The organism is Blastococcus sp. SYSU DS0619, assembly GCF_054051035.1.
Genome location: NZ_JBJHAM010000001.1, coordinates 114,654 through 171,305 on the forward strand (window position 1 = coordinate 114,654; position 56,652 = coordinate 171,305).

The window sequence follows — 56,652 nt, forward strand, 5'->3', positions numbered from 1 at the left end:
GGCCCGCAGCCGGAGCGGCCGCGGTGGAGGCGGCTCCGGCCGCTCGCGCAGCGGCTGCCTGGGCCTCGGCGGCCGCCCGTACCGCGGCGGCGGCCTCGGCCTCGACGGCGGCGCGCTCCGCGCGCCGGGCCTGCGTGTCGTAGCCCCGGGGCAGCCCCACGGCCAGCCGGCCGGTGTCCACGGCCGCGGGTGCCGTGAACCCGGCCGCCGGACCGGCGACCGCGTCGGCAGCCACCACGACGGCCGGCGACGGCCGCGCGGCCGGCGACCACGCCCCCAGCGCCAGGGCGGTGACCGCCACCAGGGTCATCGCCCGCAGGCTGCGCCCGACCCGACTCGTCCTCGCCACCTGTGCGCTCCCGTGCTCGCCGGCACAGGAGCGGGCTCTCCTGCGCGCCGGAAGCTAGCGCGCGCGCAGCACCGCCGCGGGAACCCCGACGTCGCGCCGCGGCGGGTGGGATCGGTGGGGTGGACGGGTCCGCTGCGATGCTCCCGGCGGCGTCAGGCGTCAGCCGAGACCTGCTCCATGACCTCGTCGGACACGTCGTAGTTCGCGTAGACGTTCTGCACGTCGTCGAGGTCCTCGAGGGCGTCGATGAGCCGGAACACCTTGCCCGCGCCGTCGGCGTCGAGCTCCACCTGCACGCTGGGCTGGAAGCCGGCCTCGGCGGAGTCGTAGTCGATGCCCGCGTCCTGCAGGGCGGTGCGCACGGCGATGAGGTCGCCGGGCTCGCAGAGCACCTCCAGCGTGTCGCCGAGGTCCCGCACCTCCTCGGCGCCGGCGTCCAGGACGGCCATGAGCACGCTGTCCTCGTCCACCCCGTCGGCGGCGGGCACGACCACGACGCCCTTGCGGGAGAAGAGGTAGGAGACCGACCCCGGGTCCGCCATCGAGCCGCCGTTGCGGGTCATGGCGGTGCGGACCTCCATGGCCGAGCGATTCTTGTTGTCGGTGAGGCACTCGATGAGCACCGCGACGCCGCCGGCGGCATAGCCCTCGTAGGTGATGCCCTGGTAGTCGACCCCACCGGCCTCGAGGCCGGCGCCGCGCTTGACGGCCCGGTCGATGTTGTCGTTCGGGACCGAGCTCTTCTTGGCCTTCTGGACGGCGTCGAACAGCGTCGGGTTGCCGGAGAGGTCACCGCCACCGGTCCGCGCCGCGACCTCGATGTTCTTGATCAGCTTGGCGAAGAGCTTGCCGCGCTTGGCATCGATGCCGGCCTTCTTGTGCTTCGTCGTCGCCCACTTGGAATGGCCGCTCACGGCTTACCCCTCTCGTTCCCGGCGTCCGAGCCGGCCCTCTCGGCCAGGTGACGGCGCACCATGTCGACGAACAGCGCGTGCACCCGGCGGTCCCCGGTCAACTCCGGGTGGAAGCTGGTGGCCACCACGTTCCCCTGGCGGACCGCGACGATCCTACCGTCGGCCGGACCACCGACGACCCGGCCGATGACCTCGACCCCGGGGCCGGCCTGCTCGACCCACGGGGCCCGGATGAAGACCGCGTGCAGCGGGCCGCCGTCCAGGCCGGCCAGGTCGACGCGCGTCTCGAAGGAGTCGGCCTGCCGGCCGAAGGCGTTCCGCCGCACGGTGACGTCGAGCCCACCGACCGTGGGCTGGCCCGGCGGCGCGTCCAGCAGCCGGTCGGCGAGCAGGATCATCCCGGCACACGTGCCGTAGGCGGGCAGCCCCGCGCCGACCGCCGCGCGCAGCGGTTCCAGCAGGCCGAACCGGCGGGCCAGCGTGGTCATCGTCGTCGACTCCCCGCCGGGGACGACGACGCCGTGGACGTCGGCGAGCTCCTCCGGGCGGCGCACCGGCCGGGCCTCGGCCCCCTCGGCCCGCAGGGCGGCCAGGTGCTCCCGGACGTCACCCTGGAGCGCCAGGACCCCCACGACGGGACGGGCGGCTCCGGTGGACACGACCGGCCACGTTACGGCTGCCCTCACACCGCGGGCGACGACGGGGCGAGCCCGGCGACCCGGCTCGACGTCCGGGTGAGCAGCCACTCCAGCGGTCCGCGGCCGACCGCGCGCCGCCACATCCACGCACCGGCCAGCGCGGCGACGGCGAACCACAGCCACGTGCCCGCCCCCTGTGCCTGCGCGGGAGCCAGGTCCATGAGCACCCGGATGACCAGGAGGTGCGTGGAGTACACGGTCAGCGCGAGCGCCCCCACCGCAGCGAGCGGGGAGGTCAGCCGTGGCAGCCGCTCGGCGGCCAGCAGGCAGGTCACCACGACCAGGACGGCGAGGCCGGTGGAGCCGACCACCTCGAAGGTGGTCCCGCTGTGCGGTTCGGCGCCGGTCAGCCAGCGGACGTCGAAGGCCCCCGGGGCCCCGAACCCGGTCTCCGGGCCGGCGGAGGGCACGCCGTCGGCCAGCCGCCGGGTGCTCACCCAGCCGCCGCCGTAGCCGGCGACCACGGCCGCCGCGCCCGCCGCGGCCAGCCGGCGCCGGACCACGTCGGAGGTCAGGTCCAGCCGGCCCACCGCCAGGCCCACCAGGACGAACGCGATCCACAGCAGCGCCGGGTAGTAGCCGGTGACCAGCAGCGAGGGGACGAGCGCGTCCGCCACCTGCACCGTCACGAGCACCTGCCCGACGACGACGAGCAGCGGCGGGACCACGACGGCGACGAGGGCAGCGGCCAGGAGCAGCCGGCGCACCGGCCAGCGCAGGAACGGCAGCACGAGGACGAAGAGCACCCCGTACACGCCCAGGATGACCGCGACGAAGGTGTCCAGCTGCTGGAGCGCCCAGCCGATCGCGAAGACCCACGCCGCGCGGACGAGGATCCGCACCCGCACCCGGGTGAGCTCCGGGCCCGCGGGTGGCCGGGTGCGCCCGGAGAGGAGCGCGACCGAGATGCCGGCCAGGGTGGCGAAGAGGATCGACGACCGGCCGTCGACCAGCGCGGACCAGGTCCGTGGGTCGGGCCGCAGCTCGCCACCGAGCCGCATGTGCGCGGCGAACATGCCGAGCACGGCGAGCCCCCGGGCGACGTCCAATCCGGCGATGCGGCGCTGGACCCCCATGCTCACCAGCCGCGGGTGGCGTACCGCTCGCTCTCCGGGAGCGTGGCGACGTTGATCCCGACCATCGGCTCGCCCAGCCCGCGGGAGACCTTGGCGATGACCTCGGGATCGTCGTAGAAGGTGGTGGCCTGCACGATGGCCGCGGCACGCTGCGCCGGGTCGCCGGACTTGAAGATGCCCGAGCCGACGAAGACCCCCTCGGCGCCCAGCTGCATCATCATCGCCGCGTCGGCGGGGGTGGCGATGCCGCCGGCGGTGAACAGGACGACGGGCAGCTTGCCGAGCCGGGCGACCTCCGCGACCAGGTCGTACGGCGCACGCAGCTCCTTGGCGGCGACGAACAGCTCGGTCTCGTCCAGCGTGCCCAGCGCCCTGATCCCGGCGCGGAGCGACCGCATGTGCCGGGTGGCCTCGACGACGTTGCCGGTGCCCGCCTCCCCCTTGGAGCGGATCATGGCCGCGCCCTCGGAGATGCGGCGCAGCGCCTCGCCGAGGTCGGTGGCGCCGCAGACGAACGGCACGGTGAACGCGCTCTTGGCGATGTGGTGCGCCTCGTCGGCCGGGGTCAGCACCTCGGACTCGTCGATGTAGTCGACCCCGAGCGCCTGCAGCACCTGGGCCTCGACGAAGTGCCCGATCCGCGCCTTGGCCATGACCGGGATGGAGACCGCGGCGATGATGCCCTCGATCATCTCGGGGGCGCTCATGCGGGCGATGCCGCCCTGGGCGCGGATGTCGGCCGGCACCCGCTCCAGCGCCATGACCGCGACCGCGCCGGCGTCCTCGGCGATCCTCGCCTGTTCCGGGGTGACGACGTCCATGATCACGCCGCCCTTGAGCTGCTCGGCCATCCCGCGCTTCACCCGGTCGGTGCCGGTCGCGGTGCTGGTCTGGTCGAGGTGCTCTGCCACGGGTGCCGCCTTCGGGTGGACGAATCGGGTTGTGCACGACCGACCCTACGGGCGTCAGCCGGACCGGTGGCCGGCCGGGTCGGCGTCCCGGATCACCGCGCCCAGCCGGTCGTCGATGTCGAAGTACCGCGGCAGCCGGTGGGTCCGGTGCAGACCGGTCCAGCGGGGGAACCGGCGGCCCCGCAGCTCCCGCGTGTCGCGGACGGCGTCGTTGTAGAACCGCCGGGCCAGCGCGACCCGCGTCTGCGTGCCCGCGAGGTCGGTGCGCAGCGCGGCAGGCACACCCGGGAGGTCGGCGGGCAGCTCGTGCAGGTCGTGGCCCAGGGCGTTCTCGGCCAGCTCGCGGTCCCCGTCGGTCCGCGAGGTGCGCGCCTCCCGGGCGCCGGCGGCCAGCCGGGCGGCCAGCTCCGGGCCCAGGGCCGCCGGGTGGTTGCGGGCCAGCTCCTCGGCCAGCCCGGCCCGGCGCTGCAGCTGGGCGTCCAGCGACGCCCACGCGCGGTCCACCCGTGCCGCGAGCCGCCGCAGCCGGGTCAGCGTCCAGACGGCCCAGCCGAGCAGGACGAGCAGGATCCCGGTGGCGAGCAGCAACCAGGCCTCGGGCGTCACGGGGGTCGAGGCTAGCGGCGCGGCCGCCGGATGCGGGGAGGTTGCCTCGCGGTGCCTGTCGGCGGCACCGCGGGGAAGTCGTCGTCGGTGCCGGCGGTCACCACGCCACCACCCGCGGGCAGCACGGTCTCGTAGACGGCGAGGATGCGGCGGGCGAGCACCTGCCAGTCGTACTGTGCGGCCGCGGCCGACCCCCGGGCCGCCAGCCCCGCCCGGCGCCCCGGGTCGGCGAGGAGCTCGTCCAGGGCCTGGCCGAGCGCGGCGGCGTCGTTGCGGCGCACCAGCACCCCCGCGTCGCCGCCGTCGAGCACGCGGGAGAACGCATCGAGATCGCTGGCCACGATGGGCGCGCCGGCCGCCATCGCCTCGATGAGGATGACGCCGAAGGACTCACCGAGGAGGTTGGGCGCGCAGTACACGTCCACCGAGCGGAGGAAGGCCGCCTTGTCGGCCTCCGAGATCTCGCCCAGCAGCGTCACCGACGGGCGCAGCTCCTCCCCCACCAGCCGCCACAGCTCGTCGGCGTCGCCGCGCCCGGCGACCAGCAGCCGCACGTCGGGGTGCCGCCGGACCACCCCGCGCATGGCCTCGAGCAGCACCGGCAGGCCCTTGCGCGGCTCGTCGTAGCGGCCCAGGAAACCGATGGTCGGGGGCCCGCCGGTGCCCCGCCCGAAGCCCGGCAGCGGAGGGCCCTCGGCGAAGAACGGCACGTGCACCCCGTTGGGCAGGATCACCGCGTCGCCGCCGAGGTGCTCGACCTGCACCCGTCGCGCGAAGTCGGAGACGGCGATCCGGCCGCTGATCTTCTCCAGCCACGGCCGGGTCATGGGCCCGACCGCGGCCAGCCACTTGGACCGGGTGGTGGCGGCGTGGAACGTCGCCACGATGGGGCCGGTCGCGATCATGCAGACCAGCAGCGACACCGACGGCGTCGCCGGCTCGTGCACGTGCACCACGTCGAAGCGGCCCTCACGCAGCCAGCGGCGCACCCGCGCGGCCGACACCGGCCCGAACTGCAGGCTCGCCATCGACCCGTTGTAGGGCACCGGGACGGTCCGGCCGGCGAAGGTCAGGTACGGGTCGCTGACCGACTCCTCGCGTTCGGCGGGGGTCAGCACCTCCACGTGGTGCCCCATGCCGCGCAGCGTCTCGGCCAGGTCGCGCACGTGGTATTGCACGCCCCCGGGGACGTCCCACCGGTACGGGCACACCAGGCCGATGCGCATCAGCGCGTCTCCTCCCGACCGCGACGCGGCGGGTCCGGCGGCACGTCGGGCCAGATGCGGCCGAGCATGTGCCAGTCCTCGGGCCGCTCGGCGATCCCCTCGGTGAACGCGTCGGCGACGCCCTGCATCGCACCGGCCACCCGGTCCCGGAGCCGGCCCGGACCCCGCACCGGCACCTCCGGGTAGACGTGCATCCGCCAGCCGTCGTCGCTGAACCGGCAGACGGCCGGGTGCAGCGCGGCGCCGGTCTGGTCGGCGAGGAGCGCGGGACCACCGGGCATGGTGGCCGGTCGCCCGAAGAAGCTGACCGGGACGCCGCCGGTGCCCAGGTTGCGGTCGACGAGGAGGCAGCTGGCTCCGCCGTCCTTCAGCCAGTCGCGGAGCACCTCGGAGCTCGGCCGGGGCCCGCCGGTGAGGGGGACCACGCGCATGCCGAGCGTCTCGCGGTAGTCGAGGAACCGGCGGTAGAGCGACTCGGGACGCAGCCGCTCGGCCACCGTCATGAACGGTCCGTCCAGCCAGTCGACGAACCAGACACCGGCGGCGTCCCAGTTGCCGCTGTGCGGCAGGGCGACCACCAGGCCACGGCCCTGGTCGCGGGCGGCCGCCAGGTGCTCGGCGCCCTCGATCACGCTGCCGTCGAGGATCCGCTGGGTGCCGAGCGTCGGCAGCCGGAAGGCCTCCTGCCAGTAGCGCGCGTAGGAGCGCATCGCCCGGACGGTCAGGTCCTGGAGCTCCGCCTCGGCCAGCCGGTCCCCGGTGGCCACGCGCAGGTTCGCCCGGAGCTGCCGCACGCCGCGCCCGTCCCGCTCCGCCGTCCACCGGCCGACGCGGTCGAACGCGCCCCGGGCGACCGGCTCGGGCAGCATCCGCACCGCCCGCCAGCCGGCCGCGTAGCCGGCGTCGGCCAGCCGCTCCGCCACCCGGGCGCGGGCGCCGCTCACGGCTCGATCCGCCGTCCACCGGCGGCGCGCTTCACGGCGAGCACGCGCTGACCCACCGTGATCGCACTCCCGACCAGCAGCACCCAGAGCGCCACGTGCACGGCGTACGGGATCCCGAGGCCGGTGAACCCGGTGCCCACCAGGACCAGGATCAGCCGCTCGGTGCGCTCGACCACCCCGACGTCGCAGGCCAGGCCCACGCCCTCGGCGCGCGCCTTGATGTAGGAGGTGAGCACGCCCAGCACCAGGCAGAGCAGGGCGAGCAGGACCAGCAGCCGGTTGTCCCCGGCCCCCGAGAACCACCAGACCAGCGCGCCGAAGATGGCGGCATCGGCGGCGCGGTCGCCGACGGAGTCCAGCACCGCGCCGAACACCGAGCCGCCACCGCGCAGCCGCGCGAGGGCGCCGTCGAGCATGTCGAGCAGCACGAAGACCGTGACGGTGAAGGCGCCCCAGAAGAGGTGGCCGGTGGCGATCAGGCCGGCGGCCCCGGCGATCGCGCCGACGGTGCCGGTGACGGTCACCATGTCGGGGGTGATCCCCACGCGGGCCAGCCGGGTCGCGAGCGGGTTGACCACCTTGGCCACGACGGGCCGGGCGTTGACGCCGAGCACTCAGGCCTCCGCCGGGGTGGTGGGGTGGGCGGACGGACCCGGGGGCGCGACGTGCCCGGCCCAAGCGGCGGCCAGCAGTTCCCGGGTCTCCCGGAGCACCTGCGGCAGCACCCGGGTGAGGCCGATGACCGGCATGAAGTTGGTGTCCCCGCCCCAGCGCGGCACGGCGTGCTGGTGCAGGTGGTCGGCGATGCCCGCCCCGGCCACCGACCCCTGGTTCATGCCGATGTTGAACCCGTGCGCACCGGTGACCGCGCGCACCACCCGCATCGCCGTCTGGGTGAAGGACCCCAGCTCGGCCACCTCGTCGGCGGTGAGGTCGGTGTAGTCGGGCACGTGCCGGTACGGGACCAGCATCAGGTGCCCGGCGTTGTACGGGTACAGGTTCAGCACGGCGAACACCGACGCGCCCCGGGCGACGACCAGCCCCTCCTCGTCGCCGAGGGTGGGGATGACGCAGAACGGGCAGTCGTGCGTCCCGGTGGGCTTGCCCTCACCCCGGATGTAGGCCATCCGGTACGGCGTCCAGAGGTGCTCGAACACCGTCGCCGGACCGCCGTCGTCGGAGGAGACCGGCACCCGGTAGGGCAGGTTGTCCTCGCTCATCCGGGGACCGCCGTGGTCTCCGCCGCCGGATCGGCGTTGCTCCGGGTGGCGATCCAGGCCGCGATCCGCTCGACGGCGTGGTCGACGGCCACCCCGTTGTCCTGGCTCCCGTCGCGGAACCGGAAGGAGACCGCCCCCGCCTCCGCGTCGGTGGCGCCGGCGATGAGCACGAAGGGCACCTTCTGCTTCGACGCGGTGCGGATCTTCTTCTGCATCCGGTCGTCGGAGTCGTCGATCTCCACCCGGATCCCGCGGGCGCGCAGCTTCAGGGCGACGTCGGTCAGGTACGGCACCTGCTCGTCGGTGACCGGGATGCCCACGACCTGCACCGGGGCCAGCCACGCCGGGAAGGCACCGGCGTAGTGCTCGGTGAGGACGCCGAAGAAGCGCTCGATCGAGCCGAACTTCGCCGAGTGGATCATCACCGGCTGCTGGCGGCTGCCGTCGGAGGCGCTGAACTCCAGGCCGAAGCGGGCCGGCTGGTTGAAGTCGTACTGGATCGTCGACATCTGCCAGGTGCGGCCGATCGCGTCACGGGCCTGGACGGAGATCTTCGGGCCGTAGTAGGCCGCGCCGCCGGGATCGGGCACCAGCTCGAGGCCGGTCTCCTTCGCCGCCTCCTCGAGGACGGCGGTCGCGACCGCCCACTCCTCGTCGGACCCGATGAACTTGTCCGAGTCGTCGCGGGTGGAGAGCTCCAGGTAGTAGTCGTCGAGGCCGAAGTCGCGCAGCAGGCCCAGCACGAAGGACAGCAGGTGCCGGATCTCCCCCGGCGCCTGCTCGGGGGTGACGTAGCTGTGCGAGTCGTCCTGGGCGAAGCCCCGCACCCGGGTCAGGCCGTGGACGACGCCGGACTGCTCGTACCGGTAGACCGACCCGAACTCGAACAACCGCAGCGGCAGCTCGCGGTAGGACCGCCCGCGCGACCGGAAGATCAGGTTGTGCATCGGGCAGTTCATGGCCTTGAGGTAGTACTTCGCGTTGTCCAGGTCCATGCCCGGGAACATGGTCTCCTCGTAGTACGGGAGGTGACCGGAGGTCTCGAACAGCCCGCTCTTGCTGATGTGCGGCGTGCCGACGTAGTCGAACCCCTCCTCCAGGTGCCGGCGGCGGACGTAGTCCTCCATCTCCCGCTTGATCACCCCGCCCTTGGGGTGGAAGACGGGCAAGCCGGAGCCGATCTCGTCGGGGAAGCTGAACAGGTCCAGCTCCACGCCGAGCCGGCGGTGGTCGCGGCGCTCGGCCTCGGCCAGGTGTTCCAGGTAGGCCTTGTGCGCGTCCTTGCTCTCCCACGCGGTGCCGTACACCCGCTGCAGCTGCGGGTTCTTCTCGCTGCCGCGCCAGTACGCGGCGGCGCTGCGGGTGAGGGAGAACGCCGGGATGGTGCTGGTGCGCGGCAGGTGCGGGCCGCGGCACAGGTCGGTCCAGACCAGGTCACCGGTCCGCGGGTCGAGGTTGTCGTACATGGTCAGCTGCGCGCCGCCCACCTCGACGGAGGCGCCGTCGTCCTCGGACGGCGCCTCGCCGGCGCCCCCCTTGAGGCCGATCAGCTCGAGCTTGTACGGCTCGTGCGCGAGCTCGGCCTGGGCGTCGGCGTCGCTGATCTCCCGGCGGCTGAAGTGCTGACCCGCCTTGACGATCTCCTGCATCCGCTTCTCGAGGGCCTTGAGGTCCTCGGGGGTGAACGGCCGCTCGGGGTCGAAGTCGTAGTAGAAGCCGTTCTCCACGGGCGGGCCGATGCCGAGCCGGGTGCCGGGGAACAGGTCCTGCACCGCCTGCGCGAGCACGTGGGCGGCCGAGTGCCGGATGACCGCGCGGCCGTCCGCACTGGCGGCCGGCACCGGGTCCACCTCGGCATCGGCGTCCGGGGTCCAGGCGAGGTCCTTGAGGTCGCCGGTGGCCAGGTCACGGACGACGACGGCGCCGTCGGGGCCCTTGAGGGGCACGCCGGCGTCCTTCAGCGCCTGCTGCGCCGTCGTCCCGGCCGGCACCCGGATCGGTCCGACTGCGGTTGGCGAGGGCGGGGTCGACACAGGGGCTCCAGGGGGTCGTGTGCGGCGTCGTCGGCGGACCGGGCAGCCCGGTCACCGGCCCCGAGCCTAGTGCGCGGGCCCGGTCGGACCCGCAGCCCTTTCACCGCGCGGCGAGCACCAGCCCGTCGGCGACGGCGCCCCGCATGTCCAGCACCTCGGCGACCCGCTGGTAGGTCGCCGGGTCGGCGGGGCGCACCGTCACCGCGTCCGCGGCCACCTCGATGGCCAGCGGTACCGCCTCCGCGGCCGTGACCGTGAACCGACCGTCCGCGCCGCGGGTGAAGGTGAACCGCACCGCCACCGAGTCCTCGGTCGGGTAGCCGCGGGTGGCGTGCTCGGCGATGTGGTTGCCGAGGCCGTAGGCGGCCCACTCCCCGTCGATCCGCTCGACGGGCTGCACCACGTGCGCGTGGTGGCCGAGCACGAGGTCGACGTCCGGCGAGGCGAGCAACGTGCGCACCGCGGCCTCCTGCTGCGCCGTCGGCTCGTGCCGGTACTCCTGGCAGCAGTGCAGGCTGGCGACGACGATCTCCGCCCCGGCGGCGCGGGCGCGGGCGGCGGCCGCAAGCATCGGGCTGACGTCGGGCACGGCGACGACGTCGACCGACCACTCCCGTCCGGTCGGCAGCGGGACGCCGTTGAGGCCGAAGGTGCCGGCCACGTGCCCGACCCGCACGCCGTCGACGTCGAGGACGAGCGGCTCGGTGCTCTCGGCCGCGGAGCGGTAGGTGCCGGTGTGCGCGACGCCGGCCGCGTCGAGGACGTCCAGCGTGCGCACCAGGCCGTCGGTCCCGGCGTCGAGCGAGTGGTTGGACGCCGTCGAGCACAGGTCGTAGCCGGCCCCGGCGAGCGCGTCGACGATCTCCGGCTGCACGGCGAAGCTCGGGTAGCCGCGGTAGGGGCCGCCGTCGGGGGCGACCGGCGTCTCCAGGTGGCAGATGGCCAGGTCCGCGGCGCCGATCAGGTCCGCGACCGGGGCCAGGACCGCGGAGAAGTCGTAACCGCCGTCGTCCTGGAGCGCGCCGGCGGTGAGCGCGCGGCCCTGGTGGACCAGGACGTCACCGGTGGCCAGCAGCGTGACGCTGTCCGGCGGGGGCGGTTCGGTCGGCCGCGGAGCCTCGCTCGCCCGCGGTGACGTCGTCGTCGCCTGCGGTGCGTCCGGCTGCGACTCCCCGCCGCAGCCGGCCAACAGCACCGTCAGGGCGAGGAGGACTGCGGAGCGGCGGTACGTCACGGCCGCGGCTGGAGCAGGACGACGTCGCCGACGGAGACCTGCCCGGGCCGTCGCACCTCCGCGTAGACGCCCAGGCAGTGCTTCGGCGTCCGGGTGATCGCCAGCTCCGCGTCCCCGATGCGCACGGTCCGGCCGACCCAGCCGCGCTCGTCGTCGTCGGGCAGGTCGAGCAGCACGTTGGCCCGCGGGTCGTCGGCGGAGCACCCCTCGGGGACGTCGCCCCCGGCGGCCCGCTCGATCGCCTGGCGGGAGACCAGGTGCACGGCGGCCGCGTCGGCCCCCGACCCGCCCTCCGCGGGCCGGACGCGGACCTCCCGGCCGAGGGCCTGCGCCACCGTCCGCTCGTCGGCGGCCGGGTCGCCGGTGGGCGTGAGCGCGGCGAGCCCGGGTGCGTGCCGGCCCCGGAGCACCTCGCCGGTGGCGGCGTCGACGACGGTGGCGGCGCGGTCGCCCTCGGGCCCGGTGGCGGCCAGCCGCACCCGGTCTCGCGCCGTCCCGCCGAGGGACTTCACCGGGTAGATCCAGATCTGCGCCACGCGCCCGGCCGTCGTCACGGCACCGACCCTAGGCCGCGTCCCGAGCCCGTCGCAGGCGGCGGAGCTGGGCGTCCAGGTAGGGCCGCGCCCGCCGCTGGCCCCCGGTGCGGACGATCGCCTGCGCCAGCGCCTCCAGCGTCCGGGCCAGGCGGTCCCCGTCGGCCGGCCAGCCACGGCGCCGGCACTCCTCCAGCCACTCCACCGGGGTGCGGTGCCCGCGCTGGCCGTTGCAGCGACCGCAGGCGGCGACCTCGTTCTCCAGCCAGGACGGGCCGCCCTTGACCCGGGGCACCACGTGCTCGGTGGTGGGCCGGACCTGTGCGGAGAACGGCCGCCCGCACCAGACGCAGCTGGCGCCGTCCCGGTCGAGGATCAGCTGCAGCCGGGCCGCGCGATCGGGCTGGGCGCTCACCTCTGCCATGGTCCCGCGTCCGCGCGCATCGCGCCGCAGGACGACGAAGGCCCGGCCCGCTGCTGCGGGCCGGGCCTCTCGTACCGGTGGGCGATACTGGGTTCGAACCAGTGACCTCTTCGGTGTGAACGAAGCGCTCTACCACTGAGCCAATCGCCCGGTACGCGTCCGATTGTGCCAGACGCTCACCGCCAGAGCGGTACCCACCCCGGTACCCAGTCGGGCACGCCCACGAGGTGCAGGCTGACGACCAGGATGCCGTAGACGAACACCGCGGTCGCCAGCCCCAGCACCAGCCGCACCCACACCGGCTGGGCGGTGACCCAGTCGGTCCAGCGCGTGACGTGCCGCTTGGTGAACTCGAGCAGGCGCTCGGCCCAGGTGAACTCGGTGGCGAGGACGAAGAGGCCGGCGATGACGGTGAGCCAGCCGGGGCCGGGCAGCGGGATGGTGAGCAGCCCGATGGCGACGATCACCCCGCCGACGACCCCGACACCGACCCGGTAGCCGTGGTTGACGCTCCGGCGGACCGCGAGCCGCCGGCGCCAGCGCAGCACAGCGACCCGCTCGCGGAGGCTGTACACCTCGTCGGCGTCGTACCGCTCACGCCGCTCGTCGGCGGTCTCCGGGTGCGTGTGGTCCATGGCTGCTGCTGTGGTCCTCGGTCCGCTCAGCTGGTCACCTGCCCGGTCGCGACGACCTCCGTCGGAGCCGACGGAGCCTGGCGACCGGGCTCGAGGCTGATGCCGTACTCGGGGAACGCGTCGACCCCGGTCTCCCCGGAGCCTACGGAATGGATCTCGATCTGTGACCGTGCGACGTCGAACTCGCCGAGCGCCACGGGATCGCCCTCGCCGAGCCCCCACACCACGTACGTCGTCGACGCCTGGTCGTTGGGGTCCAGCCCGTCGGTGACCACCTGCAGCGCGTCGTCCCGGACCACCACGGTCGCCACCTGCTGCTCGCCGGCGGCGAGGGGCGCGACGGCGGCCCGGCCCGGACGCAGCAGCTCGGCCACGACCTGCTCCTGGGCGGCCACGGTCGAGCGGAGCTCCTCCTGCGCCCGGTCCAGGGCCACGACCCACAGGCCGAGCCCGACCACCGCCGCGACCGCGGCGGCGACGAGTGCCCGGGGAAGAAGGCTCCGCTTCGCCGGGCGCGCGCGGCGCGGCACCGGCCGGGGGCCGGTGCGCTCGGCGGCGCTGACCGGGACGGCGGCCGGCGGGCCCGCGGGTGGCGTCGCTGCCGGGGGCAGCTGCTCGGTCTCCTCCACCGCGGCCCGGAGCCGAGACCGCAGGTCCGGTGAGGGCTCGGCCTGGGGCAGGTCGTGCGCCATGGCGGCCATGACCTCCGACGTCTCGGCGACCGTCCGGGCGCAGCGCTCGCAGGTGGCCAGGTGCCGACCGAAGGCCGCCTCGTCCTCCGGCTCCAGCGCGTGCAGCGCCCAGCCCACCGCCAGCTCGTCGTACTCGTGCTCGCCGTTCATCGCGCCGTCCCGTCCATCGGCGTGCCGCCGTCCAGCGCTCCCCCGCCCGTCGTGCCGCCGAGCTCCGACCTCAGCCGCCGCATACCGGCCAGCATCCGGGTCTTGACGGTGCCGAGCGGTGTCCCGGTCAGCGCGGCCACCTCCCGCTGGGTGTAGCCCCCGTAGTACGCGAGCGTGAGGGCCTCCTTCTGCGGACCGGGCAGCTCGCCCAGGGCGGAGCGCACCTGCTCGGCGACCACCCGGGACCACGCGTCGTCCTCCACGTCGCGGGTAGCGCCGGGCGCAGCCAGCACGGCCTCGTCCTCGGCCCGCGCCTGCCGACGCCGCTGCGACTCCTCGCGCCGCACCGCGTCGACCGCCTTGTGGTGCACCACCGCGAGCAACCAGGAGGCGAAGCTCCCGCGGGCGCCGTCGTAGGCGCTCGGGTCCCGCCAGACCATCAGGAACACGTCCTGGAGGACGTCCTCGGCCAGCCCGTCGTCGGCCAGGATCCGGCGGGCCAGCGCGAACGCGGGGCGCCGGAAGCGGTCGTACAGGTCGTCGACGGCGCTGCGGTCTCCGGCGCGGATGCGCCGGAGGATCTCGGCATCCCCGACGCCGTCCTCCGGCCGGAGTACCGGTCGGCTCACGGCGCCCATCGTCACACGGGGCGTTCGTCGCGACACGCCCATCCGGTTCGAACCACCCGCCCGTGACGCATGATGCGGGTGTGACCTCACCCTCTGAGCCGCGTCACTCCTCGTCCTCCCGGTCGTTGACCTGACATGACGAGCCGATGGATGCCCGGCCACATCTCCCCCATCACTCTTCAGCTTGTCGGGCCGCAGTCGTGGACCGAGGTCCCGGCGCTGCTCTGCTACGACCCCACCGACCCGTTCGCGGTCCGGATCGCCTTCGGTGACGCCGGCGAGCCCGACGGCGCGACCGAGGGCGAGGAAGGCATCGCGTGGCTGGTGAGCCGCGAGCTGCTGCAGGCCGGCCTGGAACACCCGGCCGGCGACGGCGATGTCCGCGTCTGGCCGGCCCACGCGACGGCCGACCTGCTCTTCCTGCACCTGCGGGCCCCGTCCGGCGAGGCGCTCTTCGAGCTCTCCCGCGCGACGGTCGCCGCCTTCCTGCGGCACACGGAGGCCCTGGTGCCGCCGGGCTCGGAGAGCGAGCTGCTCCGCCTGGACCAGGAGCTCGACGCCCTGCTGTCCAACGGCGGACCGGACTCGCCAGGGCGCTGACCTGGGAAGATGCCGGCGCGGCACCCCTGGGAGGGGGCGGGGGGACCCCCCCTTCAAACCCCCTCAGGGCGTCCGCTAAAGTTCTTCTCGTAACGCGGACGTGGCTCAGTGGTAGAGCATCACCTTGCCAAGGTGAGGGTCGCGGGTTCGAATCCCGTCGTCCGCTCGGAACCTCGGGCACCGGTCGAGAGACTGGTGCCCGCGTGCGGTGGAGTGGCCGAGAGGCGAGGCAACGGCCTGCAAAGCCGTCTACACGGGTTCAAATCCCGTCTCCACCTCGTCTCCTCTGCGGAGCACGAGCGCGGAGGAGGGTCCGGTCGTGAGGCCGGAACGGGCGATTGGCGCAGCGGTAGCGCGCTTCCCTGACACGGAAGAGGTCACTGGTTCGATCCCAGTATCGCCCACCACACGGAACCCCAGGACGCCGACCGGGCGCCTGGGGTTCTCTCGTTCACCGGGCCGGTCGTCGGCCACCCGGCGCCGGCAGAGTGGGTAGCCCCCTCGGTCACCGGCGGGCTACCCGCTCCGCCCAGAACCGGTCGACCTGCTCGGCCAGCTGCTCGAGCGTGCCGTTGTTGTCGAGCACGACGTCCGCGGCCGCGCGGCGCTGCTCGTCGGTCGCCTGCGCGGCGATCCGGGCGCGGGCGTCGCTCTCGGCCAGACCCCGTTCGACCAGTCGCGCCACCCGCGTCTCGGCGTCGGTGTCCACCACCAGCACCAGGTCGTAGGCACCGGCCTGACCGGTCTCCACGAGCAGCGGCACGTCGTTGACCACGACGGCATCGGCCGGCGCAGCCGCGACCAGCTCTGTCGAGCGCTCCCGGACCAGGGGGTGCACCAGTGCATCGAGTCGTCGGCGGGCGCTCTCGTCGGAGAAGACGATCGCGGCCAGCGCCGCCCGGTCGAGAGATCCGTCGTGGGCGAGCACGCCGTCGCCGAACTCGGCCGCGACCGCGGCGAGCCCCGGTGTGCCGGTCTCCAGCACCGCACGGGCGATCCGGTCGGCGTCCACGACCAGGGCGCCCCGCTCGGCGAGCATCCTGGAGACGGTGCTCTTGCCCGAGCCGATCCCACCCGTCAGTCCGATCCTCAGCATGCACGGACAGTAGCGACCACCCGGAGCCGACATCACGGAGAGGTAACACGGACCCGGCACACCCGGCGCGTCGCAGTAGTCACACGCGCCCCACCGCTAACGTCTGCCCCGGCGATCTTCCCCGCCCAGAGAGGCAGACCGAGAACATGTCCCGACACACGCCCGCCGCATCCCCGTCGTCCCGCGCCGCCGGCCGGCACCGGCTCGGCTCTGCCACGGGCGTGCGCTGCGCCGACATCCCTGCCGTCCGTGAGCGGATGCAGTTCCAGCGGCCCGCCGTCGCCCACCGCAGCTCGCTGCTGCGCTGGATGTTCCAGACGCCGACCACCGGCCGCCACACGTGGAGCTTCCTCGCCGGCTCCGGCGGCCGCCCCCGCACGGCGTTCGCCATCATCCTCAGCCTGTGAGCCGAGCGCCGGTCCTGCCCTGACGTGGTGGCGACCGGCGCCTGCTGCACAGGACTCCCCACTCCCCCGCCGGTGGATCCACGGCGTCGCTGGGGCGGCGAACAGCCGGCACGGAGGTGCCGCCCTACGAGGGCGACCGCTGAGCACTGACGGAAGGGCCCGTGGACCTCGTCCACGGGCCCTTCGTCGTTCCCGCTGCCCGTCGCCGGTACAGCGGCGCTCGCCGCCGCGCCCGGTGCGGAGACGATGGCTCGGGGTCGCAGGTGGGCGCGCGCGCAGGGCTCCTCCTGCCGGAGCGCGCTCCGCGCATTTCCACGCAGCACCCGGGACGCCGCAGCTCCGGCCCCGGGAACGCCAGAGGCCCAGGACCGGATCGGTCCTGGGCCTCCGACGTGCAGAGCTAGCGGGTCAGACCCTCAGGTCACTCCCCGCCGGCCAGCTTGGCACGCAGCGCCGCGAGCGCCTCGTCGCTGGCCAGCGTGCCGCCGCCACCACTGGTGGCCGGGGCATCCGGGCCGGCGACGTCGTCGCTGGAGTAGCTGCCACCGGCCGCCGCCTCGGCGTCGGCCTCCTTGGCGGCCGCGATCTGCTTGCGGTGCGCCTCGAAGCGGGCCTGGGCCTCGGCGTACTGCCGCTCCCACGTCTCGCGGGCCTCGTCGTAGCCCTCGAGCCACTCGCCGGTGTCCGGGTCGAAGCCCTCGGGGTAGATGTAGTTGCCCTGCTCGTCGTAGGCAGCGGCCATGCCGTAGGCGGCGGGGTCGAACTGCTCCTCGTCGCCGACGACGCCCTCGTTGGCCTGCTTGAGCGAGAGCGAGATGCGGCGGCGGTCCAGGTCGATGTCGATGACCTTGACCAGGATCTCGTCGCCCACCTGCACGACCTGCTCCGGGATCTCCACGTGGCGCTCGGCCAGCTCGGAGATGTGCACCAGGCCCTCGATGCCCTCGTCGACGCGCACGAACGCACCGAAGGGAACCAGCTTGGTGACCTTGCCGGGGACGACCTGCCCGATCTGGTGGGTGCGGGCGAACTGACGCCACGGGTCCTCCTGCGTCGCCTTCAGCGACAGGGAGACCCGCTCGCGGTCCAGGTCGACGTCGAGGACCTCGACGGTGACCTCCTGGCCCACCTCGACGACCTCGGACGGGTGGTCGATGTGCTTCCACGACAGCTCGGAGACGTGCACGAGGCCGTCCACGCCGCCGAGGTCCACGAACGCACCGAAGTTGACGATCGAGGAGACGACACCCGAACGGACCTGACCCTTGGCGAGCTTGTTGAGGAACTCGCTGCGGACCTCGGACTGGGTCTGCTCCAGCCACTGGCGACGGGACAGGACCACGTTGTTGCGGTTCTTGTCGAGCTCGATGATCTTCGCCTCGAGCTCGCGGCCCACGTAGGGCTGCAGGTCGCGCACGCGACGCATCTCGACCAGCGACGCCGGGAGGAACCCGCGCAGGCCGATGTCCAGGATGAGACCACCCTTGACGACCTCGATGACGGTGCCGGTGACGACCTCGTCGGCTTCCTTCTTGGCCTCGATCGTGCCCCAGGCGCGCTCGTACTGCGCGCGCTTCTTGGAGAGGATCAGCCGCCCTTCCTTGTCCTCCTTCTGGAGGACCAGGGCTTCCACCTCGTCGCCGACGCTGACGACCTCGTTCGGGTCGACGTCGTGCTTGATGGACAGCTCGCGCGAGGGGATGACGCCCTCGGTCTTGTAGCCGATGTCCAGCAGCACCTCGTCCCGGTCCACCTTGACGATGACGCCCTCGACGATGTCGCCATCGTTGAAGTACTTGATCGTCTGGTCGATCGCCGCGAGGAAGTCCTCGGCGGTACCGATGTCGTTGATGGCGACCTGGGGGGTGCTGGAAGGACGGACCTGAGTGGAGGTCATGTGGTTGGTTGCTCCGGACGGTTTATGCGTAGGGACAGGACGACCCGCGGCCGTCGGACCGCGGGGAGGTGCAGCAGGGAGAACCGGCGCGGGCATTCCCGGAGGGGAAGTGCACGACAGACCTCTGGCGCCTCTCCATCGTACGGACGGCGGCCGCGTCCGGTCCACCTGGGTGCGACCGGTCTTCCCCGACCGGCGGCGTGTCACGATCGGCGTGTCATGAGCGCACCCCCTCCCGGCCCGGCCCTCCCCCTCGGCAGCGACGGCTACCCCGCCGCCGGCGGGGTGGCCCGCCGCTCCGCGGGCGCCGAGGAGTCGGCGCGCGCCAACCGGCGCTGGTGGGATGCGGCGGCGCCCGCCTACCTGGCCGAGCACGGCTCCGACCTCGGGGACGCCGACTTCCTGTGGTGCCCCGAGGGGCTGCGGGAGGCCGACGCCCACCTGCTCGGCGACGTCGCCGGACGGCGGGTGCTCGAGATCGGCTGCGGCTCCGCCCCCTGCGCCCGCTGGCTGCGGACGGCGGGCGCCGAGGTCGTGGCGCTCGACCTCTCGGCCGGGATGCTCGCCCGGGCCGCCGAGCTCAACCGGTCCACCGGCATCCCGGTCCCGCTCCTGCAGGCCGACGCCGGCGCGCTGCCCCTGGCCGACGCCAGCGTCGACCTCGCCTGCTCCGCCTTCGGCGGGTTGCCGTTCGTGGCCGACATCGAGGGTGCGCTGCGCGAGGTGTCCCGGGTGCTGCGCCCCGGGGGCCGGTTCGTCGCCTCGGTGAACCACCCGATGCGCTGGCCGTTCCCGGACTCCCCCGATCCGGAGGACCTGCGGATCGTCTCCTCGTACTTCGACCGCACGCCGTACGTGGAGACCGACGCCGCCGGCGGCACCGTCTACGTCGAGCACCACCGCACGGTCGGTGACTGGGTGCGGGCCGTCGTCGGTTCCGGGCTGGTGCTGCAGGACCTGCTCGAGCCGGAGTGGACCCCCGGCCGGACCCAGAACTGGGGTCAGTGGTCCCCCGAGCGCGGCGCCCTGGTGCCCGGGACCCTGGTCCTGGTCTGCTCCGCCTGAGGGAGCCGGACTCAGCCGCCGGCCACGGGTGGGGAGCCGTGCCGGACCCACACCTCGTGCGCCCCGGCCGTGACCGCCGCCGCGAGGGGCACGAACAGCAGGGCACCGGGGATCCCCCAGAGCAGGCCGCCGGCGGTGACCGCGATGAGCACCATCGCCGCGTTGATCGGCAGCCGGTTCTTCATCACGTACGGCTCGACGACGTCGTTGCCGATCTGCTGCACGACCACGACCAGCCCGAGCACCAGGGCCGCTGTGCCCAGGCCGTCGGAGGCGTACGCGACGACCACCGCGGCCAGCCCGGCGACCACGGCACCGACGGTCGGGATGTAGGACGCCAGGAACTGCATCGCGGCCAGGGTGAGCGCCAGCGGGATCCCCAGGAGGACCAGGCCGAGCCCGATGCCGATCGCGTCGAACGCCGCGACGATCGTCAGACCGCGCACGTAACCACCGACCGTCGTCCACGCGGCGCGACCGCCGGCGTCGACGTCCTCCCGGACCCGGCCGCCGAACTTGCCGAGCACCCAGCGCCACATGTCGGGGCCGCTGACGAGGAAGAGGAAGGCCAGGGCGAGAGCGAGGAACGAGGCGACCAGCACCTCGGCCGCGGTCTGCGCCGGCCCGAGGAGCTGGCCGGCGCCCGTGCCCGAGCCCGTCCCCCCGCCGGACCCGGAGGCCGATCCCGTCCAGGGCAGCGAGACGCCGAACCTCTCGGAGAGGTCGGACGCCGCCTGCTCGAACTGGTCCCGTAGGCGCGGCAGCTGCTCGGCGATCCGGACGCCGAGCCCGACGACGGCGCCGACCAGCGCGCCGAGCAGCAGCAGCACGGCGCCGCCGGCGGCCACCCAGCGGGGCACGCCTCTCCGCCCGGCCCACGCGACCGCCGGTGCGAAGACCCCGGCGACCAGCAGGCCCACCAGCACGGCGACGAGCAGGACGGTCAGCTTGACGGCGAACCCGGCGAGCAGCCACAGCAGGACGGCGAGCACCAGCAGCCGCCCACCCACCGCGGCGCTCCGCACCAGCCAGTCGGGCGCCTGCGTGGTCGGCCGGTCGGGACGTGGCTCAGCAGTCACCTGAAGGGTGTTGACCAGCGGGACCGCGCTGACACATGGTCGGGGCACACCCTCACCCTCGACCGGAGGGTGAGGTTCAGTGTGCGGCCTCGTCCCAGGTGCGGCCGAAGCCGACCGACACCTCGAGCGCCACCGACAGGTCCGCCGCTCCGGCCATCTCCCGGCGGACCAGCGCCTCGAGGGCCTCCCGCTCCCCCGGCGCCACCTCGAGCACGAGTTCGTCGTGGACCTGCAGCAGCATCCGCGACCGCAGACCCTCCGTGGCGATGGCCTTCTCCACGTTGAGCATCGCGACCTTGATGACGTCGGCGGCGGACCCCTGGATCGGCGCGTTGAGCGCCATCCGTTCGGCCATCTGCCGGCGCTGCCCGTTGTCGCTGGTGAGGTCGGGCAGGTAGCGCCGTCGCCCCAGCGTGGTCTCGGTGTAGCCGGTCTGCCGGGCGTCGTCCACGACGCCGTCCAGGTAGTCGCGGATGCCGCCGAAGCGCTCGAAGTAGGCGTGCATCTGCTCGCGCGCCTCCTCGACGGAGATGCGCAGCTGCCCGGACAGCCCGTAGGCGGAGAGCCCGTACGCCAGCCCGTAGCTCATCGCCTTGATCCGGCGGCGCATCTCCGGGTCGACGTCGGAGATCGGGATGTCGAACGCCTTCGAGGCGACGAAGGAGTGCAGGTCCTCCCCCGACGTGAACGCCTCGATGAGACCTTCGTCGCCGGAGAGGTGGGCCATGATCCGCATCTCGATCTGGCTGTAGTCCGCCGTCATCAGGGACTCGTAGCCGGCGCCGACCACGAAGGCCTGCCGGATCCGGCGCCCCTCGGCGGTCCGGATCGGGATGTTCTGCAGGTTCGGGTCGGTCGACGACAGCCGGCCTGTGGCGGCGATCGTCTGCTGGAAGGTCGTGTGGATGCGGCCGCCGTCGTCGACCATCGGGATCAGGCCGTCGATGACCGTGCGCAGCCGGGTGACGTCGCGGTGGCGCATCAGGTGCTCGAGGAACGGGTGCCCGGTCTGCGCGAGGAGGTTCGTCAACGCCTCGGCGTCGGTGGTGTAGCCGGTCTTGTTCTTCTTCGTCTTGGGCAGGCCCAGCTCGTCGAACAGGACGATCTGCAGCTGCTTGGGCGAGCCGAGGTTCACCTCGCGCCCGATCACCGCGTAGCACTCGGCCGCCGCCGCGGCGACGCCGTCGGCGAACTCCCGCTGCAGCTCGCGCAGGAAGTCCAGGTCGGCGGCGATGCCGCGGTACTCCATGGCGGCCAGCACCCGGGTGAGCGGCAGCTCGATCTCGCCCAGCAGGTGGGCTCCCCCGCGCTGGCCGAGGACGGTCTCCAGCGCTTCGGAGAGGTCGTTGACCGCGACGGCCTTGAGCACGTCGGCGTGCGCCGCCTCGCGGGCGACGTCGTCCTCGCTGGGGCCCAGCCCGTCGAGGGTGAGCTGCCCCTCGGGCTCGGCGGCGTCCCTGAGCTCGCGCCGCAGGTAGCGGACGGCGAGATCCCCCAGGTCGAACGACCGCTGCCCCGGCAGCGCCAGGTAGGCGGCCAGCGCCGTGTCGCTGACGATCCCGTCGAGCTCCCAGCCGCGCGCCCAGATCGCCAGCAGCGGGCCCTTGACCTCGTGCACGACCTTCGCCGCCGCCGGGTCGGCGAGCCAGGCGGCCAGCGCCTGCTCGTCGGCGACGTCGAGGCCGGGGCCGACGTCGACGAACGTGGCGTGCCCGTCAGCGGCCGCGAGCCCGATGCCGGCGAGCTCACCGGCGCCGCGGCCCCAGGACCCGCGGAAGATGACGCCGGTGCTCCCCGTCCGGGTGTGCGCCTGCAACCAGTCCCCGAGCCCGCCCGCCGGCACCTCGTCGACCTCGACGTCGAAGCCGCCCTCGACCTCCGGCTCGGCGCTGGTGAGCGTGGCGAAGAGCCGGTCGCGCAGCACGCGGAACTGCAGGTTGTCGAAGAGCGTGTGCACCTCGTTGCGGTCCCACGACTGGACGGCCAGGTCCTGCGGGCCGAGGTCGAGGGAGACCGCGCGGTCGAGCTCGGTCAGCCGCCGGTTCTGCAGCACCGCGGACAGGTGCTCGCGCAGCTTCTCGCCGACCTTGCCCTTCACCGTGTCGACCTGGTCGACGAGCGCGTCGAGCGAGCCGTACTCCCGCACCCACTTGGCGGCGGTCTTCTCACCGACGCTCGGGATGCTGGGCAGGTTGTCGCTCGGGTCGCCCCGCAGCGCGGCGAAGTCGGGGTACTGGGCCGGCGTCAGCCCGTACTTGGCCTCGACCTCCTCCGGGGTGAACCGGGTCATGTCCGAGACGCCCTTGCGCGGGTAGAGGACGGTGACGTGCTCGTTCACCAGCTGGAGCGCATCGCGGTCGCCGGTGGCGATCAGCACGTCCATGCCCTGCTCGACCGCCTGCACGGTGAGGGTGGCGATCACGTCGTCGGCCTCGTAGCCCTCGGCGGTGATGACCGGGACCCGCAGGGCCCCCAGCACCTCCTGCACGAGGCTGACCTGCCCGCGGAAGTCGGTCGGGCTCTCGGCCCGGTTCGCCTTGTACTCGGCGTAGATCTCGCTGCGGAAGGTCTTGCGGCCGACGTCGAAGGCCACGGCGAGGTGCGTGGGCTGCTCGTCGCGCAGGATGTTGATCAGCATCGACGTGAAGCCGTAGACGGCGTTGGTCGGCTGCCCCGTGGTCGTGGAGAAGTTCTCCACCGGCAGCGCGAAGAAGGCGCGGTAGGCGAGGGAGTGCCCGTCGAGCAGGAGCAGCCGTGGACGCGGCGCCGTGCTGGTGGGGTCGGCGGACGGCGGGGCGCTGGGGGTACTCACCGGAGCGGACATCGCCGTCGATCCTAGGGGCGCTCACCGACACGACGGCGCGGGCGACCGCGCGGCTACGGTGCCTGCGTGAGCACCCCTCCCCCGGCCTGGCTCCCCGACGGCATGAGCAGCCCGCTCGACGACAAGCTCGGTGTGCGGATCACCGACTACGACCCCGACCGGCTGGTCGCCACGATGCCGGTCGCCGGCAACGAGCAGCCGTTCGGGCTGCTGCACGGCGGCGCCACCTGCGCCCTCGTGGAGACGATCGGCTCGGTCGCCGCGGCGCTCGGGGCCGGACCGGACAAGCAGGTCGTCGGCATCGAGCTCAACGCGAGCTACCTGCGGGCGGCGACCTCTGGCACCGTCACCGCCGTCTGCACCCCGGTCCGCCGTGGCCGCACGCTGTCGACCTTCCTCATCGAGGTCACCGACGACCGGGGCCGGCCGACCGCCACCGCACGGCTGACCTGCATGACCCTCGCGGCGTCGCCGAAGGCCTGACCTCGGCTTCCGGGCCTGCGGGTCCGGGAGCCGAGCGGGGCATACGCCGCTGAACAGGGAAGATCACGACGACGCAGCGGGCGCGCACGCTGCGTGGTCGTTGCGGCGTGTCGCGGAAAGGTCACAGCTCATGGCACGGAGACGGCGAAGACATCCGCGCGGGTTAGGGTCCTGCCTCAACTCATCCGCCGAGGAGGTCGAGTGACGCACCCGACGGACCGTGTCCGCCGGCACGGTCGACGAAGCAGGCCCGCACCCGCGGGGGCTCGGAAGCCGGCCGGTGGACCACCACTCAGCGGCGTCATCGCGCTGCGGCTGCTGCTCGTGGCCCTCTTCACGGCAGGCCTCGCCGCACTGTCCCCGGGTGTGGCCCAGGCGGAGGGCGGGGGCGAGCAGGTCTCCGGCACGCTGCGCACCAGCCTCAGCGGTCCCATCGAGGGTGTCGAGGTCGTCGTCACCACCCCCGACGGCGACGAGGTCGGTACGGACGAGACCGACGCCAACGGCCGGTTCGTCGTCGACCTGCCGGGCCCCGGCGAGTACACCGTCACCATCCCCGAGGACTCCCTCCCCGAGGGGGTGGAGTTCAACTCGGGCAACAGCCGCACGGTCACCGTGGACACCGGCCGCAACCAGGGCGTCATCATCGGCCTGGACGACGGCAGCCGGAACTCCGGCGGCGGGACCGTCCAGTGGGTGCAGCTCCTCGTCGACGGCTTCCGCTTCGGCCTGCTGATCGCGATGGCGGCCGTCGGGCTCTCGCTCATCTTCGGCACCACCGGGCTGACCAACTTCGCGCACGGCGAGCTGGTCACCATCGGCGCGATCGTCGCCTGGTTCATCAACGTCGACGGCGGGGTGCCGCTCATCCCGGCGGCCCTGCTGGCGATGCTCATCGGTGCCGGCGTCGGCGCCCTGAACGAGCGGCTGCTGTGGCGCCCGCTGCGCCGACGGGGCACCGGGCTGGTGGCCGCGCTGGTCATCTCGATCGGCCTGTCGCTGCTGCTGCGCTACGGCTACCAGATCTTCTTCGGCGGCAGCTCGGAGGCCTATGCGGACTACCGCGGCCAGCGCGCGGTCGACTACGGCCCGTTCAACCTCACCGACAAGGACCTGTACTCGATCATCATCGCGCTGGTCGTGCTGGTGCTCGTCGCGCTCATGCTGCAGCGCACCACGATCGGCAAGGCGATGCGGGCGGTGTCCGACAACCGCGACCTGGCGGCCTCCTCGGGCATCGACGTCAACCGGGTCATCCTCGTCGTCTGGATGATGGGTGGCGCCCTGGCCGCGCTGGGCGGCGTGCTGCTCGGCCTGTCCGACGAGGTGCAGTGGGACATGGGCTTCCGGCTGCTGCTGCTGATGTTCGCCGGGGTCACCCTGGGCGGGCTGGGCACGGCGTACGGCGCCCTGGTCGGGAGCATCGTCGTCGGCGTCTTCGTGCAGATGTCCACGCTCGTCATCCCGAACGACATCAAGTACGTGGGCGGGCTCCTGCTGCTGATCGTGATCCTCATGGTCCGCCCGCAGGGCATCCTCGGCAGCCGGGTTCGGGTGGGTTGAGCAATGGGTGAGTTCATCGACGCACTGGCGATCGCCGTCAAGGCCGGGATCGGCTTCCAGGCCGTCTTCCTGGCCCTCCTGGCGCTCGGCATCAACATGCAGTTCGGCTACACCGGGCTGCTCAACTTCGGCCAGATCGCCTTCGCCCTGGTCGGCGCCTACGGCATCGCGGTGTCGGTCAGCCAGTGGGGGCTGAACTTCTGGGTCGGCGTCGCGGTCGGGATCGCCGGAGCGGTCGTCCTGGCCCTCCTGCTGGGCCTGCCCACGCTGCGGCTGCGGGCGGACTACCTGGCGATCGCCACCATCGCGACGGCCGAAGGCCTGCGGCTGCTGTTCCGGTCGGTCTCCGCGACGCCGGTCACCAACGGCTCCCGCGGCATCTCCGGCTTCAACAACCAGTTCGTCGAGCTGGCGCCGTGGGACACCGGGCGCCGGTACCGGCTGCTCGGCACCTTCTGGAGCGGCGCGGACCTGTGGGTGGCCGCCGTCGGCTGGACCCTCGTCGGGCTCGCCTGCCTCCTGATGTGGGCGCTGGTCCGCAGCCCCTGGGGGCGGGTGGTCAAGTCGATCCGGGAGGACGAGGACGCCGTCCGCGCCCTGGGCAAGAACGTCTACGTCTACAAGATGCAGGCGCTGGTCCTCGGCGGTGTGTTCGGTGCGATCGGCGGCATGATCTACGCCGTGGGCACCGGGTCCGCGACACCCGACCAGTACCAGAACGCCAACACGTTCCTCGCCTATGCGGCCCTCATCCTGGGCGGGGCGGCCCGGGTCCTCGGACCCGTCGTCGGGGCCATGCTCATGTACTTCATCATCCAGTTCGCCGACTCCGGGCTGCGGAGCCTGATCGAGACCGGCGTCATCCCCGACGGTCTGCTCACGACGACCGATGTCGCGCAGATCCGTTTCGTCATCATCGGCCTGGGGCTGATCCTGCTGCTCGTCTTCCGGCCGCAGGGCATCTTCGGCGACCGACGAGAGGTGATGCTCGATGCCCGCTGAGCCCCAGCCCACCGGCGCAACCGCGTCCGGCGCCCGGATGCCGGCCCGCGCTGCTCAGGCGGCCCTGCGCGACGTCGCCTGGGAGGTCGGCGTCGCCAAGCCCGACCCGGTCGTCGTCGTCGACGGCGTGACCCGCACCTTCGGCGGCCTGACCGCCGTCTCGGTCGACCACCTCGAGATCCAGCGGGGCGGCATCACCGGTCTGATCGGGCCCAACGGCGCCGGCAAGACCACGCTGTTCAACCTGCTCACCGGCTTCGACCAGCCCGACAGCGGCACCTGGTCGTTCGACGGCCGCCCGCTCGGCAAACTGGCGTCGCACCAGGTCGCCCGGCTGGGTGTGGTCCGCACCTTCCAGCTGACCAAGGCCCTCTCCCGGCTCACGGTGCTGCAGAACATGCTGCTCGGGGCCCAGGGGCAGAAGGGCGAGCGGTTCCTGCCCGCCCTCCTGCCCGCGCTGTGGCGCGGCCAGGAGCGGGCGAACACGGAGAAGGCGCTGGAGCTGCTCCGCCGCTTCAAGCTCGACGCCAAGAAGGACGACTTCGCCGGCACCCTGTCCGGCGGCCAGCGCAAGCTGCTCGAGATGGCCCGGGCCCTCATGAGCGACCCCAAGGTCGTCATGCTCGACGAGCCGATGGCGGGGGTGAACCCGGCGCTCACGCAGAGCCTGCTCGGGCACGTCAAGGACCTCCGCGAGGAGGGCATGACGGTCATCTTCGTCGAGCACGACATGGACGTCGTCCGGGACATCAGCGACTGGGTGGTCGTGATGGCCGCCGGCGAGGTGATCGCCGAGGGTCCGCCGGAGTCGATCAGCCAGAACCAGGCCGTGGTCGACGCCTACCTCGGCGCCCACCACGACGCCCCGCTCACGATGGAGGACGAGGACCGGCAGCTGGCCGAGGCCGATGCGGCCATCGCGCGGGAGAAGCGGCCGGCCGGCGAGGTCCTCGACTCCGACTCGACGCACCGGAAGGGCGGCGCGCGATGACCATCGATCCGGGACAGGGCAAGGACCCGCGGGAGAGCACCGATCCCGAGTACGAGTTCGACCGCGAGGTCGGGCAGCCCGCCGACACCCCGGCAGCCGATCCGGCGGCCGAGGTCCCCGGTCTCACGGCGGCAGAGCTTGCCGCCAGCCGGTCGGAGCACGTGCGGCTGGCGGAGGGCGCCCTGGTGCGCGCCGACGAGCTCGTCGCCGGCTACGTCCCCGGGGTGAACATCCTCAACGGGTGCGACTTCTACCTGCAGGAGGGCGAGCTGGTCGGCATCATCGGCCCCAACGGGGCCGGCAAGTCGACGCTGCTCAAGACGCTCTTCGGCCTCATCCCGGTCCGCTCCGGCACGGTGACCCTCCGCGGCGAGGAGATCACCTCCGCCCCGGCCCACCAGCTGGTGTCCCAGGGCGTCGGCTACGTGCCGCAGAACAACAACGTGTTCCCCTCGCTCACCATCGAGGAGAACATGCAGATGGGCGTCTACCTGCGGCCGAAGACCTTCAAGGACCGGTTCGACTACGTCGCCGAGCTCTTCCCGATGCTCGGGGAGCGGCGACGGATCAAGGCCGGGTCGCTGTCGGGTGGCGAGCGCCAGATGGTGGCGATGGGCCGGGCGCTGATGATGGAGCCGTCGGTGCTGCTGCTCGACGAGCCGTCCGCCGGCCTCTCCCCCGCGTACCAGGACGAGGTCTTCATCCGCTGCCGCCGGATCAACGCCACCGGCGTCTCGATCATCATGGTGGAGCAGAACGCCCGGCGCTGTCTGCAGATCTGCGACCGCGGCTACGTGCTCGACCAGGGGCGCAACGCCTACACCGCGACCGGCGAGTCGCTGATGCACGACCCCAAGGTCATCGAGCTCTACCTCGGGACGCTGGCCAAGGCGCACTGAGCCCCGCCCGCACCACGACGGCGCCGGCACCCCGCACAGGGGTGCCGGCGCCGTCGTCGTCCCGCCTGGTGCCCGGTGTGACCCCGGCCCGTGGTCGCCGCCCCGGGCCCGTGCCGCTGGGGCGGCGACCGCACGGCTGCGGCGGTGGGCCGGGCGGACGCGTCGCCGCTCCGCCGGCGCCCGGGGTGCGGTGTGGGGGGCATCCCGCGTGGCCGCTCCCGCTCCCGCGCCCGGGGCGCGGCGTGGGGCGGCTCCCCGGGGCTCGGCGCGCGAGATGAGGCGCCCGGTGCGGACGCACAGGGGCCCGGCACCGTGCGGTGCCGGGCCCCTGGTGGCCGTCAGCGGATCAGCGATCCGCCCGCCGGGTCAGCCGCGCGCCGGGCCGATGCCCTGCGCGTTGAGACCCTCGATGATGCGAGCCGACTCGTCGAAACCGATCACGACGATGCCGTCGGGGTTCAGGTCGACCATGTCCTGCACCTCGGCGTCGTAGTTGGACGCCGTGGGGTCGTAGATGACCAGCTCGATGCTGTCCTCCGACAGACCGCTGGACACCAGATTCTCGACCGTGTTCTCCGCCAGGCCGGTGCCGTAGGAGTCGTTGCGGGCGAGGATGCCGACCGTGTTCGCGCCGTCCTCGATGATGAGGTCGGCGAGGGCGCGGGACTGCAGGGTGTCCGGCGGCGCGGTCCGGAAGTACAGCCCGTTGTCGTTGTACGTGGTGAACTCGTCGGACGTGTTCGCCGGCGAGATCTGCACGACACCGGCGCCGGTGACCTTGTCGATGACCGTCCGCGTGACGGCCGAGGAGGCCGCACCGACGATCACGTCGACGTTCTGCTGCAGGAGGGCGTCCACCGACTGGGTCGCGATGTCGGTCGAGGTGTCACCGGAGTCGCGCTGGATCAGCTGCGCCGGCTGGCCGAGCACACCGCCGGCCTCGTTGATCTCCTGCACGGCCAGGTCGGCGCCGGCGATCTCCGGGGGGCCGAGGAACGCGAGGTCACCGGTCTGCGGGAGGAGGGTGCCGACGACCAGCGGGTCGTCGGAGGTGGCGCCGGGCGCGGCGGGCGCCGGGCCCTCGTCCGAGGCGGCGTTGGCCTCGTCCCCGGCGAGGACGAAGTCCGTCTCGTCGGAGGCGATGGTGTTGTCCGGGCCGAACTGCAGGATGCCGAAGCTGGCGACCGACGGCTCACCCGGTTCGGCGAAGGCCAGCGGGCCGGAGACGCCGTCGTAGTCGGGGTTGCCGCCGCCGTCGACGATCTCCTTGCACGAGGCGAAGTCCGTGCAGACGTCGCCGCCGAAGGTCACGCCGTTGATGTAGGGCGCGAAGACGGCCGGGTCGGTGCTGCCGGCCAGCTGCGCGGCGATCGCCGAGATGAGGATCGCGTCGTAGGTCTCGCCGGCGTAGTTGAAGTCCTGCAGGTCGGGGTCGACCTCCAGGAGCCGGTTGGTGAAGTCGTCGCCGAGGTCGGTCAGCGGCGTGGTGCCCCGCATGCCGGCGAGAGCGCCCTCCTCGGAGAAGGACTCACCCAGGGCGTTACCCATGTTGCCGTCGGTGCCGTAGACGTTGACCTGCTTCTCGCCGTCGCCGCCGCCGCCTTCGGCCGACGTGCCGCCACCCTCGTCGCCGCCACCGCAGGCGGTCAGCGCGAGCAGGGCGGCACCGGTGACGGCGATGCCGCGGGCAGTAGAGCCAGTGCGCATCAAGCAACTCCCAGTGTCATCAGTGCGTCCGGCGTCGGCGCGCCGAGCGCGCCCGCCGACCGGACGCCGATCAGTGCGCAGAACCTAGCCGCCTGCCGGTGCGATGCACCCGGCCGCGGAACGACCGTGATGAGGTCGTGACCTCGGCGTCCGCAGCGTGGACGCCGAGGTACGGAACGTCACCGGGAGGAAACACAACGCCGCGACAGACGCGCTGCGGGGCCTCGACCGGTCGTCAGGCGGACGCCTCTCCCCCGGCCGCACCGCTCGCGAGGATCGACTCGGCGAGCGCCTTCATGCTCGTCCGCTGGTTCATCGCGGTGCGCTGGATCCACCGGAACGCCTCCGCCTCGGTCATCCCCTGGTCGGCCATCAGCCGACCCTTCGCCTGCTCGACGACCTTGCGGGTCTGCAGCCGCTCCTCGAGGTCCTTCACCTCGCCGTCCAGGGCGGTCATCTCGGCGAACCGGCCGCGGGCGACCTCGATGGCCGGCACGAGGTCGTTCTTGGAGAACGGCTTCACCAGGTAGGCCATCGCCCCGGCGTCCCGGGCCCGCTCCACCAGCTCCCGCTGGCTGAAGGCGGTGAGCACGATGACCGGCGCGATCCGCGCCGAGGCGATCCGCTCGGCAGCGGACAGGCCGTCGAGCACCGGCATCTGGATGTCCAGGATGACCAGGTCGGGGCGCAGCTCCTCGGCTCGGTCGACCGCCTGCTGCCCGTCACCGACCTCGGCGACGACGCTGTACCCCTCCTCCTCCAGCATCTCCTTGAGATCGAGGCGGATCAGCGCCTCGTCCTCGGCGATCAGGACACGGATCGGCTCGCTGGTCACGGCGGCAGAGCCTAGCGACGTCAGCTGTGAGACACCGCCCGGCTAGGCTGCTCGGGCGGCCCGGGCCACCCCGGCGCGCCCCCGTACCCCAATCGGCAGAGGGAGCGGATTCAAAACCCGCGCAGTGTGCGTTCGAGTCGCACCGGGGGCACTCCTTCTTCCTCGTCGTCCTTCGGACGACACCGCCGCCACGGAGCCACCCTTGGGCCGGACCCCGCCGTCACGCCTCGCCGGTGCGGGTGCCGGAGGTCGCCCGGCGGGCGATGGCGAAGGTGAGCAGCCCGGCGACGAGGAAGCACCCGCCCAGCACCGCCCAGCCCGCCGCGCCGTGATCGATGGCCGTGGCCGTGACGACCAGCGGCGCGAGCATGGCACCGATGGCGTAGCCGGTCTGGCTCACGCCCTGGTAGGCGCCGGCGCGGCGTTCGTCGGCGAGCTCGAAGGCGAGCCCCCAGCTGCCGGCCTCTCCCCACATCTCCCCGGCCGTGTGCGCGAGGGCGGCGAGCACCAGCACCGCGACGGCCACCACCACGTCGCCGAGGCCGGCCGCCGCATACAGCGCGCAGGCCACCGCCAGCAGGCCGCCGGCCAGTGCCACGGCGCGCCCCGCGGTGGGGATGTCGTGGGTACCCCGCGCCGCCCGGACCTGGAAGAGGGCGATCAGCACGGTGTTCAGCACCAGCAGCACCGAGACCGTCACCGGCGGCGCCGCCGTACCGCCGGCCACCCAGAGCGGGACGCCGACGGTCTGCAACCCGAAGTGCATCGCGAGGACCGCATTGAGGCCGGCGACGGCGAGGTAACGGCCGTCCCGCAGCGGCGAGCGCCCCGCGTCCGCCCCGAGGGCGGCGACGACCGGGGTGTCCCCGCGACGCTCCCGCACGAGCGCGGGGAGGCCGAGCAGCGGCGCGCAGGACAGGAGCACGAGGGCGCCGACGACGACCACCGTGGCGCTGTAGGCACCGGCGGTGTCGCGCAGGAGCGCGAGGGCGGCCAGACAGGTTCCCAGGCCGATGAAGACGTTGGTGACCACCCGCAGCCGCGCCCGCACGGCCACCCGGTCCGCGCCGGTGAAGCACCGGGCGAGCAAAGCGGAGCGGGCGGTGCCCTGCACCGCACGGAACCCGACCGCGCAGCAGGCGGTGACGACGAACGCGGACGCGCTCGTCGCGACGCTGTAGGCCAGGAGTGCGAGGCCCTGGGCGGCTGTGGCGGCCAGCAGCACGCGCTCGGCCCCGATGCGGTCGGCGAGATAGCCGGCTCCGAAGCTGCCGGCCACCCCGGCAGCTCCGGCGACGGTGAGCCCGAGGCCGACCGTGGTGGCCGCCAGCCCGATGACCCGGGTGAAGAACAGCGCACTGACGCTGTAGAACAGCCCGCTGCTCAATGCCGCGACCATCGTCGACCAGGTGAGCACCCGGGCCAGCGGGTCGGACGGGCGCAACGTGGAGGAAGCGGCCACCAGCCATCTCGCCGGCGCTGCCGCGATCGCGGAGGACACGGGCCAGTTGTGCCAGCCACGAGTGAGCCATCACCATCGATGTAGCGTCCTGCTTCATGATCAGATACGAGCTGGCCGGCATGGACCTGGCGGACGTGCGCTTCGCCATCTCGCCGCTCAACGAACTGGTCTTCTCCCTCCGCGCCTGGCGCGATCCCGGTCGCTATCCGCTGCAGCTGCCCTGGTTGCACCACGTCGCGGCGGCACGCGCGGACCTCGACGAGACCGTGCTGCTCGCCCTGACGAACGACCAGCTGTGGACACCGGACTTCCTCACCCCGCGGCCGCGCTCCCCGCTCACCCGGATCGAGGAGGAGCTGGAAGCGCTCGGGGACGTCGACGCCGACACGGTCGCCCGCGACCTGCGTGCGCTGCACGACGTCCTGCCCGCTCCCCTGCGGGGGAGCCCGCAGGCGGTCCGCGCCCGGATCGTCGACGCCCTGCACGCGTACTGGGAGAGGTCGTTCGCCAGGGATGCGTGGCCGCGGATGCGTGCGGTGCTCGAGGCCGACGTGGTCCACCGCGGCCGGGAGCTGGCCCAGCGCGGGTTGGCCCACATGTTCGCCAACCTCGCCGAGACGGTGAGCTTCGCCGACGGCGTCGTGTCCGTACGGTTGAAGTCGCCGGTCAGCTACACCCGGTCGACGACCGGGGACGGTCTGACGCTGGTGCCCACCCTCTTCGGGCGCACCGCGTCCGCCCCGATCTCGCCCGATGAGCCGCCGCTGGTCATGTATGCCGCCCGCGGGGCGGGCACGCTGTGGGAGACCCAGCAGCCGTCGTCGTCCTCAGCACTCGCGGCGTTGGTGGGCGCAGTCCGCGCGGGATTGCTCGCCCAGCTGATCACCCCGTCGTCATCGACCGAGCTGGCCGTCCGGCTCGGCGTGACCACACCCGCGGTGAACCAGCACCTGCGGGCGCTGCGGGCCGCCGGCCTGCTCGTCTCCGCCCGGCACGGACGCTCGGTGCTCTACCGCCGCTCGGATCTCGGCGACCGCCTCGTCGCGGGTGCCGGAGGTGCGCTGATCCGCTGAGCGGGACGGTGGGCGGTCCTGCTCCACGGCCACCGCCACGGCCAGGTGCCGTCCGCGGTGGCGGCGACCGGACGCAATACGGTGGGCGGCGTGACCGAGCCCGCACCGCACATGACCCCCGACGAGTTCCGGCGCCACGGCCACGAGGTCGTCGACTGGATCGCGGACTACTGGACGCGGATCGGCTCCTTCCCGGTGCGCTCGCAGGTCACCCCCGGCGACGTCCGCGCCGAGCTGCCGGCCTCCGCCCCCGACCAGGGCGAGCCGTTCTCCGCCGTCCTGGCCGACCTCGACCGGGTCGTCGTGCCCGGCCTCACGCACTGGCAGCACCCCGGCTTCTTCGGCTACTTCCCGGCCAACACCTCCGGCCCGTCGGTGCTCGGCGACCTCGTCTCGGCCGGCCTGGGCGTGCAGGGCATGTCCTGGGTGGCCAGCCCGGCCGCCACCGAGCTCGAGCAGCACGTCATGGACTGGTTCGCCGAGCTCCTCGGCCTCCCGGAGTCCTTCCGCTCCACCGGCACCGGCGGCGGCGTCGTCCAGGACTCCAGCTCCGGCGCCAACCTGGTCGCGCTGCTCGCCGCCCTGCACCGCGCGAGCGGCGGGGCCACCCTGCGCCAGGGGGTCCAGCCGGAGCGCGCCACCGTCTACGTCTCCAGCGAGACGCACTCCTCGATGGAGAAGGCGGTGCGCATCGCGGGCCTGGGCACCGACGCCATCCGCATCGTCGAGGTCGACGGCGACCTCGCTATGAACCCCGGCGCGCTCGCCGCCCGGCTGCAGCGCGACGTCGACCGCGGCTACCGCCCGGTGCTGGTCTGCGCCACCGTCGGCACCACCTCGACCACCGCCGTGGACCCGCTGGCCGCGATCGGGCCGATCTGCCAGAAGCACGGCGTCTGGTTGCACGTCGACGCCGCCTACGCCGGGGTGAGCGCCGTCGCGCCGGAACTGCGCCACCTGCAGGCCGGCGTCGAGTGGGCCGACAGCTACACGACCGACGCCCACAAGTGGCTGCTCACCGGCTTCGACGCCACCCTCTTCTGGGTCGCCGACCGCGCCGCCCTCACGGGCGCGCTGTCGATCCTCCCCGAGTACCTGCGCAACGCCGCCACCGAAGCCGGTGCCGTGGCCGACCTCCGTGACTGGCAGATCCCGCTGGGCCGGCGGTTCCGGGCGCTCAAGCTGTGGTTCGTGGTGCGCTGGTACGGGGCGGAGGGGCTGCGGGCCCACATCCGCGGGCACGTCGCCCTCGCCCAGGAGCTGGCCGGGTGGGCAGCGGCCGACGAGCGGTTCGACGTCGTCGCGCCGCACCCGCTCTCGCTGGTCTGCCTGAAGCCGCGGTGGCCGGAAGGCGTGGACGCCGATGTCGCGACGATGACGCTGCTGGACCGGCTCAACGACGGCGGCGAGGTCTTCCTCACCCACACCACGGTGCAGCGGGAGCCGGTCCTCCGCGTGGCGATCGGTTCCCCGGCGACGACGCGGGCGCACGTCGAGCGGGTGTGGGCGCTGCTGACCGAGGGCCACGACTGGCTCGCCGCCGACTTCGCCGCCCAGGCCGCCGAGCAGGCAGCCGCGCGGGCCGCCGAACGTCAGCGGGCCGAGCAGGAACGGGCCGAGCGCGAGCGGGCCCAGCGGGGGCAGGCCGAGCGCGAGCAGGCCGAGCGCGAGCAGGCCGAGCTTGACCGGGCCGAGCGCGAGCAGGCCGAGCTGGGCGAGTCCACGGCGCAGCAGCCCGCGGACGAGCCCGCCGTCCCGGCCGACGAGCTCCCCGCCGACGACACCGAGGACGCCGGGCGCCCCGCCTGACCGGCGGAGCGGGGCCTCAGCGCTCCAGGGAGCGGATGAGGCCCTGCTGGGCCACCGTGGCGACGTGCGTGCCGTCCGCGGCCCAGATCTCGCCGAAGCACAGCGCCCGGCCGGCCGAGGCCGCAGGGCTGTCGGTCTCGTAGAGGAACCACTCGTCGGCCTGGACCGGCTGGTGGAACCAGACGGCGTGGTCCAGGCTCGCCCCCACGTAGCGGCCGCCCCACCCGCCACCGAGGCGGGCCAGCCCCGCGGACAGCAGGGTGAGGTCGCTGACGAAGGTCAGCGCGGCGGCGTGCACGGAGGCGTCCTCGGGCAGCCGGCCGGCCACCCGCATCCAGGCGTAGGTCTTCGTGTGCGGCGGCAGCTTGGGGGTCCGCGCGAAGGGGTCCTCCATCAGCCGCTGGTCGACCGCCCGGCTGATCGCCAGCGCCGCGGAGGCGTGCTCGCCGTAGGGGGCCACCAGCTCGGCGAGGGTCGGCAGCTCCTCCGGCGCCGGCACCTCGGGCATCGGCCGGGCGTGCTCGGCCACCACCGGCTGGGGCGCCGAGGCGTCGGCGGTGAGGGAGAAGATCGCCACGTCCTCGCCGTTGCGCCGCTGCCACGCGACGACCCGGCGGGTGGTGAAGCTGCGCCCGTCCCGGATCCGGTCGACGGAGAAGCGGATCTCCTCGTGCGGGTCGCCGGGCCGCAGGAAGTACGAGTGCAGCGAGTGCACCGCACGGTCCTCCGGCAGCGTCCGGGTGGCCGCCATGAGCGCCTGGCCGGCCACCTGCCCGCCGAAGATCCGCTGGAGCGGGCTGCGCGGCGTCTGCCCGACGTAGAGGTCGGTGTCGCGCTGTTCCAGGTCCAGCACCGTCATGAGCGACGCGGCCTGGCTGCCGGCGGCCGCTTCGCTCACGAGTCGGTACCCACCTCGTGCACCCGGATGAGGTTGGTGGAGCCGACGGTGTTGGGCGGGCTGCCGGCGACCACGACCACCCGGTCGCCGACCTCGAGCCGGCCGATCGACAGCAGCGAGAAGTCCACCTGGGCGACCATGTCGTCGGTGTGCTCGACCGTGGGCACCAGGAACGTCTCGACGCCCCACGAGAGCGCGAGCCGGCTTCGGACGCGGGGGTCGACGGTGAAGGCCAGCAGGGGCATCCGCGGGTGCAGCGCCGCCAGCCGGCGGGTGGTCTCCCCCGTCTGCGTGAAGGTCGCCAGCGCCTTCACGTCGAGCGACTCACCGATGTCCTTGGCCGCCCGCACGATCGCGCCCGAGCGCGACCGCGAACGCCGGAGGATCTCGGGCACGGGCATGTGGTCGCCCTCGACGGCGGCGATGATCCGCTCCATCGTGCGCACGGCACCGATCGGATAGGCACCGACGGACGTCTCGCCCGACAGCATCACCGCGTCGGCGCCGTCGAGCACGGCGTTGGCCACGTCGGAGGCCTCGGCCCGGGTCGGCCGTGAGTTGGTGATCATCGACTCGAGCATCTGGGTGGCGACGATGACGGGCTTGTTCCGCTCGCGGGCGGCCTGGATGGCCCGCTTCTGCACCAGCGGCACCTGCTCGAGGGCCAGCTCCACGCCCAGGTCGCCGCGGGCGACCATGATCCCGTCGAACGCCTCGACGATGGCGTCGAGGTTCCGCACCGCCTCCGGCTTCTCCAGCTTGGCGATGACGGGGACGTAGATGTCCTCCTGGCGCATGATGTCGCGGACCAGGGCGCTGTCCGTCGGCGAGCGCACGAAGGACAGGGCGATGAAGTCCACGCCCAGGTGCAGGGCGAAGCGCAGGTCGCGCTCGTCCTTGTCCGACAGGGCGGGCACGCTCACCGCGACGCCGGGCAGCGAGAGGCCCTTGTTGTTGGAGACCTGACCGCCCTCGACGACGAGGCAGAAGACGTCCGGGCCCTCGACGCCGACCACGCTGAGCGAGAGGTTGCCGTCGTCGACCAGGAGCCGGTCACCGACGCGGACGTCGTTGGCCAGGTTCTTGTAGGTGGTCGACACCCGCTCGGCGGTGCCGGCGACGTCCTCGACGGTGATGCAGATCTGGCTGCCGGTCTCCCAGCGCACCGGTCCGTCGGCGAACGTGCCGAGGCGGATCTTGGGGCCCTGCAGGTCGGCGAGGATGGCCACCGCGTGGCCGACGCGGTCGGAGGCCTCGCGCACCAGCGCGTAGGCCGATGCGTGGTCCTCGTGCGACCCGTGGCTGAAGTTGAGGCGGGCCACGTCCATCCCCGACTCGACCAGGGCGGTGACCTGTTCGGCGGAGCTCGTGGCCGGACCCAGGGTACAGACGATCTTGGCGCGGCGGGACATGGCGATAACGCTAGTGCTCCACCGAACTGATGGCGCCCGCGGGCCACCGCCGCGTGTCGCCCGCTCCCCTGCGCGGAGCCCCGGAGGGCTCCGCGCAGGCGGGACGGAGACGCTCCTCCGGACCGGGGACGGCCGTCGGCCGCGGTGCGGTCCGGAGGAGCGCGATATCTCAGCGGGGCGCTGGGTCCTAGCGGAGCGCGACCGCCGTCGGGGTGACCGGACGGGGCAGCATCGACTCACCGGTCAGCCAGGTGTCGGCGGCGGCCGCCGCGGCGCGGCCCTCCGCGATCGCCCAGACGATGAGCGACTGGCCGCGACCCATGTCGCCGGCCACGAAGACGCCGGGCACGGTGGACATGAACGCGTCGTCGCGGACCACGTTGCCGCGCCCGTCGACCTCCACGCCGAGGGTGTCGACCAGGCCCTCGCGCTGCGCCCCGGTGAAGCCCATCGCGAGGAACACCAGGTCGGCCGGGAGCTCGCGTTCGGTGCCCTCGACCTTCTGGAACCGGCCGTCGACCCGCTCGACCTCGTGGATCAGCAGCGCGCGGACGTTGCCCTCCTCGTTCCCCACGAACCGCTCGGTGTTGACCGAGTAGAGCCGCTCGCCGCCCTCCTCGTGGGCGCTGGAGACGCGCATGACCATCGGGTAGGTCGGCCACGGGTTGGCGCCCATGTCCCGGCGGTCCGGCGGCGCCGGCATGATCTCCAGCTGGGCGACCGAGGCCGCCCCCTGCCGGTGGGCGGTGCCGAGGCAGTCGGCCCCGGTGTCACCGCCACCGATGATCACGACGTGCTTGCCGTGCGCGTTGATGGGCGGGTCGTCGAGCTCCCCGAGCGCCTGCCGGTTGCCGTAGGGCAGGTACTCCATGGCCAGGTGGATGCCGGCCAGCTCGCGCCCGGGGGCGGGCAGGTCACGGCCGATGGTCGCGCCACCGGCCAGGACCACGGCCTCGAAGTCCGCGCGCAGCTGCTCGACCGACAGGTCGCCCTCGCCACTGCCGCCCACCTCGACCCCGGTGACGAACCGGGTGCCCTCGGCGCGCATCTGGTCCAGCCGCCGGTCCAGGACCGACTTCTCCATCTTGAACTCGGGGATGCCGTAGCGGAGCAGCCCGCCGACGCGGTCGGCCCGCTCGTAGACGGTCACGTCGTGCCCGGCCCGGGTGAGCTGCTGGGCGGCGGCCAGCCCGGCGGGGCCGGACCCGATGACGGCGACCTTCTTGCCGGTCCGCTCGGCCGGGGTCTGGGGGCTGACCCAGCCCTCGTCCCACGCCCGGTCGATGATCTCCCACTCGATCTGCTTGATGGTGACCGGCGACTCCTGCAGGTTCAGCACGCAGGAGCCCTCGCACGGCGCCGGGCAGAGCTTCCCGGTGAACTCCGGGAAATTGTTGGTCGCGTGCAGCCGCTCGATGGCGTCCTGCCAGTCGTCGCGGCGGGCCAGGTCGTTCCACTCCGGGATCAGGTTCGCCACCGGGCAGGCGTGGTGGCAGAACGGGATGCCGCAGTCCATGCAGCGGGCCGCCTGCTTGCGCACCTCCGCCGTCGGGAAGAGCGGGTCCTCCCCGTTCTGCCGCCGGGTGTAGACGTCCTGCCAGTCCATGATCCGGAGCTCGACGGGACGGCGCGGCGGGAGGCCGCGCTCGTACTTCAGGAAACCGGTCTGGTCAGCCACGTGCTGCCTCCCTCTGCTGCTCGTTCGATCCGCGGACGCACACCTCAGCCACGAGCCGCCTCCATCACCGCGCGGTCGACGTCGACGCCGGCGGCCTCGGCGGCACGCCGGGCCTCCAGGGCCCGCCGGTAGTCGCGCGGCATGATCACGCTGAACTGCTCCGACCAGCGTCCCCAGTCGGCCAGCAGCGCCGCGGCCACGGGCGACTCGGTGTCGGCGGCGTAGCGCACCAGCACGTCGCGCAACCACTGCGCGGCCTCGCCGTCCAGCGGCTCGACGTCGACCATCTCGCTGTTCACCCGGTGCCGGGCGAGGTCGAGGACGTAGCCGATGCCGCCGGACATGCCGGCCGCGATGTTGCGGCCGGTCGGCCCGAGGATCACCGCGCGGCCGCCGGTCATGTACTCCAGCGCGTGGTCGCCCACGCCCTCGACGACGGCGAGCGCACCGGAGTTGCGGACGCAGAACCGCTCGCCGACCCGGCCGCGCAGGAAGATCTCCCCGCTGGTGGCGCCGTAGCCGATCACGTTGCCGGCGATGACGTTGTCCTCGGCGGCGAAGGACGCCTCGCGGGAGGGCCGGACGATGATCCGCCCGCCCGACAGGCCCTTGCCGACGTAGTCGTTCGCGTCACCGAACAGGCGCATGGTGATGCCGCGCGGCACGAAGGCGCCGAACGACTGCCCGGCCGACCCGCCGAAGGTGAGGTCGATTGTGCCGTCGGGCAGGCCCTCGCCGCCGAACCGGCGGGTGACCATCGACCCCAGCATCGTGCCGACGGTGCGGTTGACGTTGCGCACCGGCAGCTCGAGGCTGACCGGCCGCGCGTCGAGCAGCGCCCCCTCGCACAGCTGGATCAGCGTCTGGTCCAGGGCGACGTCGAGACCGTGGTCCTGCGCCTTCACCCGGCGCAGCGGGGCGCCCTCCGGCAGCTCGGGGACGACCAGCATCGGCGAGAGGTCCAGGCCCTGCGCCTTCCAGTGGCCCACGGCCTGACGGGTGTCGAGCAGCTCCGCGTGGCCGACGGCCTCGTCGATCGAGCGGAAGCCCAGCTCGGCCAGGTAGCTGCGCACCTGCTCGGCCAGGAACTCGAAGAAGGTGACCACGAACTCCGGCTGCCCGGTGAACCGCTTGCGCAGCTCCGGGTTCTGGGTTGCGACGCCGACCGGGCAGGTGTCCAGGTGGCAGACCCGCATCATCACGCAACCGGAGACCACCAGCGGTGCGGTCGCGAAGCCGAACTCCTCGGCGCCCAGCAGAGCCGCGACTACCACGTCCCGCCCGGTCTTCATCTGCCCGTCCACCTGGACGGTGATGCGGTCGCGCAGGCCGTTGGCCAGCAGCGTCTGCTGCGTCTCGGCCAGGCCCAGCTCCCAGGGCGAGCCGGCGTGCTTGAGCGAGGTGAGCGGCGCGGCACCGGTACCACCGTCGTGCCCGGAGATCAGGACGACGTCGGCGTGGGCCTTGCTCACCCCCGCCGCGACCGTGCCCACCCCGACCTCGGACACCAGCTTGACGTGCACGCGCGCGTCGTTGTTGGCGTTCTTGAGGTCGTGGATGAGCTGCTTGAGGTCCTCGATCGAGTAGATGTCGTGGTGCGGCGGGGGGCTGATCAGCCCGACACCCGGCGTCGAGTGCCGGGTCCGCGCCACCCACGGGTAGACCTTGCTGCCGGGCAGCTGGCCGCCCTCGCCGGGCTTGGCGCCCTGCGCCATCTTGATCTGGATGTCGTCGGCGTTGACCAGGTACTCGCTGGTGACGCCGAACCGGCCCGAGGCGACCTGCTTGATCGCCGAGCGGCGCAGGTCGCCGTTCGGGTCGGGCGTGAAGCGGTCGGGGTCCTCGCCGCCCTCACCTGTGTTCGAGCGGCCGCCGAGACGGTTCATCGCGATGGCGAGGGTCTGGTGCGCCTCCTGCGAGATGGAGCCGTAGCTCATCGCGCCGGTGTTGAACCGCTTCACGATCTCGCTGGCGGGCTCCACCTCGTCGAGCGGCACGGGCGGGCGGACCCCGGTCCGCAGCGTGAAGAGCCCGCGCAGGGTGGCGGCCTCCTCCGACAGCTTGTCGACGGTCTCCGTGTACTTCTCGAAGACGTCGAACTGCCGGGAGCGGGTGGCGTGCTGCAGCAGGAACACCGTCTCGGGGTTGAACAGGTGCACCTCCCCCTCGCGACGCCACTGGTACTCGCCGCCGGTCTCCAGCCGGCGGTGCGCCCGCTCGGTCGGGTTCTCCGGGTAGGCCCGGCGGTGGCGCATGGCCACCTCCTCGGCGAGCACGTCGATGCCGACGCCGCCCAGCGGGGCGGAGGTGCCGGTGAAGTACTCGTCGACCAGGTCCTGGGAGAGCCCGACGGCCTCGAAGATCTGCGCCATCGTGTACGAGCCGACGGTGCTGATGCCCATCTTGCTCATGACCTTCAGGACGCCCTTGCCGAGCGCCTTGACCACGTTGCGCACCGCCTGGGCCGGCTCGACGCCGGTGAGGACGCCGTCCCGGATGAGGTCCTCGATCGACTCGAACGCCAGGTACGGGTTGACCGCGGCGGCGCCGTAGCCGAGCAGCAGGGCCACGTGGTGGACCTCGCGGCAGTCGCCGGACTCGACGACGAGGCCGACCTCCATGCGGGTCTTCTCCCGCACCAGGTGGTGGTGCACGGCCGCGGTCATCAGCAGCGACGGGATCGGCGCGCGCTTCTCGTCGCAGTCCCGGTCGGACAGCACGATGATGCGGGCCCCGGCGGAGATCGCCTTGCTCACCTTCGTGCGCAGCTGCTCGACAGCCTCGGCCAGCGCCGTCCCGCCGCCGTCGACGTCGAAGTGCCCGGTGATCCGGACGGCGGCGTAGCCGGGCAGGTCGCCGTCGTCGTCGATGTGCAGGATCTTGGCCAGCTCGTCGTTGTCGATGACCGGGAACGGCAGGTGCACCTGCCGGCAGGACGCCGGCGAGGCGGCGAGCAGGTTCTGCTCGGGCCCGAAGGTCCGGCCCAGGCTGGTCACCAGCTCCTCGCGGATGGCGTCCAGCGGCGGGTTGGTCACCTGCGCGAACAGCTGACCGAAGTAGTCGTAGAGCAGCCGGGAGCGGTCCGAGAGCGAGGCGATCGGGGTGTCGGTGCCCATGGACCCGATCGGCTCGGCGCCGCTGGCCGCCATCGGCGTGACCAGCAGGCGCAGGTCCTCCTCGGTGTAGCCGAACAGCATCTGCCGGCGGACGACCGACTCGTGGCTGGGGCGCGACCGGCGCCGCTCGGGCAGCGCGGGCAGGTGGACCAGTCCGGCGTGCAGCCAGTCGTCGTACGGCTGGGCGGCGGCCAGGGCACCCTTGACCTCCTCGTCGGAGACGATCCGCCCGGAGGCGGTGTCGACGAGGAACATCCGGCCCGGCTGCAGCCGGCCCTTCGCGACGACGTCGGCGGCCGGGATGTCGAGCACGCCGACCTCGCTGGCCATGACGACGAGGTCGTCCTTGGTGTGCCACCAGCGGCCCGGGCGCAGGCCGTTGCGGTCGAGGACGGCGCCGATGAGCGTGCCGTCGGTGAAGCAGACCGCGGCCGGCCCGTCCCACGGCTCCATGATCGAGGAGTGGAACCGGTAGAAGGCCCGGCGGGCGGGGTCCATCTCGTCGTGGTTCTCCCACGCCTCCGGGATCATCATCAGCACCGCGTGCGGCAGCGAGCGGCCGGACAGGTGCAGCAGCTCGAGCACCTCGTCGAAGGTCGCCGAGTCGCTGAAGTCGCTGGCGGTGACCGGGAAGATCCGCTCCAGGCCGAGCTCGGACGCCGGGCCGGCGGGGCCGTCGAACAGCTCGGTGGCCAGCTTGGCCTCGCGGGCCCGCATGCGGTTGCGGTTGCCCTTGATGGTGTTGATCTCGCCGTTGTGCGCGATGAAGCGGAACGGGTGGGCCAGCGGCCAGCTCGGGAAGGTGTTGGTCGAGAACCGGCTGTGCACCAGGGCGATCGCCGACTCGTAGCGCTCGTCGCGCAGGTCGGGGAAGAACAGCGGCAGCTGGTCGGTGGTCAGCATGCCCTTGTAGGTGATCGTCCGCGAGGACAGCGAGGCGATGTACAGCGAGCTGCCCGCGTCCACGGCGGCGCGCTCCGCCCGCTTGCGCAGCACGAAGGAGCGCCGCTCGAGCCGGGTGACGCCGTTGCACTCCACATTCCCGCCGAAGGCGGTGGCGTCGGCGCGGCCGGCCATCGTCTCGGCGACGAACAGCTGGGCGAAGTGCGGCATGACCGCGCGCGCGGTGGGTCCGAGGTCGGCACCGTCGGGGTCGACGGGCACCTCGCGCCAGCCGAGGACCGTCAGGCCCTCCTCCTCGGCGAGCCGGGCGACGTCCTCGACGCGGGCGGCCCGCTCGGCCCCGTCGGCCGGCATGAAGGCGATGCCGACCGAGTACTCGCCCAGCGGCGGCAGGTCGAAGTCGACGCCGGCGCGCAGCAGGGCGTCGGGGATCTGGGTGAGGATGCCGGCGCCGTCGCCGGAGTTCGGCTCGGAGCCCGCGGCACCCCGGTGGTCGAGGTTGTGCAGCGCGGTGAGACCGGCCTGCACGATGCGGCGGCTGCGCCGGCCGCGGGCATCGGCGACGAAGGCGACGCCACAGGCGTCCTTGTCGTTCGCCGGGTCGTACAACCCCTGGGCCGGGGGCACGGCCGAGAAGGGGATCGCCGTCGTGGCGCGGGCGGGAAGGTCGGTCATGTCACTCCCGTCGTCGGCGCACCGTCGTTCCCTCGGGCGAGGGTGGACGGGGGCTGGGGCCCGGGCCGGAGGTCAAGGGCGGCGGAGCTGGCGGCACGTGCGGAGCGCGCGGTGCGGGACGGACACAGGTGCCCCGACCAGCGGTGGCGCGCGAGCCCACCGGGTGGTGCCGGTGAGCCGTCGTCCGCGGGGCAGCGCTGGCCCGGTTCCGACACTACGACCCGGCCAGGATCGCTGGCGGGTCAGCCCGAAGGGTACACAGCCGTAACGTCGATCTGACACGGCCGAAGCCGATCCGTGACGGTACGGCGAGATACCGGTGAACCCTGGCCGGACCTGCGCGGTTTCCCGTCCTCAGCCGGTGGCCGGCGGCTGGTGATCGTCCTCACGTACGCGGTCGCCGGACGCCTCCCGGACCTCCTCCGGCTCCCTCGCGGACCGATTCGAGCTGGCCGTAGCCATCTCCTCACCACGCGTGATGACCTCGCGTGGCCGGCCGCGCTGCCAGATGAAATAGGCCACTGCCAGCAGCCCGACGATGATCGAGGTGAAGACGTTGATCCGGACGCCGAAGAGCGTCTCGGCCGGGTCGGTGCGCAGCAGCTCGATCCACAGCCGGCCGGCGCAGTAGGCGGCCACGTACAGCGCGAAGGCGCGGCCGTGCCCCAGCCGGAACCGCCGGTCGGCCCAGATGACCAGCCCGGCCGCGGCCAGGTTCCACAGCATCTCGTAGAGGAACGTCGGGTGGAAGGTGCCCAGCACCAACGGCTCGCCATCGGGCCCGGTGACCGCCTGCCCGCCGCTCCACTCGTAGATCGTCAGCGCCCACGGCAGGTCGGTGGGCCCGCCGTAGAGCTCGTTGTTGAACCAGTTGCCCAGCCGGCCGATCGCCTGGGCGACCAGCAGTCCGGGGGCCAGCGCGTCACCGAACGCGGGCAGCGGGATGCCCCGGCGCCGGCAGGCGATCCAGGCGCCCACGGCGCCGAGGGCGATCGCGCCCCAGATCCCCAGGCCGCCCTCCCAGATCGCGAACGCCCGCAACGGATCGCCGCCCTCGCCGAAGTACGGCCGTGGGCTGGAGATCACGTGGTACAGCCGGCCGCCGACGATGCCGAAGGGCACCGCCCAGACCGCGACGTCGAGGACGTCCTCGGCGGCGCCCCCTCGGGCGACCCAGCGCTTCTGCGTGATGACGACGGCGGCGACGATGCCGGCGACGATGCACAGCGCGTAGGCGCGGATCGGTAGTGGGCCCAGCTCCCAGACCCCCTGGGTCGGGCTCGGGATGGCGGCGAGCACGGTCATGCCGGCACCTTCGCACGGACACCGTGGGCCAGGTCGGCGGCGAGCCGACCGACCGCGTCCGCGCCGGTCTGCTCGTCGGGTGCGTCGAGCAGGGCGCGGACGAACGCCGAGCCGACGATGACGCCGTCGGCGAACCCGGCGACCTCCGCCGCCTGCTCGCCGTTCGAGACGCCGAGGCCGACGCAGACGGCGAGGTCGGGTGCCGCCTGCCGGGTGCGTGCCACGAGGCGCTCGGCCGCGTCGCCGACGGTGGCGCGGGTGCCGGTGACCCCCATGGTCGAGGCGGCGTAGACGAACCCGCGGCAGGCGGCGGTGGTGGACCGCAGCCGGGCATCGGTCGACGACGGCGCGACGAGGAACACCCGGTCCAGGTCCGCCCGCTCGGCGGCGGCGAGCCAGGCCCCGGCCTCCTCGGGGATGAGGTCGGGGGTGATGGCACCCGCTCCCCCGGCCGCGGCCAGGTCGGTGGCGAACCGCTCGACGCCGTAGCGCTCGATCGGGTTCCAGTAGCTCATCACCACGGGCACCGCGCCGGCCGCGGCCACCGCCTCGGCGGCACGGAGCACGTCCGGCATCCCGACGCCGGCGCGGACGGCGACGTCCACGGCCTGCTGGATCACCGGCCCGTCCATGCCCGGGTCGCTGTACGGCACGCCGATCTCCACGACGTCGGCGCCGTTTCGGACGGCGGACACCATCGCCGCGATCGACCCGTCGACCGACGGGAAGCCGACGGGGACGTAGGCGATCAGCGCCGCGCGCCCCTCCGCCCGCGCCGAGCCGATGCGCTGTGCCAGCAGACTGCTCACGCCGTCTCCCCTGCGTCCGGGCCGGCGACGGCCGTGTCGTTGCTGACCGCGCCCTCGGTGGGCTGCTGGTCGGTGTCGAGCCCGGGGCCGGGGTCGACCTCCTCGCGGTCGCCCAGCCCGAACCACCGCGACGCGGTCTCCACGTCCTTGTCACCGCGCCCGGAGAGGTTGACCAGCAGCAGCGCGTCCGGCCCCACCTCCCGGCCCAGCTTCATCACCCCGGCCAGGGCGTGCGCCGACTCGATCGCCGGGATGATGCCCTCGGTGCGGCAGAGCAGGGCGAACGCCTCCATGGCCTCGGCGTCGGTGACCGGGCGGTACTCGGCCCGCCCGATGTCGTGCAGGTAGGAGTGCTCCGGGCCGACGCCCGGGTAGTCCAGGCCGGCGCTGATCGAGTGCGACTCGACCGTCTGGCCGTTGTCGTCCTGCAGCAGGTACGAGCGGGCGCCGTGCAGGACTCCGGGGGTGCCCCCGGTGATGGTGGCCGCGTGCCGGCCGGTGTCCACGCCGTCGCCGCCGGCCTCCAGGCCGATCAGCCGGACACCGTCGTCGGGGACGAACGCGGTGAAGATGCCGATCGCGTTGGAGCCACCGCCCACGCAGGCCAGGACGGCGTCGGGCAGCCGCCCCTCCCGCTCGAGCACCTGGCTGCGCGCCTCGTCACCGATGACGCGCTGGAAGTCGCGGACCATCGCCGGGAAGGGATGCGGACCGGCGACGGTGCCGAACACGTAGTTGGTCGTCTCGACGTTGGTCACCCAGTCGCGGAAGGCCTCGTTGATGGCGTCCTTGAGGGTCCGGGAGCCGGTGGTCACCGGGATCACCTCGGCGCCGAGCAGTCGCATGCGGGCCACGTTCAGCGCCTGCCGCCGAGTGTCCTCCTCGCCCATGTAGACCGTGCAGGACAGCCCCATGAGCGCCGCGGCGGTCGCCGTCGCCACGCCGTGCTGACCGGCACCGGTCTCGGCGATGACCCGCTGCTTGCCGATCCGCTTGGTCAGCAGCGCCTGGCCCAGCACGTTGTTGATCTTGTGCGACCCGGTGTGGTTGAGGTCCTCCCGCTTGAGCAGCACCCGCGCGCCGCCGCAGTGCTCGGCAAACTTGGGGACCTCGGTGACCGGGCTGGGCCGGCCGGTGTAGTCCCGCTGCAGCCGGGCGAACTCGGCGAGGAACGCCGGGTCGACCCGCATGGCCTCGTAGGCCTCGGTCAGCTCGTCGAGCGCGGCGATGAGCGCCTCGGGGACGAAGCGTCCGCCGAAGACCCCGAAGTGCCCCGTCGCGTCGGGCCAGCCCGGGCGCGCCGGGAGGGAGAGTTCTCCGGGCTGCGGCGGGCTGGTCGTCGTCATGCGCCCAGTGTCCCGCGCGAGGACCGGACGGTGGCGGAGGGGTCCCCCGTGGTCAGCGCGAGGTGCGCGGGGTGGCCGGGTGCGAGCCGGCCGTGACCAGGTCGGCGACCGCCTGACGGGGGTCGCCCGCGGTGACCAGGCCTTCTCCCACGAGGACGGCGTCGGCCCCGGCGGCGGCGTAGCCGATCAGGTCGTGCGGGCCGCGGACGCCGGACTCGGCGACCTTGACCACCTCCGACGGCAGTCCCGGGGCGATCTTCTCGAACGTGGACCGGTCCACCTGCAGCGTCGTCAGGTCGCGGGCGTTGACCCCGATGACCGATGCGCCGGCCGCCATCGCGCGGTCGGCCTCGGCCTCGGTGTGCACCTCGACCAGCGCCGTCATGCCGAGCGACTCCACCCGCTCGAGCAGCCCGACGAGGACGTTCTGCTCCAGCGCCGCCACGATCAGCAGGACGACGTCGGCACCGTGGGCCCGGGCCTCGTGCACCTGGTAGCTGCTCACGACGAAGTCCTTGCACAGCACCGGGACGTCGACCACGGCGCGCACGGCGTCCAGGTCGGCCTGCGAGCCGAGGAACTTGCGCCGCTCGGTGAGCACGGAGATCACCCGCGCGCCGCCGGCGGCGTACTGCTGGGCCAGCCGGGCCGGGTCGGCGATGTCGGCCAGGTCGCCCTTGCTCGGGCTGCGCCGCTTCACCTCGGCGATGACACCCACACCGGGAGCCTTCAGCGCCGCCAGCGCGTCGAGCGCGGGGCGGGCCGCCTGCGCGGCGGCCTTCACCTCGTCCAGCGGCGTGGCCGCCTCGCGGACGGCGAGGTCGGCGCGGACACCGGCAACGATCTCGTCGAGCACGTTCACGGCGTGGTCGCAGCCTCGGCCGAGGTCAGGTGGTTGCGCATGGGCGCCACTGCCTCCTACGTCGATCCCGGGCGGATGGGTGGACCCACTGTAGAGGCGGGCCGGGCGCGTTCCGGCCCGGGGTCGGGCGGACCGGTCCGGCCGGTTCCGCTATGCGGCCGGACCGGACCGGGGTGCCGGCGGCGGCTCGGTGGGGTCCTCCCCGCGGTCGAGCGCCTTCCAGGCGTCGTCGGCGCGCTGCTCGCTGGACCGCGCCGGCGCCGTGCCGGGGGTGCGCTCGTAGCGCCGTCCCATCGCCGGCCACGAGCTGCCGCGCAGCGCGGCCAGCAGCCCGGCGGCGACCGCCAGCACGCCGGCGACGACCGCCAGCACCGGCCAGGCGGCGGAGACGTCCACGGTCGTGCGGGTCACGCTGGCGCCGCCCACGCCGGGCAGGTCCGCGGCGGCGTCGGCCACGCCGCCGGTGAGGACCCGGACGCCCGACCACAGCAGGGCGCCGCCCGCCGCCGCCATCAGCAGCCCGACGACCGCCCGGCCCGCGCCGCGCACCGCCAGCAGCGCCAGCGCCGCGGCGAGGAGCACCAGGCCGGCGGCGGTGACCAGCGGTGCGGCGTCGCCGCCGGTGAGCGTCCCCGACACCGGCGGCAGGGGCGCACGGCGCTCCGCGGTCACGGCGGCCCAGCGCTGGCCGGCCGCCGACAGCGCGAGCGCGCCGGCCAGGACCCCTCCCGCGACGGCGGAGGCGAGCTCACGGCGGGCCCGGCCGGCCGCGGGAGCCTCCGCGGCAGCGCTCACCCGGCCTCCGCGGTCAGCTCCCGCAGCCCCTCCGCCGTCGCGATGGCCGAGAGCACCGCGCGGGCCTTGTGCCGGGTCTCCGCCTCCTCGGTCGCGGCGTCGCTGTCGGCGACGATCCCGGCCCCGGCCTGCACGTAGGCCCGCCCCTGGTGCAGGACGGCGGTGCGGATGGCGATCGCCATGTCCATGTCGCCGCCGGCGTCGACGTAGCCGACGGTGCCCGCGTACAGCGCCCGCCGGGTCGGCTCCAGGGTCTCGATGATCGTCATCGCGCTCGGCTTGGGGGCGCCGGAGACGGTGCCCGCGGGGAACGTGGCGTCGAAGACGTCGAGGGCGTCGCACCCGGGCGTCACCTCACCGGCGACGGTCGACACCAGGTGCATGACGTGGCTGTAGTGCTCCACGCGCATGAAGTCGGGCACCTCCACGCTGCCGGGGACGCAGACGCGCCCCAGGTCGTTGCGGGCGAGGTCGACGAGCATGACGTGCTCGGCCCGCTCCTTGGGGTCGGCCAGCAGCCCCTCGGCCAGGCGGACGTCCTCCTCCGGGGTCGCGCCGCGCGGCCGGGTGCCCGCCGGCGGGTGTACGACCGCCGAGGAGCCGGTCACCGTCACCAGCGCCTCCGGCGAGGACCCGACGACGTCGAACGGGGTCTCCCGGCCGGCGAAGCGCAGCAGGTACATGTACGGCGACGGGTTGGTCGCGCGCAGCACCCGGTACAGGTCCAGGGCGTCGACCTCGGTCGCCAGCTCGAACCGCTGCGCCAGCACCACCTGGAAGGCGTCGCCGGCCCGGATGTGCTCGCGCACCCGCTCCACGCCGTCCTGGAACACGCCGGGCGCCAGGTTGCTGCCTACCGACGACGGCACGTCCGCCGGCTCGAACACGGCCACCGCCGGTGCGGCCGGCCGCACCAGCGCGTCGGCCATCTCGTCCAGCCGGGCGACCGCGTCGTCGTACCCGCTCGCTCCCCCGCCGGCGCCGCGCAGGGCGTTGGCGATCAGCAGCACCGATCCGTCGCTGTGGTCGAGCACGGCCAGGTCGGTGACCAGCATCATCGCCAGCTCCGGCATGCCCAGGTCGTCGACGCTGGTCTGCGGTAGCCGCTCCAGGCGGCGCACCACGTCGTAGCCGAGGTAGCCGACCAGGCCACCGGTCAGCGGGGGCAGCCCGGGGGTGCGGGGGGACCGCAGCCGCCGCGCCAGGACCCGGACGGCCTCCAGCGGGTCGCCCGGGAGGTCGTCGGTGAGCCCGGGGACGTCCTCCCCCAGCCACTGCGTGCGGCCGTCCCGCTCGGTGAGCACGCCTGCGCTGCGGACCCCCACGAAGCTGTACCGCGCCCACCGCTTGCCCTGCTCGGCCGACTCCAGGAGCACCGTCCCGGGACGGTTGCCGGCCAGCTTCCGGTAGACCCCGACGGCGGTCTCGCCGTCGGCCAGCAGCCGGCGGGTGACCGGGACGACCGCCGCGTCCAGCGCCGCGAACTCCTCCCGCGAGGGCGAGGTCCCGCCGAACCTCACGAGCCGGCCCCCTGCGTGACGGGCAGCCCCCGGTGGAAGCAGCTGCGCTCGCCGGTGTGGCAGGCGGCGCCCTCCTGGTCGACCAGCACCAGCAGCGCGTCGCCGTCGCAGTCGACGCGGACGTCGCGGACCCACTGGCGGTGACCGGAGGTCTCACCCTTGACCCAGTACTCCTCCCGGCTGCGCGACCAGTACGTGGCCCGGCCGGAGGTCAGCGTGCGGTGCAGCGCCTCGTCGTCCATCCAGGCCAGCATGAGCACCTCGCGGGTGTCGTGCTGCTGGACGACGGCGGCGACCAGCCCGGCCGGGTCGCGGCGCAGCAGCGCGGCGACCTCGGGGGCCAACGCCGGAGGAGACGGGTTCCTGGCGGACATGCCCGCAAGTGTGCCGTGCGCGCAGGTCAGCCCTGCGGGCCGGTGAACCAGTGCCGCCCGGGGCCGAGCAGGACCAGGCCGAGGGCGACCAGCGGAGCCGCCGCAAAGAAGAGGCTGAACGCCGCGACCACCCCGCCGAGGTCCTGGCCGGCCGCGGCGGGCCCCATCAGGTCGCCCAGCTTGGCCCACCAGTAGACGGTCAGCAGGAGCTGCCCCGCGTGCGCGGCGAGCAGCACCAGCCAGGCGACGCGGGTGCGCCGGGCGAGCGCCAGGATGCCGGCGGCCACGAGCAGCACCACCGACACCAGCTGGACGATCGACAGCAGGTTGCCCTCGCGGGCGAACTCGTACGCCTGGGTGGGCGCGGCGGTCGGGCTCTCCTCGATCGCAAGCTCCGCGAGGGAGGCGAAGAACCAGACGTACAGCGAGGCGATCAGCACCAGCAGCGCCTGGACGAAGGTCAGCACCGCCGCCCCGATCACCTGGCCCGGCCGGCGGTCCGGCCGGGGCCCGCCCGGGTACGGGGCACCGGCGTAGGGCGCGCCCGGGTAGGGCGCCGGGTAGCCGTAGGGCGGCGGCGGGCCGTACCCCCACGGCGGCGGACCGTAGGGGCCCGGCGCCCCGTAGCCGTAGGGCGGCGTGGTGGGTGGCGGCCCGGTGTAGGCCGGTCCCTGCTCGGTCGGCGTCGACGGGTCCGACCAGGGGTCGCGCGGTGCGCTCACAGCGTCACCCGTCCGCTCACAGGGCGGCCGCGAGCGCACGGCCCGCGGTCCGGCCGGAGAAGAGGCAGCCACCGAGGAACGTGCCCTCCAGCGAGCGGTAGCCGTGCACACCGCCGCCGCCGAAACCGGCGACCTCACCGGCGGCGTACAGCCCGGGGAAGACCTCGCCGCCGGGTCGCAGCACGCGGCCGGACAGGTCGGTCTCCAGGCCGCCGAGGCTCTTCCGGGTGATCAGGTTGAGCCGGACGGCGATGAGCGGCCCGGCCTCGGGGTCGAGGATGCGGTGCGGCGGCGCGACGCGGATGAGCTTGTCGCCGAGGTAGTTGCGGGCACCCCGGATGGCGGTGATCTGCAGGTCCTTGGTGAACGGGTGGGCGATCTCCCGGTCCCGGGCCACGATCTCCCGCTCCACCTGGGCCAGGTCGAGCTCCGGCGTGCCGCCGGTGACCCGGTTCATCCCCGCGACGAGCTCGGGCAGGGTGTCGGCGACGACGAAGTCCTCCCCCTTGTCCAGGAACGCCTGGACCGGACCGGAGACGCCCGCCTTGACCCGGGTGAGCAGGAGCTTCATGTCCTTGCCGGTGAGGTCGGGGTTCTGCTCCGAGCCGGAGAGGGCGAACTCCTTCTCCACGATCTTGTGCGTCGCGACGAACCAGGTGTGCTCGTGGCCCGTGGTCCCGATGTGGGCCAGGGTGCCGAGGGTGTCGAACCCGGGGAAGAGCGGGACCGGCAGGCGCTGCCCGGTGGCGTCGAGCCAGAGCGACGACGGCCCGGGCAGGATCCGGATGCCGTGCCGGGCCCACACCGGCGAGTGGTTGGCGATCCCCTCGGTGTAGTGCCACATCCGGTCGCCGTTCACCATGCTGGCGCCGGCGGCGACGGTGGCCTCCTGCATCAGCCCGTCGACGTGCGCCGGGACGCCGGAGAGCAACCGCTGCGGCGCGGGACCGAGGCGGGCCGGCCAGTTCTTGCGGACCAGGTCGTGGTTGCCGCCGATCCCCCCGGAGGTGACGACGACGGCCTGCGCGGCGAACTCGAACTCCCCGACCTCGGTACGGGAGCTCGCCTCGCCGCGGGCGACGTCGCTGGGCTCGAGGACCGCGCCGCGGACGCCGGTCACGGCTCCGCCGCTGACCACCAGCTCCGACACCCGGTGCCGGAACCGCAGCTGCACCAGGCCGGCCTCGGCCGCGGCCCGCACCCGGCGCTCGAACGGCGCGACGATCCCCGGCCCGGTGCCCCACACGATGTGGAACCGGGGCACCGAGTTGCCGTGGCCGGTCGCGGTGTAGCCGCCGCGCTCGGCCCAGCCGACCACCGGGAAGAACCCGATGCCCTGTTCCTTGAGCCAGGCGCGCTTCTCCCCGGCGGCGAACTGCAGGTAGGCCTCGGCCCACTGGCGCGGCCAGTGGTCGGTGTCGCGGTCGAACCCGGCGGTGCCGAACCAGTCCTGCCGGGCCAGCTCCAGCGAGTCGTGCACCCGCAGCCGGCGCTGCTCGGGCGAGTCGACGAGGAACAGCCCGCCGAAGGACCACCACGCCTGCCCGCCCAGGGACGCCTCGGGCTCCTGGTCGACCAGGATCACCCGCTTGCCGGCGTCGGCCAGCTCGGCGGTGGCGACCAGTCCGGCCAGCCCCGCCCCCACCACGACGACGTCGGCCTCGAAGCTGTCCGTGTGCGCGCTCACACCGGCGACGCTAGCGGGCTCGGCCGGGCCTGCGCCGTCCCCCCGGTGAGCGACGCGCCGTCCGGACGCCCTGCAGTAGCTCCTCGGTTCGCCTGCCTCACCCCGACGGTGGCCAATGGCCTCCATCGCCGGCGGCCCGGACGACTCGAACACCCACCGGCGCGGTGCGACTTCGGTTCAGCGCCGGCTTGACCAGTAGCCGATCGGTCAGCGCAACAGGGCGCGCTGACCGCGCCTGTCTCGTGCGAGCAGGTGGTCGACGACGCGGCGGGCGTCGGCGCCGACACCCCCGAGCAGGTGGGAGGTGATCGAGCGCTGGTAGGGCAGCCCGACCGCGTAGAGGCCGGGACAGTCGTCGACGACCCCGCCGCGCTGACGCAGCCGGCCCGCCGGGTCGAGGACGTCGAGGTGCAGCCAGCTGTAGTCCGGGCGGAAGCCGGTGGCCCAGACGACCGCGGTGACGGCGAGGGTGCGACCGTTCGCGAGCAGAGGCATCCCGTCACAGGTGCCGGTGACCCGAGGGTGGCGCTGCACCTCAGCGGTGGCCAGCTGCTCGGGCCGGATGCGACCGAGGGGATCGCCGTGTCCACCCAGTCCGCGTCGGGCGAGGACGGCGCCGAGACGGCCGAGGCGTTGCAGGACCTGGAACGTCCACGGCCCCAGGTGAGGAATGTGCCCGACGTCGCGTCCGGCCAGATGTACGGTGCGGCGCTCAGCGGGGTCGGTGGCTACGTCGAGGGCGATCTCCGCCCCGGAGTTGCCCGCTCCCACCACAAGGACCGCCCCGGCCGGCAGCTGAGCGGGACGCCGGTAGTGCGCCGCGTGGACCTGGACCAGCCCCGGGTCCAGCCACGCGGCGAAGGGTGGAACGAACGGTCTGTGGTGGGCGCCGGTGGCGATGACGACGTTGTCGGCCCGCCAGCGCCCACGGTCGGTGACGACCACGAAGTCCGCACTCTCGCGGGTGACCGCCTGCACTCGGGTGCCGAGCCGCACCGGTAGTGCGAAGTGCGCGGCGTAGCGGTCCAGGTAGTCGGCCACGGCGTCCTTGGTCGGGTGGTCCGAGCGTCGGCCGGGAAAGGGCAGACCGGGCAGCGAGTCGAAGCCGACAGGGGTGAACAGGCGCAGCGAGTCCCACCGCTCGCGCCAGCTGTCGCCCACCGCGGCGGCGGCGTCGAGGAGGACGACGTCGTGGCCACGACGGGTCAGGTGGTGACCCACGGCCAGGCCGGCCTGACCCGCGCCGACGACCACGGTCTGCACGACACGGTCGCCCGCGGTCGTAGCCATGCCCGCTCCCGTCCTCGACCGATTGTAGATGCGAGGGTATACATGTCCGCGTCTACGGTGGAGGGGTGAGCGACGCGGCCAGCACTGCCCCGGGGCGCAGACTTCCGCGTGCCGAGCGGCGAGAGCAGATCCTCGCGGCGGCCACGAGTGCGTTCAGTGCGGCCGGTTTCGAGGACACCGGCCTGGACGACGTGGCCGCCGCGGCAGCAGTCAGCCGGGCGATCCTCTACCGGCACTTCGACTCCAAGGCCGATCTCTACCGGGCGGTGCTCGGACGCGCGCGGGCACGGCTGCACGCGGAGGTGGGCGACCCGCCCTACACCGAGCGGATCATCGACGACCTGCTCGCCGCCGCGGCCGCCGATCCCGACGGGTTCCGGCTGCTCTTCCAGCACACCGCGCGGGAGCCGGCCTTCCGCGCTGAGGTCGACGTGTTCACCGCCGAGATGACCGCCATCGCACACGACCACCTCGCCCACTTCATCCCCGATCCGGCGTGGGCCCGGTGGGCTGCACGGCTGACCCCGACGGTCACGGTCGCCGCCGTGCTGACCTGGCTGGAGGCGGGCCAACCCGAGCCGGACAGGGCCGCCGCTCGACTGCGCCAGGCAATCCAGGGCATCAGCTCCGCCGCGGGCGCCGAGCCGGCCCGCGCCCCTCGTCCCTAGCGGAGGTCTCACGGGGCAGTCGAAGGCCATCGGCGGCACGATCGAGGCTCGCAGAGCGCCCACGGGCGCGGTCTCGCCGAGCCGGCAGCCGGCGCGCCCCGCTGATCGGGCGAGAGTTCAGCGGGCGGGTGGGGTCTGCACCGCCATGAGCACGATGGTCGCCACCCGCAGGCTCGACACACCTGAGGCATCGCTCGTCTATGACGTCCGCGGTCCGCTGCCGACGGCGGACGGACGGCCGCCGCTGTTCCTCATCGGGGCACCGATGGACGCCAGCGGCTTCTGCACGCTCGCGGGGCACCTGGCCGACCGCACGGTGATCACCTACGACCCGCGAGGCCTGGGCCGAAGCACGCGGACCGATGGGCGGACCACGCACACGCCCCAGCAGCACGCCGACGACGTCCACCGCATCATCGAGGTGGTCGGGGGGCCGGTGGACATGTTCGCCAGCAGCGGGGGTGCGGTCACCGCGCTGGCCCTGGTGGCGGCGCATCCGGACGACGTGACGACGCTCGTCGCCCACGAACCTCCGCTGCTGCATGGGCTCCCGGACGCCGCCCGCGCGATCGCCGCCACCCGCGCGGTGCAGGCCGTCTACGAGGCCAAGGGCTGGGGGCACGGCATGGCGGCCTTCATCGCGCTCACCTCATGGCAGGGCGAGTTCACCGACGACTTCTCGGCCACCGCCGCGGACCCGGCGGCCTTCGGCCTCCCGGCCGTGGACGACGGTTCGCGCAGCGATCCGCTGCTGTCGCACGACTCCGACGCGATCGCCACCTTCCGGCCCGACGTCCCGGCGCTGACGGCGGCACCGACCCGGATCGTCGTCGCTGCCGGCATCGAGTCGAAGGACGCCCTCACCTGGCGCACCGCGGTCTCGACCGCCCAGGCGCTGGGCCAGGAGATCACCGTCTTCCCGAGCGACCACGGTGGGTTCCTCGGCGGTGAGTTCGGCCAGCACGGCCAGCCGGAGGCGTTCGCCGAGCGGCTGCGCGAGGTCCTCGACGCGCGCTGACGCCTTCGCTCAGCGCTCCGACAGCTCGAGGGGCCGGTCAGGTAGCCCTGCACGGCTGCGGCCGGCCGCCTCGACGATCCTCTCGGGCGTAGCTGTGGGGCCCGATCAGTCTGTGGGCCGTCCCGGTCCGATCGTGTTCGGACGGGGTGACTGATCGGGCGCCCATCCCCCCTGCGGTCGTGGATCGGCCACTGTGGGTCAGGAGTCGAGGGCGACCCGGTCCCGGTACTCGATCGGCACCGAGGTCATGCCGCCGCCTGAGTGGCCGGCGTCGCCGATCACCGCGGTGCGGCTCGGTGGGACCGACCACCGCAGCCAGGCATGTGCGCCCGCCGGCAACTCCGTCGCAACACGGTCGGTACCGGAACGGCCCGCCGACTGATCACGCCATACAGCGATGTTCGAAAGCGGATCCTCCCCGGACATCCAGAACCCGCTGAGTTCAGTTGAGCCGGACGGTCAGGTGGACCTCGACGTCGTCTCCGTCGTCCTTGCCAATGGCCGTGCG

At 73.5% G+C, this 56,652-nt stretch carries 51 protein-coding genes and 5 tRNA genes (2 of these 56 running past the window's edge); 16 read left to right on the plus strand and 40 right to left on the minus strand.

What is annotated here, in order from left to right; all coding sequences use genetic code 11:
* The 18 genes from ACI79T_RS00530 to ACI79T_RS00615 form a co-directional block, all read right to left on the minus strand.
* A protein-coding gene (locus ACI79T_RS00530) for a L,D-transpeptidase family protein (protein ID WP_456608090.1) crosses the window boundary here: on the minus strand, nt 1–310 show its start. It extends 644 nt beyond the left edge of the window; the window shows 310 of its 954 coding nt (coding positions 1–310); its start codon is at nt 308–310; the stop codon falls past the left edge of the window.
* A gap of 191 nt (nt 311–501) precedes the next feature.
* On the minus strand, nt 502–1,263 hold the full coding sequence (locus ACI79T_RS00535; protein WP_456608091.1) for a YebC/PmpR family DNA-binding transcriptional regulator: 762 nt from the start codon (nt 1,261–1,263) through the stop codon (nt 502–504).
* Nucleotides 1,260–1,922 carry a pyridoxal 5'-phosphate synthase glutaminase subunit PdxT gene (gene pdxT, locus ACI79T_RS00540; RefSeq protein ID WP_456608092.1) on the minus strand — a complete coding sequence of 221 codons (663 nt, stop codon included), beginning with the start codon at nt 1,920–1,922 and terminating at the stop codon, nt 1,260–1,262. Before pdxT ends, ACI79T_RS00535 begins: the two co-directional genes overlap by 4 nt.
* A 23-nt stretch (nt 1,923–1,945) precedes the next feature.
* Nucleotides 1,946–3,037: a heparan-alpha-glucosaminide N-acetyltransferase domain-containing protein gene (locus ACI79T_RS00545; RefSeq protein WP_456608479.1), complete on the minus strand. Its 1,092-nt coding sequence runs from the start codon at nt 3,035–3,037 to the stop codon at nt 1,946–1,948.
* 2 nt (nt 3,038–3,039) lie between these two features.
* On the minus strand, nt 3,040–3,948 hold the full coding sequence (gene pdxS, locus ACI79T_RS00550) for a pyridoxal 5'-phosphate synthase lyase subunit PdxS (RefSeq protein WP_456608093.1): 909 nt from the start codon (nt 3,946–3,948) through the stop codon (nt 3,040–3,042).
* A gap of 54 nt (nt 3,949–4,002) precedes the next feature.
* Nucleotides 4,003–4,554: a LemA family protein gene (locus ACI79T_RS00555; protein WP_456608094.1), complete on the minus strand. Its 552-nt coding sequence runs from the start codon at nt 4,552–4,554 to the stop codon at nt 4,003–4,005.
* 11 nt (nt 4,555–4,565) lie between these two features.
* The gene (locus tag ACI79T_RS00560) at nt 4,566–5,780 is read right to left on the minus strand and encodes a glycosyltransferase family 4 protein (protein ID WP_456608095.1); all 1,215 of its coding nucleotides are present in this window, start codon (nt 5,778–5,780) and stop codon (nt 4,566–4,568) included.
* Nucleotides 5,780–6,724, minus strand: coding sequence for a phosphatidylinositol mannoside acyltransferase (locus ACI79T_RS00565; protein ID WP_456608096.1), 945 nt, complete (start codon nt 6,722–6,724; stop codon nt 5,780–5,782). The genes ACI79T_RS00560 and ACI79T_RS00565 overlap by 1 nt, the downstream gene beginning before the upstream one ends.
* Entirely contained in the window at nt 6,721–7,338 is a 618-nt protein-coding gene (gene pgsA / locus ACI79T_RS00570) for a phosphatidylinositol phosphate synthase (RefSeq protein WP_456608097.1), read from the minus strand. Before pgsA ends, ACI79T_RS00565 begins: the two co-directional genes overlap by 4 nt.
* Entirely contained in the window at nt 7,339–7,944 is a 606-nt protein-coding gene (locus tag ACI79T_RS00575; RefSeq protein ID WP_456608098.1) for an HIT family protein, read from the minus strand.
* A complete protein-coding gene (thrS, locus tag ACI79T_RS00580) occupies nt 7,941–9,935 on the minus strand; it encodes a threonine--tRNA ligase (protein ID WP_456608099.1) in 1,995 nt (664 codons plus the stop codon). Before thrS ends, ACI79T_RS00575 begins: the two co-directional genes overlap by 4 nt.
* Nucleotides 9,936–10,077: 142 nt before the next feature.
* On the minus strand, nt 10,078–11,211 hold the full coding sequence (locus ACI79T_RS00585) for a CapA family protein (RefSeq protein WP_456608100.1): 1,134 nt from the start codon (nt 11,209–11,211) through the stop codon (nt 10,078–10,080).
* Nucleotides 11,208–11,765 carry an MOSC N-terminal beta barrel domain-containing protein gene (locus tag ACI79T_RS00590; protein ID WP_456608101.1) on the minus strand — a complete coding sequence of 186 codons (558 nt, stop codon included), beginning with the start codon at nt 11,763–11,765 and terminating at the stop codon, nt 11,208–11,210. The genes ACI79T_RS00585 and ACI79T_RS00590 overlap by 4 nt, the downstream gene beginning before the upstream one ends.
* Nucleotides 11,766–11,775: 10 nt before the next feature.
* The gene (locus tag ACI79T_RS00595) at nt 11,776–12,168 is read right to left on the minus strand and encodes an HNH endonuclease (RefSeq protein ID WP_456608102.1); all 393 of its coding nucleotides are present in this window, start codon (nt 12,166–12,168) and stop codon (nt 11,776–11,778) included.
* A gap of 78 nt (nt 12,169–12,246) precedes the next feature.
* Nucleotides 12,247–12,318, minus strand: a tRNA-Val gene (locus ACI79T_RS00600).
* Nucleotides 12,319–12,344: 26 nt separating this feature from the next.
* Nucleotides 12,345–12,803: a TIGR02611 family protein gene (locus tag ACI79T_RS00605; protein ID WP_456608103.1), complete on the minus strand. Its 459-nt coding sequence runs from the start codon at nt 12,801–12,803 to the stop codon at nt 12,345–12,347.
* Nucleotides 12,804–12,829: 26 nt separating this feature from the next.
* Entirely contained in the window at nt 12,830–13,645 is an 816-nt protein-coding gene (locus ACI79T_RS00610) for an anti-sigma factor (RefSeq protein WP_456608104.1), read from the minus strand.
* A complete protein-coding gene (locus ACI79T_RS00615) occupies nt 13,642–14,283 on the minus strand; it encodes a sigma-70 family RNA polymerase sigma factor (RefSeq protein WP_456608105.1) in 642 nt (213 codons plus the stop codon). The genes ACI79T_RS00610 and ACI79T_RS00615 overlap by 4 nt, the downstream gene beginning before the upstream one ends.
* Nucleotides 14,284–14,409: 126 nt before the next feature.
* On the opposite strand from ACI79T_RS00615, the gene ACI79T_RS00620 reads away from it, so the two are divergent.
* From ACI79T_RS00620 to ACI79T_RS00635, 4 genes are all read left to right on the plus strand, one after another.
* On the plus strand, nt 14,410–14,874 hold the full coding sequence (locus ACI79T_RS00620) for an SsgA family sporulation/cell division regulator (RefSeq protein WP_456608106.1): 465 nt from the start codon (nt 14,410–14,412) through the stop codon (nt 14,872–14,874).
* A 94-nt stretch (nt 14,875–14,968) separates the two neighbouring features.
* Nucleotides 14,969–15,040 (plus strand) — tRNA-Gly (locus ACI79T_RS00625).
* Between the two features lie 41 nt (nt 15,041–15,081).
* A tRNA-Cys gene (locus ACI79T_RS00630) sits at nt 15,082–15,152 on the plus strand.
* Nucleotides 15,153–15,206: 54 nt separating this feature from the next.
* Nucleotides 15,207–15,281 (plus strand) — tRNA-Val (locus tag ACI79T_RS00635).
* Between the two features lie 98 nt (nt 15,282–15,379).
* Here the strand turns inward: ACI79T_RS00635 and coaE are convergent.
* Entirely contained in the window at nt 15,380–15,970 is a 591-nt protein-coding gene (gene coaE / locus ACI79T_RS00640) for a dephospho-CoA kinase (RefSeq protein WP_456608107.1), read from the minus strand.
* Between the two features lie 146 nt (nt 15,971–16,116).
* On the opposite strand from coaE, the gene ACI79T_RS00645 reads away from it, so the two are divergent.
* Nucleotides 16,117–16,377, plus strand: a complete 261-nt coding sequence (locus tag ACI79T_RS00645; RefSeq protein ID WP_456608108.1) for a hypothetical protein — start codon at nt 16,117–16,119, stop codon at nt 16,375–16,377.
* 421 nt (nt 16,378–16,798) lie between these two features.
* Here the strand turns inward: ACI79T_RS00645 and rpsA are convergent, their stop codons facing one another.
* A complete protein-coding gene (gene rpsA, locus ACI79T_RS00650; RefSeq protein WP_456608109.1) occupies nt 16,799–18,274 on the minus strand; it encodes a 30S ribosomal protein S1 in 1,476 nt (491 codons plus the stop codon).
* Nucleotides 18,275–18,493: 219 nt separating this feature from the next.
* Here rpsA and ACI79T_RS00655 point away from each other — a divergent pair, with 219 nt between their 5' ends.
* Nucleotides 18,494–19,339 carry a class I SAM-dependent methyltransferase gene (locus tag ACI79T_RS00655; protein ID WP_456608110.1) on the plus strand — a complete coding sequence of 282 codons (846 nt, stop codon included), beginning with the start codon at nt 18,494–18,496 and terminating at the stop codon, nt 19,337–19,339.
* Between the two features lie 11 nt (nt 19,340–19,350).
* Here ACI79T_RS00655 and ACI79T_RS00660 read toward each other — a convergent pair whose 3' ends face one another.
* Complete coding sequence (locus tag ACI79T_RS00660; protein ID WP_456608111.1) at nt 19,351–20,418, minus strand: AI-2E family transporter; 1,068 nt, start codon at nt 20,416–20,418, stop codon at nt 19,351–19,353.
* Between the two features lie 76 nt (nt 20,419–20,494).
* Entirely contained in the window at nt 20,495–23,242 is a 2,748-nt protein-coding gene (polA, locus tag ACI79T_RS00665) for a DNA polymerase I (protein ID WP_456608112.1), read from the minus strand.
* Between the two features lie 66 nt (nt 23,243–23,308).
* On the opposite strand from polA, the gene ACI79T_RS00670 reads away from it, so the two are divergent.
* The 5 genes from ACI79T_RS00670 (at nt 23,309) to ACI79T_RS00690 (ending at nt 28,180) form a co-directional block, all read left to right on the plus strand.
* The gene (locus tag ACI79T_RS00670; protein WP_456608113.1) at nt 23,309–23,725 is read left to right on the plus strand and encodes a PaaI family thioesterase; all 417 of its coding nucleotides are present in this window, start codon (nt 23,309–23,311) and stop codon (nt 23,723–23,725) included.
* Nucleotides 23,726–24,091: 366 nt separating this feature from the next.
* Nucleotides 24,092–25,288, plus strand: a complete 1,197-nt coding sequence (locus ACI79T_RS00675; protein WP_456608114.1) for a branched-chain amino acid ABC transporter permease — start codon at nt 24,092–24,094, stop codon at nt 25,286–25,288.
* Between the two features lie 3 nt (nt 25,289–25,291).
* On the plus strand, nt 25,292–26,290 hold the full coding sequence (locus ACI79T_RS00680; RefSeq protein ID WP_456608115.1) for a branched-chain amino acid ABC transporter permease: 999 nt from the start codon (nt 25,292–25,294) through the stop codon (nt 26,288–26,290).
* On the plus strand, nt 26,280–27,281 hold the full coding sequence (locus ACI79T_RS00685) for an ABC transporter ATP-binding protein (protein ID WP_456608116.1): 1,002 nt from the start codon (nt 26,280–26,282) through the stop codon (nt 27,279–27,281). Before ACI79T_RS00680 ends, ACI79T_RS00685 begins: the two co-directional genes overlap by 11 nt.
* The gene (locus ACI79T_RS00690; RefSeq protein ID WP_456608117.1) at nt 27,278–28,180 is read left to right on the plus strand and encodes an ABC transporter ATP-binding protein; all 903 of its coding nucleotides are present in this window, start codon (nt 27,278–27,280) and stop codon (nt 28,178–28,180) included. The genes ACI79T_RS00685 and ACI79T_RS00690 overlap by 4 nt, the downstream gene beginning before the upstream one ends.
* Nucleotides 28,181–28,546: 366 nt before the next feature.
* On the opposite strand, the gene ACI79T_RS00695 is transcribed toward ACI79T_RS00690, so the two are convergent.
* Both ACI79T_RS00695 and ACI79T_RS00700 read right to left on the minus strand, forming a co-directional pair.
* On the minus strand, nt 28,547–29,887 hold the full coding sequence (locus ACI79T_RS00695) for an ABC transporter substrate-binding protein (RefSeq protein WP_456608118.1): 1,341 nt from the start codon (nt 29,885–29,887) through the stop codon (nt 28,547–28,549).
* A gap of 235 nt (nt 29,888–30,122) precedes the next feature.
* Entirely contained in the window at nt 30,123–30,722 is a 600-nt protein-coding gene (locus ACI79T_RS00700; protein WP_456608119.1) for an ANTAR domain-containing response regulator, read from the minus strand.
* Nucleotides 30,723–30,799: 77 nt separating this feature from the next.
* On the opposite strand from ACI79T_RS00700, the gene ACI79T_RS00705 reads away from it, so the two are divergent.
* A tRNA-Leu gene (locus ACI79T_RS00705) sits at nt 30,800–30,873 on the plus strand.
* Nucleotides 30,874–30,942: 69 nt separating this feature from the next.
* Here the strand turns inward: ACI79T_RS00705 and ACI79T_RS00710 are convergent.
* Entirely contained in the window at nt 30,943–32,223 is a 1,281-nt protein-coding gene (locus ACI79T_RS00710) for an MFS transporter (RefSeq protein ID WP_456608120.1), read from the minus strand.
* A 56-nt stretch (nt 32,224–32,279) separates the two neighbouring features.
* Between ACI79T_RS00710 and ACI79T_RS00715 the strand changes: the two genes are divergently transcribed.
* Both ACI79T_RS00715 and ACI79T_RS00720 read left to right on the plus strand, forming a co-directional pair.
* Nucleotides 32,280–33,257: a DUF5937 family protein gene (locus ACI79T_RS00715; protein ID WP_456608121.1), complete on the plus strand. Its 978-nt coding sequence runs from the start codon at nt 32,280–32,282 to the stop codon at nt 33,255–33,257.
* A 90-nt stretch (nt 33,258–33,347) separates the two neighbouring features.
* The gene (locus ACI79T_RS00720) at nt 33,348–35,066 is read left to right on the plus strand and encodes a pyridoxal-dependent decarboxylase (protein ID WP_456608122.1); all 1,719 of its coding nucleotides are present in this window, start codon (nt 33,348–33,350) and stop codon (nt 35,064–35,066) included.
* Nucleotides 35,067–35,082: 16 nt separating this feature from the next.
* On the opposite strand, the gene ACI79T_RS00725 is transcribed toward ACI79T_RS00720, so the two are convergent.
* The 14 genes from ACI79T_RS00725 to ACI79T_RS00790 form a co-directional block, all read right to left on the minus strand.
* On the minus strand, nt 35,083–35,964 hold the full coding sequence (locus tag ACI79T_RS00725; protein ID WP_456608123.1) for an acyl-CoA thioesterase: 882 nt from the start codon (nt 35,962–35,964) through the stop codon (nt 35,083–35,085).
* Nucleotides 35,961–37,376: a pyruvate kinase gene (gene pyk, locus ACI79T_RS00730; RefSeq protein ID WP_456608124.1), complete on the minus strand. Its 1,416-nt coding sequence runs from the start codon at nt 37,374–37,376 to the stop codon at nt 35,961–35,963. Before pyk ends, ACI79T_RS00725 begins: the two co-directional genes overlap by 4 nt.
* A gap of 187 nt (nt 37,377–37,563) precedes the next feature.
* Nucleotides 37,564–39,054 (minus strand): glutamate synthase subunit beta, encoded by a 1,491-nt coding sequence (locus tag ACI79T_RS00735; RefSeq protein WP_456608125.1) that lies wholly within the window; start codon nt 39,052–39,054, stop codon nt 37,564–37,566.
* Nucleotides 39,055–39,098: 44 nt separating this feature from the next.
* The gene (gene gltB, locus ACI79T_RS00740; protein ID WP_456608126.1) at nt 39,099–43,748 is read right to left on the minus strand and encodes a glutamate synthase large subunit; all 4,650 of its coding nucleotides are present in this window, start codon (nt 43,746–43,748) and stop codon (nt 39,099–39,101) included.
* A gap of 354 nt (nt 43,749–44,102) precedes the next feature.
* Nucleotides 44,103–45,053: a prolipoprotein diacylglyceryl transferase gene (lgt, locus tag ACI79T_RS00745; protein WP_456608127.1), complete on the minus strand. Its 951-nt coding sequence runs from the start codon at nt 45,051–45,053 to the stop codon at nt 44,103–44,105.
* Nucleotides 45,050–45,862 (minus strand): tryptophan synthase subunit alpha, encoded by an 813-nt coding sequence (trpA, locus tag ACI79T_RS00750; RefSeq protein ID WP_456608128.1) that lies wholly within the window; start codon nt 45,860–45,862, stop codon nt 45,050–45,052. Before trpA ends, lgt begins: the two co-directional genes overlap by 4 nt.
* A complete protein-coding gene (trpB, locus tag ACI79T_RS00755) occupies nt 45,859–47,208 on the minus strand; it encodes a tryptophan synthase subunit beta (RefSeq protein WP_456608129.1) in 1,350 nt (449 codons plus the stop codon). Before trpB ends, trpA begins: the two co-directional genes overlap by 4 nt.
* Nucleotides 47,209–47,260: 52 nt before the next feature.
* Nucleotides 47,261–48,070 carry an indole-3-glycerol phosphate synthase TrpC gene (trpC, locus tag ACI79T_RS00760; protein ID WP_456608130.1) on the minus strand — a complete coding sequence of 270 codons (810 nt, stop codon included), beginning with the start codon at nt 48,068–48,070 and terminating at the stop codon, nt 47,261–47,263.
* A gap of 150 nt (nt 48,071–48,220) precedes the next feature.
* Complete coding sequence (locus ACI79T_RS00765) at nt 48,221–48,865, minus strand: Trp biosynthesis-associated membrane protein (RefSeq protein ID WP_456608131.1); 645 nt, start codon at nt 48,863–48,865, stop codon at nt 48,221–48,223.
* Nucleotides 48,862–50,385 carry an anthranilate synthase component I gene (locus ACI79T_RS00770; RefSeq protein WP_456608132.1) on the minus strand — a complete coding sequence of 508 codons (1,524 nt, stop codon included), beginning with the start codon at nt 50,383–50,385 and terminating at the stop codon, nt 48,862–48,864. Before ACI79T_RS00770 ends, ACI79T_RS00765 begins: the two co-directional genes overlap by 4 nt.
* A complete protein-coding gene (hisI, locus tag ACI79T_RS00775; protein ID WP_456608133.1) occupies nt 50,382–50,759 on the minus strand; it encodes a phosphoribosyl-AMP cyclohydrolase in 378 nt (125 codons plus the stop codon). Before hisI ends, ACI79T_RS00770 begins: the two co-directional genes overlap by 4 nt.
* A 26-nt stretch (nt 50,760–50,785) precedes the next feature.
* Nucleotides 50,786–51,481, minus strand: a complete 696-nt coding sequence (locus ACI79T_RS00780; RefSeq protein WP_456608134.1) for a hypothetical protein — start codon at nt 51,479–51,481, stop codon at nt 50,786–50,788.
* Nucleotides 51,482–51,497: 16 nt separating this feature from the next.
* Nucleotides 51,498–53,168 (minus strand): FAD-binding dehydrogenase, encoded by a 1,671-nt coding sequence (locus ACI79T_RS00785; RefSeq protein WP_456608135.1) that lies wholly within the window; start codon nt 53,166–53,168, stop codon nt 51,498–51,500.
* A 207-nt stretch (nt 53,169–53,375) separates the two neighbouring features.
* Nucleotides 53,376–54,458: a flavin-containing monooxygenase gene (locus tag ACI79T_RS00790; RefSeq protein ID WP_456608136.1), complete on the minus strand. Its 1,083-nt coding sequence runs from the start codon at nt 54,456–54,458 to the stop codon at nt 53,376–53,378.
* A gap of 65 nt (nt 54,459–54,523) precedes the next feature.
* On the opposite strand from ACI79T_RS00790, the gene ACI79T_RS00795 reads away from it, so the two are divergent.
* Nucleotides 54,524–55,126 (plus strand): TetR/AcrR family transcriptional regulator, encoded by a 603-nt coding sequence (locus ACI79T_RS00795; RefSeq protein WP_456608137.1) that lies wholly within the window; start codon nt 54,524–54,526, stop codon nt 55,124–55,126.
* Nucleotides 55,127–55,271: 145 nt separating this feature from the next.
* The gene (locus tag ACI79T_RS00800; RefSeq protein WP_456608138.1) at nt 55,272–56,144 is read left to right on the plus strand and encodes an alpha/beta fold hydrolase; all 873 of its coding nucleotides are present in this window, start codon (nt 55,272–55,274) and stop codon (nt 56,142–56,144) included.
* 442 nt (nt 56,145–56,586) lie between these two features.
* Here ACI79T_RS00800 and ACI79T_RS00805 read toward each other — a convergent pair whose 3' ends face one another.
* Nucleotides 56,587–56,652, minus strand: the final stretch of a protein-coding gene (locus ACI79T_RS00805; RefSeq protein WP_456608139.1) for a DUF1905 domain-containing protein. The gene runs 528 nt beyond the window's last position; the window shows 66 of its 594 coding nt (coding positions 529–594); its start codon lies off the right edge, out of view; it ends in the stop codon at nt 56,587–56,589.

What these genes read in the sequence shown, in the direction of transcription:
- ACI79T_RS00545 (WP_456608479.1), bottom strand. Translation starts at nt 3,037, where the DNA reads ATGGGGGTCCAGCGCCGCATCGCCGGATTGGACGTCGCCCGGGGGCTC.
- ACI79T_RS00560 (WP_456608095.1), bottom strand. Translation starts at nt 5,780, where the DNA reads ATGCGCATCGGCCTGGTGTGCCCGTACCGGTGGGACGTCCCCGGGGGC.
- ACI79T_RS00575 (WP_456608098.1), bottom strand. Translation starts at nt 7,944, where the DNA reads ATGAGCGAGGACAACCTGCCCTACCGGGTGCCGGTCTCCTCCGACGAC.
- ACI79T_RS00595 (WP_456608102.1), bottom strand. Translation starts at nt 12,168, where the DNA reads ATGGCAGAGGTGAGCGCCCAGCCCGATCGCGCGGCCCGGCTGCAGCTG.
- ACI79T_RS00605 (WP_456608103.1), bottom strand. Translation starts at nt 12,803, where the DNA reads ATGGACCACACGCACCCGGAGACCGCCGACGAGCGGCGTGAGCGGTAC.
- ACI79T_RS00610 (WP_456608104.1), bottom strand. Translation starts at nt 13,645, where the DNA reads ATGAACGGCGAGCACGAGTACGACGAGCTGGCGGTGGGCTGGGCGCTG.
- ACI79T_RS00615 (WP_456608105.1), bottom strand. Translation starts at nt 14,283, where the DNA reads ATGGGCGCCGTGAGCCGACCGGTACTCCGGCCGGAGGACGGCGTCGGG.
- ACI79T_RS00620 (WP_456608106.1), top strand. Translation starts at nt 14,410, where the DNA reads ATGACGAGCCGATGGATGCCCGGCCACATCTCCCCCATCACTCTTCAG.
- coaE (WP_456608107.1), bottom strand. Translation starts at nt 15,970, where the DNA reads ATGCTGAGGATCGGACTGACGGGTGGGATCGGCTCGGGCAAGAGCACC.
- ACI79T_RS00645 (WP_456608108.1), top strand. Translation starts at nt 16,117, where the DNA reads ATGTCCCGACACACGCCCGCCGCATCCCCGTCGTCCCGCGCCGCCGGC.
- rpsA (WP_456608109.1), bottom strand. Translation starts at nt 18,274, where the DNA reads ATGACCTCCACTCAGGTCCGTCCTTCCAGCACCCCCCAGGTCGCCATC.
- ACI79T_RS00655 (WP_456608110.1), top strand. Translation starts at nt 18,494, where the DNA reads ATGAGCGCACCCCCTCCCGGCCCGGCCCTCCCCCTCGGCAGCGACGGC.
- polA (WP_456608112.1), bottom strand. Translation starts at nt 23,242, where the DNA reads ATGTCCGCTCCGGTGAGTACCCCCAGCGCCCCGCCGTCCGCCGACCCC.
- ACI79T_RS00680 (WP_456608115.1), top strand. Translation starts at nt 25,292, where the DNA reads ATGGGTGAGTTCATCGACGCACTGGCGATCGCCGTCAAGGCCGGGATC.
- ACI79T_RS00685 (WP_456608116.1), top strand. Translation starts at nt 26,280, where the DNA reads ATGCCCGCTGAGCCCCAGCCCACCGGCGCAACCGCGTCCGGCGCCCGG.
- ACI79T_RS00690 (WP_456608117.1), top strand. Translation starts at nt 27,278, where the DNA reads ATGACCATCGATCCGGGACAGGGCAAGGACCCGCGGGAGAGCACCGAT.
- ACI79T_RS00695 (WP_456608118.1), bottom strand. Translation starts at nt 29,887, where the DNA reads ATGCGCACTGGCTCTACTGCCCGCGGCATCGCCGTCACCGGTGCCGCC.
- ACI79T_RS00715 (WP_456608121.1), top strand. Translation starts at nt 32,280, where the DNA reads ATGATCAGATACGAGCTGGCCGGCATGGACCTGGCGGACGTGCGCTTC.
- pyk (WP_456608124.1), bottom strand. Translation starts at nt 37,376, where the DNA reads ATGTCCCGCCGCGCCAAGATCGTCTGTACCCTGGGTCCGGCCACGAGC.
- gltB (WP_456608126.1), bottom strand. Translation starts at nt 43,748, where the DNA reads ATGACCGACCTTCCCGCCCGCGCCACGACGGCGATCCCCTTCTCGGCC.
- lgt (WP_456608127.1), bottom strand. Translation starts at nt 45,053, where the DNA reads ATGACCGTGCTCGCCGCCATCCCGAGCCCGACCCAGGGGGTCTGGGAG.
- trpB (WP_456608129.1), bottom strand. Translation starts at nt 47,208, where the DNA reads ATGACGACGACCAGCCCGCCGCAGCCCGGAGAACTCTCCCTCCCGGCG.
- hisI (WP_456608133.1), bottom strand. Translation starts at nt 50,759, where the DNA reads ATGTCCGCCAGGAACCCGTCTCCTCCGGCGTTGGCCCCCGAGGTCGCC.
- ACI79T_RS00790 (WP_456608136.1), bottom strand. Translation starts at nt 54,458, where the DNA reads ATGGCTACGACCGCGGGCGACCGTGTCGTGCAGACCGTGGTCGTCGGC.
- ACI79T_RS00800 (WP_456608138.1), top strand. Translation starts at nt 55,272, where the DNA reads ATGAGCACGATGGTCGCCACCCGCAGGCTCGACACACCTGAGGCATCG.